The sequence below is a fragment of the Bradyrhizobium sp. AUGA SZCCT0176 genome (assembly GCF_018130145.1).
Classification (GTDB): domain Bacteria; phylum Pseudomonadota; class Alphaproteobacteria; order Rhizobiales; family Xanthobacteraceae; genus Bradyrhizobium.
Genome location: NZ_JAFCMB010000003.1, coordinates 1 through 55,496 on the forward strand (window position 1 = coordinate 1; position 55,496 = coordinate 55,496).

A 55,496-nucleotide genomic window follows, 5' to 3' on the forward strand; every position below is an offset into this window, starting at 1 on the left:
AACAGCCTGCCTAACCGTTGCCCTGCGTCATCGAGCGCCGCCGTGGTGCGCTCCAAATCCTCGCTGCCGAGCAACCGGATGAACCGGTCGCGCAGATCCTCGCGCTGAAAAAGGAAGAAGATGAGGAAGATCACCACGATTCCGGTGGTGGTGAAGGGAGCTGCGAGTGGTCGCAGCATGGCGATCAGTGCCTCCGACGCGCCCGGGTCTGGCTGATGGACTTCGACCGGGATAGGCGTTCTTGCCGGGCCGTCCGACAACGATGGCTTCGCCGTTTCGGCATCGCCACTTCCGGGCGACTTGAGCTCCCTGTCCAGGTTCTTCAACAGGCTGGAGGCGTTCTTGAGCACGCCAACGCTGCCAATCCGGTCCCGCAAATTATGGATTTTTTCGCCCAGCGTGGACTGATAGCGCGGCAGGTCGCTCGCGAGTTGGTTGACCTCGATCATCACCATCGCCGCAAGACTGAGGGCGATGGCCAGCGCCAGGCTGACGGCACTGAGCACCGCTATCGACCGCGGCACCTTCATGCGCTGGAATGCCCTCACGAGGGGCGACAAGACAAAACTCAAGAGGACGGCGACTGCGATCGGAACGAGGATTTCGCGCGTGAAATAGAGGGCGGCGACGACAAGTGCGCCGATCAAGAAGTTCGAAAATGCCAAGCCAGCTGGGACCAACACCTCTATTTACCAATGCGCGAGCCAACCCGGCACGGAAGTGCGCCGCGTGACCCTTAATGGAAATCCTGTTGGGAAGGTTCCAATTGCGAGCCGCATGAGATGTTGTCCCGTTCGAACGTATCTCTCCACAGACATCGGGTGCACTGCGATACTGATCGGGAAGAAGTGGCAAATTGCCGATGCCTCGCGCCGCGCTTCGCGGACAAGAGCGGAACCAAATCCAACCACTGCGGTTTGATCGGCTGATTACGCCCGTCTGCAACGCCACCAAGGATCAGCTCAAGGCGATGCCGGAATTCGAGTATTGAATTCGAATGGCCCGGCCTGGTCGTCGAGCCGTTTTCAGGAAGCTTCATACGTAGATTGAGTTTCTTCAGAGCACACGAAAGCGCGCTGCCCATGGAGGTGGCAAATCATGGTTGATCAACATCAGGTACAATCGATCATCGCGGACGCAATTTGCGAATGCTTCAAAGATCATCCCGAGCGAAGCATTGGCTTTGAGGAAGCCAAACAAATGGCAAAATGCGTCGTCGAGGCCCTGGCTAACGCCCGGCTGGAGATCTGCGTGAGTGAACAGGATTGAATGTTTGCGAGGTGCCTGGGCTTCGATATTTCCGTCGATGTCAGCGGATGAGCGGTAGGGTGTCGGCGCGAGTCATCGTCCTCCACCCGCCGCACTCTTCGAGCCCAGCGACCCAAGAGCGAGCTTCGCTCGTCTCGACCCTCAAGCGAGAGAAGTGCACTGAGTTCGTGGCTACCGATTCACTCAAGTGACATTGGGTTCGGCGCCCGCGTAATCCGCCCGATGGTCTTTCATCACTGAATCGTCTCATGCACGTCGAGAATGGGCACGTCCGGCGTTTTCATGATCTCGGCAATGACATTGTATGAAACGTCAACCGAGCCGGGCTTGTTCGGGTCAATCTTGACGTCTTTCACGTGAAGCGTCGCGCGAACCAGCCGGCCGTCGCTCAGGGTTATCTCGGTGACGCCGTGACGAACGCGGGAAACGACAGTTTCCGGGCGATGACCGATGTTGAAGGAAAATGGTTGTGCGTATCCGAACTTCATCGCCTCACCCTCGCATTTCACTTGCAGTCTCGTAACTTGGGCGCTTGCTTCCCGATCAGATTTTCGGCGCCCGGCCTGCCCGGTCGAATACCGGCACCTTCTCGACATCGTCGGGCGCAGCGGCAGACGGCGTATCTTCGGCAGCGTGTCGCAGCGCCTCGGTCTCGGCATCGAGGCCATCAACGGTTTCATTGGCCTGGCTGCCTGAATCGTGCGGTCGTGCCGGAACCTTGCCGTCCGTTCTGACTGGTTTCTGTTTTGCCATTGTCTGTCTCCTTGGAGGTCAAGACACCAATGAACCGCGGCGCGGTCGGTTCCGTTGCGTTTATGTGATCGCGAGTAGCAAACGCAGAAGGGCCCCAGCGTAAGGCTGGAGCCCTTCGTCGATGAGATCCGCTTGCCTGACTACGCGGCTTGCGCGGTCTCGGCGTGACGGTTGACCTCGGATTCCGCGAGCTGGCTCAGGGCGCTGTCCGTCGCCTTTTCTTCCCTGAGCGTGGCGTCGAGCAGTTTTACGGCGTCCTTGTAACCCAGTTCGCTCGCCCAGGTCTTCAGCGTGCCATAGCGGGAAATCTCGTAGTGCTCGACGGCCTGCGCGGCAGCCAGAAGGCCGGCGTCGAGGGCGGGCATGCCCTTGTACTCGTCCATGACTTCCTTGCCCTCGTCGAGAATTCCCATGATGGCATCGCAGGTCTTGCCCTTCGGGGTCTCTTCGATCGACGCAAACACCTGCTCCAGCCGCTCGACCTGGCCATCGGTCTCGGCCAGATGCTTTTCAAAGGCTGCCTTGAGCTTGGGCGACTGCGCCGCCTTGGCCATCTTCGGCAATGCCGAGAGGATCTTCTTTTCCGCGAAGTAGATGTCCTTCAACGTATCGAGGAACAGGTCCTGCAGTGCTTTCTCTTTCGCCATAACGGCCTCCGGCTGTTGGATTGTGTTGCGGTAGAACCAGCCGTACCGGGAGTTGTTCCTCAACTGCGTCCCGTGTGACGATTCATTTTTCTCGGCTCATTTTGTTTTTGGCGGCGCTGCAGCGGCTGTAGCTGAATCACAAAGACGCTCGTTGCACGCGTTGTCGCGATATCGCTTACGACCGGTTTGCCTGGATTGAAGGACGCGGCCACAACCCGCGTCAACGGTCAGAGCGTGATCGGCAAGACCGCTACCGATTGACCCATGGAAAGGGGTCCCTCACTGCTTTTGCTCGGGATGGAGCGTGGTCTTTTCGGCCATCATTTGCTTTATCAAACCGGCTATACCGTCCAGCGTGAGCTGGTCAGTCACATGGGATGATATACGCTTGTAGTGTTCAATCTTCTCATCGAGTTCGGTGCACTTTTTGCACATCGCTCACCTGCTTTCAGGCGGGAGCACAACACTCTCTGTCGCCGGTAGAGGCCAAAGGGCAGGACGGCGATAACACGGCAACTCCGATCTTTATGTCGCGTTCCCAGTGACCTCTGCTGGATCGAACAGGGTGGATCAAACGGCCACCGGCTGCGATGCTGCTACAGGATTAGCCATAACGAGGCGGCCGCGGCGGAGTAACCATCGTCTTCGGCTGCGAAGGCGCGACACGTGGCATTCCCGTTTCGATGACCGATTTGGCGCCCTCCGCCGCGCGATTCTGGCGGGAAGCCAGGATCTGTTCGGCGAGGTATTCCCACCGCTCGGCCTCACCGAGCAACCTCCAGCTATTGTCCGGATCGCACGCGGCCTGTTGACGGCAGAGCAAGGCCGTCGCGCGATACGCTTCAGCGCTCTTGAAACCGCCTTCCATAAAATCCTCCCCAGCTTTCGCGAGGTGCGACCGACCCCGCGTGAGGAGCAGAACGTTCCAGCCTGAGCCCTGTTCCTATGACGCCAGCGACAGGCCCTGTTCGGCTCGAAAACGCCGGTAGGAGGCGATGGCGGTGTTGGAGAGAAGCACCCGGCGACGCTCGCCGCGGCGAACCATCGTCTCGATCGTGTCGAGCAGGTGATTGGCCGCGGTGTCGGGATGGCCGAGTTCGCCCGTTGCCTCCAGATAGTCCCAGGCGATCTGGAAGGAATCTTCAATCGTTGTCATCAGCGTCTCGGTCATGCAGGCAAACGCCGCCGAGGGAGACCTGTTCCGTGACCATCGGCCGCTTGAAGTAAGTCGCGCGCGCCGGCGGCTCGGGCGACGTCGCGCATCAAGGAACGTGATCGTTCCTGCTGCCGCCGATGCGATGCGGCTTGTTCAGGAAGTATCCGCGATTGCCGAGTGCGGCTTCCGCGTATTGGTCGATCGAGACGATGATGGCCTGGACGTGCTGGTAGCACCAGCCTTCGCGGCAGGCCAACGTCCGGACTTCGGCGAGCGCCTTGATCCAGGGCGGATTATCCGCGTTGTGGTCGTACCATTTCAGCGGATCTGACGGCATCGGAATGGCCTCGCTTCATCAAATCTTCCAGCTCCGCCCGCTTACGCGAAAGCAGGAGGTCAGCCGTCGCGTTGTCGAGGCCGGCTTGATTGAGCCGGCGAACTGCCGAGCCCAGTTCGGCAAGCTGCCTGCGCAGCTTTTCGACTCTTGATTTCCAGGCCTCTTGATATCCAGGCCTCATCGCACACGACGGCCGCGCGCACCTTTCAAGGGCCCCTTGAAAGGCCCCCGGCCGGCGGCGCGGCAATCCGCTTTCAGCCGCTCATCGACATCGAGCAGGCGTTCTTCGCCGCCGAGCCTGTTCCGCTCGCTGATCAGCCCGAGCATCACGACGCGCATGGCCATCAGCTGCATCGAGGCCTCGGCGCAGTCCTCATCGCGGTTGATGTGTTGGCGGATGGTACTCTCGGCATCCAGCATTTGAGAGCGCAAGAACCTGATTTTCCTGCGGATTTCGTTCAATCTGTTATCCATGGCTCACCTCACCCGGGGTTGAGCCTATAGAGAACAAACAAAGAACAAATATCAAGTTAAGAATGCGGGCGGAGCCAAGAATCTTTGGGGGTCTTTGTGGGTCCGTGTGGGCCACGCCCGATCGGCTGGTGATCCCTTAACGGGCGCAGGCGCAGGCCTGCGCGTAACCGCGACTAGCAGTCGCGCGAGCAATCGCGGAATCAGATCCCGAATACCCAGACCGCGACGATAGTGACCAGGGTCGCGAGCCCGCTGATGGTCCATCCGGTTGCGTAGAGGATGTTGTCCTCGCCGGTGCCGCGCATCGCGTCGACATCCGCGGTTGCTGATCGCCAGTGCATGGCGCATCTCCACAGAGCCTGCCCGCTCTGATAACGCCGGTCCAGGTTCCCGGTTCCATCGTTCCGGGACATCGAGCGAGCGATCGCCGCTTTGAAGGTCAGGCCAAAACCGGCGCCCCCGCGCGGTTCACAAAAAAGGCCGCCCCCGGGCGGCCTTCTCTGAGTGCTTTGCGCCGTCGGCAAACACCATCACACCAGCAACAGACGGTCCGTCTTCGCGGGCGTCAGCTCATCCTCGTCTCTGACGATGATGGTGACATCCCAGCCTTCGCTGGCCCACACCCGCGCCTTGGCGAGTGCCATCAGCGAACTCATCCTGTCCATCCTGACGGTCTCGTTTTCCCGTTCCGCCACGATCCTGTACGACATGCAAGTTCCCCTTACGCACGAAATGACTGGCCGAGACATTTCAGTGCGGCTTTGACCGCAATTTGCTGACAATTTGTCCAATTGGCGGCCCGCCGGGCGGCGCCGGACCGCAAAACGCCTTATTTCGCCGAGTCACGCGGAACGTTTGCCTTTGTGACGAATTAGCGTCAGTGCAGGCGGGAGAAGTAGTATGTTGAATTTGTTCAGGCATTCCGAAGCAGCCGATCTCGAAAATATCCTGGCCCGGCACGCCATCAGGAACACCGCCGCTGCCGACGACGCGGAATCGCAAGAGAAGCAGTTCCGCGATCTGCTGCAGGCGCTGCCCGCCGCCATCTACACGACAGATACCGAAGGCCGGATCACGTTCTTCAACCAGGCCTGCATCGAGTTCGCCGGCCGCACTCCGAAGATCGGCGAGATGTGGTGCGTGACCTGGAAGCTGTTCTGGCCGGACGGCACGCCGCTGCGCCACGAAGACTGTCCGATGGCGATTGCGCTCAAGGAAAACCGCCCGGTGCGGGACGTCGAGGCGATCGCCGAACGGCCCGACGGCTCGCGCATCTGTTTCATGCCCTATCCGACGCCGCTGCGCGACGAGGCCGGCCGGCTGCTCGGCGCCGTCAACATGCTGGTCGACATCACCACCCGCAAGCAGGCCGAAGAGCGCATGATGCTGCTGACCGGCGAAGTCGATCATCGCTCGAACAATCTGCTCGCCGTGATCCAGGCCATGCTGCGGCTGACCAAGGCCGACACGGCGGAGGAGTTTCAAGCCGCGTTCCAGGGCCGGCTCCGTGCGCTCGCCAATGTGCAGCGGCTGTTCTCGGTGTCGCGCTGGACCGGCGCCAGCATCCAGACCATCATTCAGGAAGAACTTCGCCCCTATGGCTCGACGCGGGTCAGCATGACCGGGACCGACGTCCGGCTTCCCGCCTCACTCGCGCAGGCGATCGCGGTGGCCATACACGAACTCGCGACGAACGCCGCCAAATACGGCTCGCTCTCGGGCCCCGCGGGCAAGATCGACATCCACTGGCAGATCGATGAGGCTGACAGCCTTCAGCTGCGCTGGACGGAATCCGGCGGTCCCCAAACCGCCGAGCCGATGCGGAAAGGTTTTGGCGTCGACGCCATCGACGGCATGGTCCGCACCCTCAGCGGCCGGATCACGCGGCAGTGGAAACCCGAAGGACTGGACTGCGAATTGTCGTTCCCGGGCATCGGGGCGTAGCCCGCATTGCTCGTCATGCCCGGCCTCGTGCCGGGCATCCACGTCTTAGCCTCACCTAAGCAAGAAAGACGTGGATGGCCGGGGATAGGCGAGCGAAAGCGACGCCGTCCTTCAGACGGCTATGCCCGGCCATGACGGCTGTGATTAAGACCCCGTCCTACTTCCCCTGCCTCACCACCAGCGCCGGCTTGGTCACGCCGTCGAGGCCAGTCAGCATCAGAACCGTCAGCAGCGCGTTTTGCGGGCCGAAATACGCGTCCGTCGGCTTGTACCATTCGTTGCGCGAGTGCCAGTTGCCGCCCTCGCCGCCGCCGCCGATGGTGACGGCGGGAATGCCGAGCGACATCGCGATGTTGGAGTCGGTCGAGGAGCCCGCAAAGGTCACACGCGGCGCGCGGGTGACGGCGGCGACCGCGCGTTGCGTCGCCTGAACGATCGGGGAATCCATCGGCACGATTCCGGCGGGCCGGTCGCCGATCATTTTCGCCTCCACCGAAAGCTTGTCGGACTTCCAGCGTGCGTTTTCATCCGCCACCGCCTCCTTGACCAGATCGAGCAGGCGCGCCTCGAGCTTGAGCAGTTCGTCGGTCGAATTCGAGCGCATGTCGACCGCCATCCGCGCTTCGGCCGCGATGGCGTTGACCGAGGTGCCGCCGACAACGGTGCCGACCGTGAAGGTGGTCTTGGGATCGGACGGCGGCTGCAGCTCGGAGATCTTGGCGATCGCGCGGCCCATGGCGTGGATCGCGCTGGGCAGGCCGAATTCCTGGAACGAGTGACCGCCGGGGCCCCTGAAGGTGAACTCGTAGCGATGGCTGCCGGTCGCCTGGTTGACGACGCGGGTGATGCCGAGCCCGTCGATCGAGATGAAGCCGTCGATGTCCTTGTGATCGCGGAACAGCGCCTTGACGCCGCGCAAATTGCCGAGTTCCTCCTCGCCGACGGTGCCGACGAACATGATGTCGCCGACGGTCGCGATCTCGTTGGCGTTCATCGCCTTGATCAGCGACAGCAGCGCCGCCAGGCCGCGGGAATCGTCGCCGATGCCGGGCGCGACAAAGGCGCCGTCCTTTTCCTTTACCGTGACGTCGGTGCCTTCGGGGAACACCGTGTCGAGATGCGCCGACACCACGAGTTTCGGACGGCCGCCGCCCGACCCCTTGCGCAGCGCGATGACGTTGCCTTCACTGTCGATCGCGGCATCCTTGAAGCCGAGCTCCTGCATCCGCTTCTGATAATATTCGGCGCGGATCTTTTCCTTGTAGGGCGGCGCCGGAATTTCGGTGATGCGCTTTTGCTCGTCGAGAGTTCGCGCATCGTCGGCCTTGATGTCCTCAAGTGTCTTGGCGACCTTGGAATTGGCGAGGATGGGCTCTATCGCCGGCGCGGGCGCGGCCTGCCCCCAGGCCTGCGAAGCTGCCGCGACAAAGGCGATTGTCAGGATCGTGCGTTTGAAATTCATGAATGACTTCCCTCTCTCCTCGCAGGCCTCAGCCTGCACTTAAACCTGTGTCCTTCAGCCGCTCGGCGAACCAGCTCGACAAAGCCGGGTCTACCACGCCGCCGGTATAGACTTCCGACATCGCGACCTGCTTCTTGCCGAGCGTCACGAACACGCCGATCCAGTAGGCGAACCACAGATGCGGATCGGTCAGCGCCCGCAGCTTGTGCTGGTCGTGTTCCAGCGGCTGGTGATTGGCGGATTTCCGGACCTCGATCGTGAGCAGATTGTTGGGGATCTCGCGCTGATGCACGACGATATCGGGGTAGATCGATTTGCCGAGATGGTCGTCGGTCGAGATGATCGAACCGTGCGGCAGCCGCAGCGTCCGCTCGCCGAGTCTGTCGTAGTCGCAATCGACCTGCCAGCCGGCAAACTGATGTTCAAGATGCACCGCCAGCCGGTGCGTCAGCGGGCGCTCGCCGACGTCCTTTTCGAGCAGGAACGTCTCGTGCGCGTAAAACTCCGATAGCGCCGTGACGACCTTGTTCAGCTCGGTCTGCATGTCGCCTCCGACCTTCCGTCATTCCGGGGCGATGCGACGCATCGAACCCGGAATCTCGAGATCCCCCGGTGCGCAATTGCGCACCTGAGGTTCGCTTCGCGCCCCGGAATGACGGCTTTCAGCCGTCACATCTGCACTTCGATCAACCGCGGTCCCGGCTCGGCGACGGCTTCCGCCAGCGCCTTGACGAAATCGTCGACATTTTCGACGGCGCGGGCCGGCACGCCCATGCCCTTGGAGAGCGCGACGAAGTCGATGGTCGGGCGGTCGATCTTGAGCATGTCGAGCGCACGCTGTCCCGGCTCGCCGGCGCCGACGCCGTCGAACTCGCCACGCAATATCTGGTAGATGCGATTAGCGAACACAATCGTGACGACGTTGAGGCCTTCGCGCGCCTGCGTCCATAGCGATTGCAGCGTATACATCGCGCTGCCGTCGCCGACCATGCAGATCACCTTGCGGTCCGGGCAGGCGATCGCGGCTCCGGTCGCGACCGGCGTCGAATATCCGATCGAGCCGCCCAGATTCTGGATCCAGTCGTGCGGGGCGCCGGCCGCCATCACCGGAAAGAATGCTCGCCCTGTGGTGACGGATTCGTCGACGACGATAGCATTGTCCGGAATAGCCATGGCGATCGCCTGGGCAATTGACGCATGGTTCAGGGCGCCGGTCGGCTTGACGAGTTCGACCTTGGCCTGCGGCTTCACGTCCGCCGGCTTGGCGCCCACCGCCGAAGCCAGCGCCTCCAGCGCCGCGACCGAATTTTCGCCGCTCGAAGTCATGCGATGGACCTCGCATCCCTCAGGTTTCAGCAGGCTGGGCTTGTTCGGATAGGCGAAAAACGCCACGGGATCGTTGGCTTCGACCAGCACGATGTGCCGAAAACCCTTCAGCGCCGCTTGCGCCTGCTCGATCACGTAAGGCACCCGATCGATCGAAAACCGGCCGCGGCCGCGCGCCATTCTCGGACTGGCCAGCGGGCCCATCACCCTGCACCCGGTCTTGCCGGCGATTTGCGCCGCCAGCGTCAGTCCCTTCTCCGTCACCGCGCTGCCGGTCATCAACAGCAAGGTCTGTTCGCCTCCGCGAAGCACCTTTGCCGCCTTCTCGACCGCCTGCGGGGAGTAGCTCTGACGCTGCGATTCCACCGGCACCTCAGCCACGCCGTCGGCTTCGTTCCACGCGGTGTCGGCCGGCAGGATCAAAGTTGCGATCTGCGGCGGCGCACCACTCGCCGCGGCGATGGCGGCAGCGCCGTCACGGGCGACCGATTTCGCGTCCGGCGAAGTCCGAACCCAGGACGACATCGGCCGTGCCAGGCCCTCGATGTCGGAGGTCAGCGGCGCATTGTATTCGATGTGGTAGGTGGCATGCTGGCCGACGATGTTGACGACGCCGGAATTGGCCTTCTTGGCATTGTGCAGATTGGCAAGACCGTTGGCGAGCCCGGGGCCAAGATGCAGCAGCGTGGAGGCCGGGGTGCCCTTCATGCGGAAATAGCCGTCGGCGGCACCCGTCACCACGCCCTCGAACAGGCCCAGCACGCAACGCATGCCCTCGACCCGGTCCAGTGCGGCGACAAAATGCATCTCCGAGGTGCCGGGGTTGGTGAAGCAGACGTCGACGCCGCCTGCGACCAATGTCCGCACCAGACTTTCCGCACCGTTCATGGTCTCGCCCCCGTTCGCGATTGTTCTCAAGACGGCTCAAGATCAATCATTCTTCACCCGTTTCGTCAAAGGTTTAGCCGACAATGCAGCCATCGCCTCCGATGTGTTGCCTTTTTTAACCGCCGCGTCCGAAAATGGCGCGCTCACGGGCTCTTTGCTTGCGAAATCGCGGCAGTTATGGCCTGTCTCGCTGCATATTCTGATTTTTCACGAGGAAGAAAATGACCCGGGTTTTGGCTTTGTTATTTGCGACGTTGACGGTGCTGGCCGGTGTCGGTCACGCGCAAGCCCAGGACTTCGGGGGCTTCGTTGACTCGCGCGACATCTTGGGCGGCGGGCCGAATTTCCGCATGGGCGGATCGAGCTCGATCCGGCGGCAGACCGTGAACTTTGCCGGCAACTATGCCCCGGGCACCATCTACATCAACACCGCAGAGCGGCGGCTCTATCTGGTGCTCGCGGGCGGCCAGGCGCTGCAATACGGCATCGGCGTCGGCCGCGACGGCTTCCGCTGGAGCGGAACCCACCGTATCACGGCGAAGAAGGAATGGCCGAGCTGGACCCCGCCGTCGCAGATGCTGGCGCGGCGGCCCGATCTGCCGCGGCACATGAAAGGCGGCATCGACAATCCGCTCGGCGCCCGCGCGATGTATCTGGGATCGACGCTTTACCGCATCCACGGATCGAACGAGCCCGAGACCATCGGACAGGCGGTATCGTCCGGCTGCTTCCGCATGACCAACGACGATGTGACCGATCTCTATAGCCGCGTCTCGGTCGGCACCCCGGTGATCGTAAAGAACTAGCCGCATCCAGCGTCAGGGAACCGGCGGCGTCTGCCTTGACGCGCGAACAAGACTTGTTGACCTGAACCGGCCTCGCCAGGCGTGAACAAGTCTTGCGCGCACGCGCCGATTGCGGCAGCGTCGAGCCATAATGAGCGCAATTGGCCGGCCTCGATTCCCGCGAATGCTCGCAGCCGCCCTGGCTGCCGTAGCTCTCGGCGAAGTGTTGTTGCCCGCCGCGGCGTTGGCCGGGGATCCCTCCGTCGCCCAGCGTCAGCGCGCCCAGAAGAAGGTTTTCACCGACAGCGAGATCATCGAAGGCTTCTTCAAGATCGCCTTTGGCGCCGAGTATCATCTTGCCGGCCGCGTCGACCGCATCCGGAAATACGAAGCACCGGTTCGGGTGTTCGCCGACGGCACCCGCGCCGACCGCAAGGCCCAGCTCGCGAAGATCGTCGCCGACATCGCGGCACGGGTTCAGCACCTGGATATCGCGATGGCCGCGAACAATGATGATGCCAATGTGCTGGTCAAGCTGGTGCGCGACCGCGACCTCAACCGCACCATCATAACCTTCTACGGCAGCGAACGGGCGCGCGAGATTCGCTCCTCGCTCGATCCGCAATGCCTGAGCGGCTTTCGCAAGAACGAAAAGTTCGAGATCGAACATTCCGATGTGATCCTCACCGTCGACAATGGCGACTTCGTCTTCTTCGATTGCGCCTATGAGGAATTGCTGCAATCGCTCGGCCCGATCAACGACACCCCGACCGTGCCCTGGACCATGTTCAACGACAATGTGTCGATGGGCTATTTCGGCGTCTACGACCAGTACCTGCTCAACCTGCTCTACGATCCCCGGATCAAGGCCGGCATGACCGTGCAGGACGTCAGGGCGATCTTGCCCGACGTGCTCGCCGACGTCCGGGCATGGGTGCGCAAGGTGAATAACCTGACGGAGTGAGGCACGCTATCGCGATCGCTGCGTTGGCCTCCGTTAGCTTCCCTAGCTTCCCGACGCCGCCGTTGCGATGTCCGCTTCGAGGGAAGGAGCGGTGGTCGTGGCCAGACTGTCAAGATGGCGCGAATGACCCAAATGTGACATTCGTTAGCAGGCTGATATCGCCATGGCTAAGCCGGTTCTGCCTCTATCAAGTCATTTATTGGAACCTGTATAATGCGGACTCGTGAGCGACGAGCCAACGCAATCACTACGCGCTCGCACTGTGATAGGGGACACGATGCCTCGCTCTCTTCGGATGGTTTTCTTGCTTACAATGCTTTCGGCGAGCAACCTCATGACCGCGCGGGCCGATACTGCCACGCTTGTCACGATACCGACAACGAGAAGCGCTACTCAAGCATTCATCCTCATCAAGCCCGACCACCCTGTAGCGGCCGTCATTTTATTCGCTGGGGGACGGGGCGTGCTCGAATTGGAGACCGCGTCGTCCCGGGCTGCAAACTTCTTGGTGCGCAGTCGCGACAAATTCGCTGCCCACAACTTCATTGTGGCGGTCGTCGATGCTCCTTCCGATTATCAACAGCACGGCATGCCCATGATGTTCCGTGTGAGCCCTTCACATGCGGGCGACATCGCCGCGGTTGTGAGTTACCTGAAAAGAGAGGCTGCTGTGCCCGTATGGCTGATTGGAACCAGCGCAGGCACCTTTTCTGCGGCCATCGGGGCCATCGCCGGGGGAGTTGCAGATATGGCATTGTCGGAGATCACTGTTCCGACGCTTGTCATGTCGCACAGCGAAGACCTCTGCAGCGCGACGCCGGCGGCCGACGCGGCGATGTTGAGGATGCGGCTGACAAAGAGTAGCAAGGCGGAGATTGCGTTGGTCGACGGCGGCGACCGTCCCCAGTCTTCCCCCTGCGAAGCCAAATCGGCTCACGGTTACTTTGGTATAGAGGCCGAGGCCGTTGATACGATCGCCAATTTCATCAACAGCAACAGCAAATGACCGGATGATTGGTTGTCAGAGCCCACTTCGGCTTCTGGCACTTTTCGAACGTAACGAGCCTCACTGGCGATGTCGATCCATAGGGGTAATGCGGACATCACTTAGGACTGCGCCGACGTCCGAAAAATGACCCGGCACGGACTCGAGAACATCTTAGCTGGTTTGGCTTGTCGTTGGCACATACTAATCATAAAATGTGGATGATCCGCTTCAGAAGAGGAGCGAGCAATGAAACAACTCAAAGTTTCACTGATTCTAGCGGGCTTTGTTGCAACGCTATTGCTGGTATCAGGCGCGGTTGCGCAAACCAGCCCCGATCGCCTCGCCCTTAAGGGCTATGACCCGGTGGCCTACTTCACCGAGCAACGCCCGATGGTCGGCAATACGCAATACCAACACGAGTGGGACGGCGCCATCTACCGGTTTGTGTCGGCCAAGCACCTCGAAATGTTCAAGACTGACCCTGATCGCTATCTGCCGCAGTACAATAATTGGTGCGCAGCGTCGGTTGCGAAAGGCGAAAAGGTATACGGCAATCCCGAATGGTGGCTGGTGGTTGACGATCGCCTGTATTTGTTCGGAAGGCCGATCGGCCCCGATCTGATGAAGGCTGATCCAGTGGTTATGAAGGGCCAAGCTGACGAAAACTGGTTGAAAGTCTCTCGCCTGCCGACCCCGCCGGTACCGGGCTACATGCGTAGCGCGGGTGAAACAAAATGAGCGGGCTTACAGGCCGGCCGCCTTCAAGCCGTCCCGTAGATACGCGGCGTGGGTGGGATCCTTGAAGCGCGACCCGACGTTGTCCGTTTCGAAAAACGGCAGGCGGCGGCGGAGCGCCTCGACATAGCGCGCCGCCTGCTCCTTGCGTCCGAGTTGTGCGGCCGCCGCGGCGGCCGGCAAATTGAACATGGGAAAATCCGGGTAACGCGCGAGCCCGCGTTCGGCGATGCGCAGGGCATCTTCGTGCTGGCGCGCGAGGTAATAAGCGAGTGCCAGATCGAAAACGTGGCTGGGCTCAAGCGTGGGATCGAGTTTCAGTGCCAACTGGAGCGAGCCGATCGCTTCGGCTACTTGACCCGAGAATGATTGCACCCCACCCCACACCGCCAAGGCATTGACGTCGCTCGGATTGATTTCAATCGCGCGCTTGAGCGCGTGCTGCGCCTGATCGTATTCGGCGCGCGCAAGATGAATGCGACCAAGGGCGCGGTGTCCGTCGGGCTCGTCGGGCGCCAGCGCGATCGCTTTGCGGGCTTCATCAGCGCCGCGCGCAAGTTCGCGATCGGTGAATTCCGTCCAGCCCAGAAGCGCTTGCGAGTAAAGCGCTTCGGCCAGCAGAGCCCGCGCCATGGCATAGTTCGGATCCAGTTCGATCGCCTTAGCGATCAGCTCGCGAAAGCGCCGGTTTACCGTGCGCGTCGATGCATGGCCGAGGGCGCGGGCGCGCAGTACGAGATCGAACGCGTTGGGATTCGGCTTTGGCTGGTCGAGCGATCGCCGGCCTTCGACCAGGGCGATGTTAGCGGCCAGCGTGCCCGCGATCCGACGCGCGATGGCGTCCTGAAACTCAAAAATATCGGCGAGCTCGCCATCGAAGCGATCGCTCCACAGGACCGTGCCGGTTCGCGACTCGGTCAGTTGCGCGGTGATGCGCACCTGGCTGGCCGAGCGCCGCACGCTTCCTTCGACAAGGTAGGTTGCGCCCAGCTCGGACGCGATCTCTTGCTGTGTCGCAGGTCTTTTCTTATAGGGCAGCACAGCATTGCGGCCGATCACGCGCAACGTGTTAAATCGGCCGAGGGCATTGATAACCTCTTCGGTCGCACCGTCGACGAAATAATCTTGGCCGTCGTCGCCGGTTTGATTGGCGAAGGGCAGCACCGCGATGATCGGCATCGCGGTGACGGCAATCGGCTTTGACGGGGCGGAAGTCCGCGCCACATCGGGCCGGTCGCGGAACAGAGCAACCCATGCGACCATCGTCAGGATCGCGGCGACCGTCATCGCCGCGCCCGCTGCGGCCCGCATCGACCATCGTCGTTTCCGCTCAGTTGGCGGCATTAGCGCGCCGGCGATAGCCGCCACCGACGGCTCGATTCGATAGACCCTGATGGGATTCGCAATATTCTTCAGGCTCTGCTCGCCGGCGTCGGCGATGTCTATATCGAGCTTGCCCCGCACCTGCCGGTATGTGTCCTCGGACAGGCAAATGCCGCCCGGCGGCGCGATCTGCTCAAGCCGCGCCGCAATATTGACGCCGTCACCGAACACGTCGCCCTTGTCGACGATCACGTCCCCGATATGGACGCCGATCCGAAATTCGATACGGTTGCCGGCCGCGATGTCCCGATTGCGCTTTGCCATTCCGCTCTGCATCTCCACTGCGCAAGAGACTGCTTCGACGATCGACGGGAACCTGAGCAGGAGGCCGTCGCCTGTGGTCTTGACGATGTGTCCTTTGTGCGCGGCAATAAGCGGATCCACCAACTCCTTGCGATGGCCTTTCAACGCCAAGTGAGTGCCTTTTTCGTCCGTGCCCATTAGGCGCGAATAGCCCACCACGTCGGCCGCGACGATCGCAGTAAGGTGACGCTCTATAGGAGCCGTCGACACAATTGAGGTTCCAAAATTGCAGGACTGAGCATTGTAGCGCCATTCGCCACCGGAGTGCAGTACGTGTTTCTCGACAATATCGCTCCGGCTCTCACTAACTTACTGCAAGAAGTGAAAGCGCTCGCTGCCGCCATGGCGCCGATGAGGTGATCGAAATAGAGCTGCAAATTGCTGCGGTGCAGGAGTCCGTTGTTGGGGCACTTTTCGGACTTGAGCGGTGTCCGAATTGAGTCAGGAATAGGCACCAAAGCGGACATCAGCCGACCGCTCAGATTCATGGTTGGCGAAACGGCTATTCGCGGCAAACAATTCCGTCGATCTGTTCGGCGCAGGCCCGCGGCTGCAGCATCCCCCGGCGACCGTCGGATGGTCAGCGCGTGCCGGCACGATCCCCACAAGCAACGATATCCCGGGGAGATTTTCGACCCGCTCCCTCCGGCGGAGAGAACACCGCCAGGTATCCGCTGCCCCCTGCGAGCTTATATGTGGCGACCGCGCGATAGCCGACGGCGGTCAGTTCGCAACGCAAGAGCTCTATTGGCGTGCCATGTTTCGACGTCGGAAGCTCAAGGTCGACAATTCCGACCCGCGCACCCCGCTTCAGGGCGGACGAGAGATTGTAGAGGAAGGCATAGGGTTGGGCTATCTCGTGATACATGTGCACAAGGATTGCAGCATCCAGCGAGGAAGCGGGCAAGCGCGGGTCGTGTGGTTCGCCGAGCGCGAATTTGACGTTCGTCAACTTCAGTCGTTCTATTCGCCGGGCGAGCTCGACGAGGTAATCCCGCGTAACGTCTTGAGCAACGACAGAGCCTCCGGGCCCGACGAGGTGCGAGATCCTGACCGTGTGATAACCGCTGCCTGCACCAATGTCGCCGACCGTCATGCCTGGCTTTAGTTCAAGAAGACGGGCGATTTGACCGGTTTCATTCAGGGCGTCGCGGTGCTCTTCGGCAGAGCGGCGTGGGCTGACAATCTGCGCAACAGGGCGCTGAGGTAAGGGAAACTCGTTTGCAGCGGCTCCGGGGGGAGCCAGATGACCAATGTCAGCGGCGTATGCGCGAGTTGCGGCAAACGCCACTAGCGTCGCTGCACGGGCCAGTGTTATCACGCGCCTGCCGAGCAGGCGCAGCCGGTTTAGGCGCGGTCGTCCAGTTTTTGTGAGCTCAATAGGTGGACTCACACAGCCAACTCCATCTGTTCGCCTTGCGCTGGAGCACCCAACGAAGCCTAAGTGAGAATGCTGAGTACTCGAAGTCAACGGGTAAAGCCCGGCTGACGGTCGGCAACATCATCAGAATGCTGGCCCGCGTGCCGAAGTCCCGCGCAGGCTGTCACTTCGCTACGGCCATCGGACTGCGCGCCACAGCTCGAAGGCTATGTTCAAAATGTTTGACTCGCTCAACCAGACTTCATGTCTTCGTCCAGTATCACCAGCACCCAGGCTAGAAGCAGAAGCATCGTGGCAATAACGGAGTGCCTCCCCCAACATGAAGGCCACCCCAAAGCCTGCAACGATGAGGCCAACCAGTGTCTCCCGGCTGTATCCAACTAGCATTCGTTCCCATACTGCAACAGGATGCCTGACCATAGCTAATGTCGGTTGTTGGCACTAGACATGCCGACCGGCCGTGGACGATGTCCGCTCCCGGGAGAAGACGAGAAATCATGATGTCCGGACAAGCCGACGCGATTGACCCGAAGCGGACATGGGCGGGCTGGTTCGAGTTTCGCTCCGATCACTCTGGAAGACCAGCCTTTCGTAGGCCAGCGCTGAACAAAGCGAAATCCTCGCCCCGGCGGAATGACGCGAGATCTTTCAAGTTTGATATGCTCAAACCGGGCCTGTGTTTCAGTACCAACTCCACGCCGTGTTGTGCCGGTTCCAGACGTCCAGCCAGCCCATTGCTTGCCGCATACGCACAAATTGGCAGCAGAAAAGGCGGACTGTCACGCATGGACGTTTCGGCCCAGGCTGACGCGCTGTCGTAATCGCCTAACAGAAAATGCGCATATGCCGCTGCACCATGAACACCAGCGGGATCGCGAGGATTTAGGCGAACGGCATGTGCGACATGTTCGAGCGCCACATCCGGTTCACCTCTCCATACCCTCAGCCACGCACCGAGCGTCCAGGCGGACGCATGATTCGGATTAGCTTCCAGCCCCCGGTCCATGAAAGTCGCGGCCGCGTCGAACTCGTGCGCTATGAAAGCAAGTGCATAACCGCCCATACACAATGCCACGGAATCGTCGCTACCCAGATGCACTGCTTTCCAAGCCAAACTCGTGGCTTCGGCACTTTCCCGGACAGATTCGATCATCCATCCGCGCGCCTTTCGGTGCACGTAGCACCATGCTGCCATGCCGTAGGCGCAGGCTAGTTTGGGATCGACATCGATCGCTTTGCGGTAAAGCCGGAGCGCTTCTTGATTGGCGGCCATCGACTCAAAATCATGCTTGGCCATTCCGCGCAGGTAGTAATCATACGCCAGGAGATTCTCGGTTGGCTTTCGGTTGGCTCGCTTGATCTCCTCAATCTGTAATTTGGAGGCGATTGCGCCCACAACGCCCTCTGTCACGCGGTCCTGAAGGTCAAACATATCTTCGGGCGGGCCCTCGAAACGGCCGGCCCACAGGTGCGCTCTGGTTTCGGTGTCTATAAGTTGTCCTGCGATACGTATACGGTTTCCAGCTTTGCGCACACTACCGACAAGGACATAGCGTACGCCAAGCTCGCGACCAACTTGCCTTACGTCGACTGTCCGGCCTCTGTACGTGAAGCTTGAGTTTCGCGCGATCACAAACAGCCAACGAAAGAGCGACAACGCCATCGTGATGTCCTCCACGATGCCGTCAGCCAGGTACTCCTGCTCAGCGTCCGCACAAAGGTTCTGGAAAGGCAGCACCGCAATCGAGGACTTGTCCCGACGTGGAAGCGCGGGTTTTCGCGGCATCGCAACGTCGAGAACTCTAAAAGCGCGAACCGGACGATCGATGTTTTTGAGGCTTTGTTCACCCATATCGATGAACTCAGCCTGAATCTTGTCCTGGACATGATCGTAGGCGGACGATGAGATCCAGATCCCACCGGCCTCTGCGATGCTTTCGAGTCGAGCCGCGATATTGACGCCGTCTCCAAAAACGTCGTGAGGTTCGATGATTACGTCTCCGACATTGATGCCCACACGAAACATAATGCGACTATCTTCGGAGTCATCGACTGTAAGCTCCCTGATGCGGGCCTGGAACTGGACAGCAGCGCGAACCGCTTCGACCGCGCTCGGAAACTCTGCCAAGAACCCGTCGCCCGTGTTCTTCACGATCCGGCCCCCGCGTTCGGCAATTGCGGGGGTGACAGCGTCAATCAAAAGTGCCGCAACTTTGGCATGCGTAGCTTCTTCATCATTGTGCATGAGCCGCGAATAGCCAGCCACGTCGGCGGCCATTATGGCCGACAACCTGCGCTCGACCCGAATTGGCCGATCCTGCACCATGGTTCGCACCCTAACCGACAACATATTGTACGACGGATTGAGTGACCGGACTACTCGGCTAACGTCTGCTTCTGGCACCCTTCGTACCTGATGCGGTGTCCGAATTGGGTCAGGAATAGGCACCCAGGCGGACAGCAGCCGACCGCTCGGATTCATGATTGGCGAAACGGCTATTCGCGGCAAACGAGCCCGTCATGGGCGCCTACGAAATTCAGGATCTGTTCGGCGCAGGCCCGCGGCTGCAGCATTCCCAGCATCGCGTAAGGCGTATCGAGATGCGTCACGCGGACGGAGGCGATGTTGTCGCGCAGCGCGGCTTCCTGATCGGCGGACGAGATGTTGCTGCCGGTCGGATAGAGTGCGAGCGTGGGAGCCTTGATCTTCTGCAGGTAAGGCCTGGCGTCGACGGAGCCGGCGAACTCGACCATCGCAGCAACCACGTCGACGTCGGCCTTCCCTACTTCCCTGGCGTACCAATCCATGAAGGCCGGATCGAAACCGGCGGGAAACCGCGCCAGCGTGTTCGACTTGCGCACCCAGCCCTCGACGCCGAGCGCCCTGATGGCCTCGACCCAGCTCGGAAAGCCGACCGCATAGGCGTTGCGGATCCAGTCATTGGCCCACACCGCCGGCGCAAGCACCGACAGCGTACGCAGGCGCTGCGGCCGTTCGGCGGCGAAAATCAGCGTGATCGCGCCGCCGATCGCCTCCCCGACCAGGTGAAAATTCGGTGCGCCCGCGTGATCGGCCACCGCCTCGATGTCCCCGACATAGGCGGCCAGCGAGAGCGCGTGCGCCGGATCGTTCAGCGGCGACGATTGTCCGAGCCCGCGCAAGTCCGGACAGATCACCCGGTAGAACCGCGCCAGATACGGCACCATGTTGAACCAGAACTCGCCCGAGCGGGCGAAGCCGTGGATCAGGATGATGGTCTCGGCCTTGCGCCAGCGGTCGGTGTAGTCGTGAACCGCGTAGTGCAACGGTGTCCCGTCACCGGCTTCGACGGTCGGCATCGCGGCGCTCCCATCAGTTCGGTTTCAGACGGAGTTCTCTGGCGAGCTGCTCCATCTGGACAAATTCGCTTTGCGCGTATTTGGCGGCGTCTTCGGCGCTGATCACCCAGACCTCCTCGCCGCGTTTGGCCGCCATCGCCTTGAATTCGGGGCTTTGCGCCGCCCGGGTCAGAACGTCGCGCAGTTTTTCAGAGCGATCCTGAGGGATGTCGCGTGGCGCGATGACCGCGCGCCACAGCAATGTCTGGGATGGCGCCATCTTGACGTCATCAAGGCTTTCGACGTTGGGCAGCGTCGGAAAGCGCCGCGCCGTGGTCAGCAGCAGGCACTTTGCTTTTCCTTCGGCGACAAATTGCGCGATCGAGGCGATGGCGCCGCCATAAATGTCGATGGTGCGCGCAAGGAAGGCCGTTACCGTCTGGTCGGCGCCGGTAAAGGGGATGATCCGCTGGCGGATGCCCTCGGGTTGAAAAATCCGTGCGGTCGAAAACTGCACGAAGGCGCCGACGCCGTCCGAACCATAGGTGTATTTGTCGGGGTTGTTCTTTAGCTCGGCGAGGAACTCGCCTGCGTTCTTCGCCGGAAAATCCGGGTGGACGCAGAGCACGCCGGCGGCCTGCGTGATCATCGCGACAATGCGGTAGTCGGCCTGCTGGAAGCTTTGCGCCGCAACATGCGGGGCCATGGTGATGGCGCCGCTCGGCACCCCGCCGATGGTGTAGCCGTCCGGCTCGGACTTCGTCACAAAGCCGACGCCGATGGTGCCGCTGGCGCCGGGCTTGTTCAGGATCACGATCGGCTGGCCGAGCATCGGCGCTGCGACCTGGGCCAGCGACCGCATGATGGTGTCGGTGCTGCTTCCGGGCCCGGCGGGCACCACCAGCTGAACCGGCCGCTCGGGATAGTTGTCGGCCGACGCCGGCGAAACTACGCCGGCCATGAGGGCAGCTATTACGGCTACCGCGCCGATTCGGGCCAGCCCGGCAAAACGGCGCGACCAGGGCCACCACATCATGTCAGCGAATTTCTCCGTCGCGTCCTCCCCAATTGCCGGCAAGCGCCGTGATCTGAGTTCCGGCCAGCGACAACGCTGGGTTTTGCCTACGAAAACTTGTGACTTGCGGGAGCAAATCTTGTCTAATGAGTTAAAGGAAATCGTGTATAAGCTTTTCAAATGAATGACCTCCCCCGTACCCAGGCCCTGCGCTGCTTCATTACCGTGGCGCGCGAGGGCGTTGTGTCGCGCGCGGCCAGTTTGCTGAACCTGACCCAGCCGGCCGTCAGTTTGCAGCTAAAAGGGCTGGAGGAAAGTACCGGCCTGTTGCTTTTCAACCGAACACCGGGCGGCTTTACCCTGACCGAAGCCGGCGCCGCCCTGCTGCCGCTGGCGCACAAGGCGATATCGGCCTCGTCGGATTTCAAGACGATGGCGGATTCCCTGCGCGAGTCGGTACGGGGATCGCTTCGGGTCGGCACGATCCTGGATCCCGAGTTCATCCGGCTTGGACCTTTCGTGCGGAGCCTCGCCACTTCCTTGAAACAGACCGAAGTCTTCCTGCGCTACGGCATGAGCGACGACGTGCTGGCGCAGATCGGCAGGGGCGACCTCGACGTCGGATATTATGTCGACGCCACGCCTCCGGAATCCCTGTCGTTCCCGAGCTTCTCCGAGCGCCACATCGACGACGGAAAGTACCAGCTCGCGCCGCTGATGAGCTACCCGTACCGGGTGATTGCTCCAGCGGAATGGAGCGACCGGGTGATCGGCAAGGACTGGCCCGACCTGATCGGCCTGCCGTGGCTCGCGACGCCGCCGCACTCGGCGCATCGGCGCCTGCTCGACAATATCTTCCGCCCCATGGGCTCGCTGCCGAAGCGGGTGGCCTATGCCGACCAGGAAGAGGCCATGATCGACTTCGTCGAATCCGGCATCTGCCTCAGCCTCGCGCGCGACTGCACCCTCGATCGCATCACCCGCAAGCGGAACTTCGTGATCGCCGACAAGGTGACGGTGACCTGCGACCTCAGCTTTGCCTGCCTGACATCGCGGCGGCACGAACCGGTGATTTCGCACGCCTTCTCGGCCATGCAGGCGGTGTGGGATTTGAAGCCGACCAATGCCCTGCCCGCGCCGGTGGCCGCGCCAAGGTCGCGGAAAAGTGCACGAAGATAACCAGCCCCGCCGAATTAGCCGTCAGATCTTGCCATCGGAATCGCAGATCGATTTCAGCGCTTGCCATTCCTCCGGCGTCAGCAGCGGCGGCTTGCTGGCCGGCCGGTCTTCCCGGGTCATCCGCGCCAGCCGATCCTCGCTCATCGGATGGCTGGAGATGATGGAGAGGCCCTTGCCTCCCTTGCCGGTGACACGGACGAGCAACTCGCCCATCGGCTTGGTCGGCCGGCCCAGCCGGTGCATGACGTCGATCGAGAAGCCGTCGGCATCCTGCTCGGCCTCGCGCGAATGCGACGAGGTGACGAGCGTCTTTGATGCAAAGATCAGGGCGCTGGAGCCCGTGATGTCGCCGAACAGCAACCCGACCAGAAACGCTGTGCCGCCGTCGCGGATCAATCCCCGCATGTTGTCGCGATGCTTGTGGTGGCCGAGTTCGTGCGCCAGCACGCCTGCGATCTCGTCGGCGTTCTCGGCCTTCGCCAGCAATCCGTTGAACATGTAAACCCTGCCGCCCGGCAGCGCGAAGGCATTGGGCACCGACGACGACAGCACGCTGGACTGTACCGAAGTATCCATCCCGGCCGATTCACGTATCGCAGTCATCAGCTTGACGAAGGCTTTTTGCCCGGCCGCATTGTCGCAGACCTTGGCGTCGAAGATCGTCTTGACCTGACTTTCGGCCGCTTCGCCGAGCCGCCGTTCAAAGGCCTCCGGCACCAGCGGCGCCAAACGATCGGCGGCGAGCGGGACACCGAACAATACCACCGCGATGATCGAAACCGTGGCGGCGAGCGACCAGCCGACGATCGCGGCGACGCCGCGGCGGCCCGGCGTGTTCTCATCCAGAGTTGCACAACGCGAGACCAGGTCGGCCGCGACCGCGGCATCGCGAATCTCCAGGCGCGCCAGCGCCGGTGCCGTCAGAGCACTGAGGCGCAGCATGCCGGAGGGACCGTCGGCGCGGCGGATATCGGCATAGGCCCATGCCGCAAGGCTCGTTTCACCGTCGCGGATTTCCAGCCGGTCGGCAAAATGCAGCGTGACCGCGCGCCGCTGGTTCGACTTGCCGTCGAAATAGATCGCCGAACCGCCCGATGGCGATTTCGGGGTACCGGGAGCGTCGCTATCCGTGATGGTACCGGTCATCAGCTAGAAGCCCGCGACATCAAGGCCATCAGCAAAACCTTCACCAAGCGCATTGGCCAGTTCACCCCTTGCCGAAACATTGGCAGCCGCTTCGATGCCGTGGATGTTGATCGATTCCAACACCCGCACCCAGAGATCGCGCATCAGATAGACGCGGATCACGACGTTGAGCGCCAGTGCGAACACCAGGTAGCCGATGCCAGCGAGCACCAGCAACAGGATGCTCTGAGAAGATTCCTGCGACTTGAAGAACTCGCCGAATCCCTCGCCGTTCATGCTGGCGACCAGCGCCGCGGCAGCTGCGAGGTAAACCGTGAAAACGAACCCGAGCAGGACGATCCAGCCGACCACCTTCCAGTACAGGCCGATCAGCCGGCTGCGCGGCAATTCCGATTCCAGGCGCACGCCGCCGATCCGGATGCCGGACAGCCACCAGCGCCATTCGACCGCCTTGAACGCGCCGTAGATGAAGGGTGCGAACAGCGGCATCAGGAACGCCATCGGTGCGAGCAACCACAGCCACCAGCCGCGCTTGAAGAATTCCCAGCCGCTTCCCTCGAACTTCCCCTGCAGATCGCCATAGTATGAATGGCGCATCTTGTAGCGCTCGAGCGCCGCCGTGCGCCATGGCAGCGCCAGGCCGAAAGTCACCATCGACAGCAGGCCCCACAGCGACGCCTGCAAGGCATAGATCCAGCCCGAGCCACTCATCCAGAATCGCACGCCGCGCCACACCGTGCGCGTCAGGCGATAGCGACGGGCGCGAAAGATCGCAAACTGCCCGAACAGATAGAAGAAAGCGACCAGGGGAATGCTGGCGAACGCCTTGTAATGCTCGGCTTCGAGGCCGGCGAGAAAGTAGGCCAGATAGATCGGCACCAGGATCGCGAGTGCAACCAGGAACCCGATCAACAATTCCCGGCCCCGGCCGGTATATTCGGCGCCATCGCCGTCGATCTGGGTATTGCTCCAGAGATGGCGTCGGATGTCGGTGGTGAGCCAGAAGCGGTAGAAGCCCAGCGTCACCAATTCCAGCCCGGCGCCGCGCTTCACCAGGTGAAAGAATTCATCACGCTTGCCGGAAAACCCCACTGGCATCGGCGGCGGTTTCGGCAGCGGCGGTAGCGATGGCGGCCCGAGCGGGGTCCAACTCATCTGGTTCACGGGTCAACTCCAAGGCAGCGGGCAACAAGTCGGGTTTACACCAATTTGTCGGCTGGAGTGTGATCCGGTTCACTTACGCTGACTTGTCGAACAGCTCCCGCCCGATCAGCATGCGCCGGATTTCGCTGGTTCCGGCGCCGATTTCGTAGAGTTTGGCGTCGCGCAACAGCCTGCCGGTCGGATAGTCGTTGATGTAGCCATTGCCGCCGAGCAGCTGGATGGCGTCGAGCGCGCATTGCGTCGCCTTCTCGGCGGCATAGAGGATGGCGCCGGCCGCGTCCTCGCGCGTGGTCTCGCCGCGGTCGCAGGCTTTTGCCACCGCATACACATAAGCGCGCGAGGCGTTCATCGTGGTGTACATGTCGGCGATCTTGCCCTGCACCAGCTGGAAGGTGCCGATCGGCTGGCCGAACTGCTTGCGCTCATGCACGTAAGGCAGCACTACGTCCATGCAGGCCTGCATGATGCCGATGGGACCCGCGGCCAGCACCGCGCGTTCATAATCGAGGCCCGACATCAGGACGTTGACGCCGCGGCCGACTTCGCTGAGCACGTTCTCTTCCGGCACTTCGCAATTGTCGAACACCAGTTCGCAGGTATCGGAGCCGCGCATGCCGAGCTTGTCGAGCTTTTGCGCGGTCGAGAATCCCTTCATGCCCTTTTCGATGATGAAAGCGGTGATGCCGCGCGGGCCGGCATTGGCGTCGGTCCTGGCATAGACCACCAGCGTGTCGGCGACCGGGCCGTTGGTGATCCACATCTTGCTGCCGGTCAGGACGAAGCGGTCGCCCTTCTTGTCCGCCCGCGTCTTCATCGACACCACGTCGGAGCCGGAATCCGGCTCCGACATCGCCAATGATCCGACATGTTCGCCCGAGATCAGTTTCGGCAGATATTTGCGCTTCTGCGCGTCGTTGCCGTTGCGGCGGATCTGGTTGACGCAGAGGTTGGAATGCGCGCCGTACGAAAGACCGACCGCCGCTGATGCCCGCGACATTTCCTCGACCGCGATGCAGTGCTCGAGATAGCCGAGCCCGGTGCCGCCATATTCCTCCTCGACGGTAATGCCGTGCAGGCCGAGCGCGCCGATTTTGGGCCAGAGATCCCTTGGAAACTGGTTGCTCTTGTCGATTTCGGCCGCGCGCGGCGCGATCTCCTTGCTCGAAAAGGCAAACACGGTCTCGCGAATGGCATCCGCGGTTTCACCGAGGTCGAAATTGAACATCCGGTACGCATTGGGAATCATGGTCGGGCGACCTCCGGCGAAATATCGTTATTGGGATAAGCCTTAACCCCTGCAGGCGCGCTTGTCACGGGGAATGATACGGCTCCGTATCGGCCCCGACCGGGTGTAAAGTTCAATGCGGCCGGAGCATCAAAACTGTCCCTTGCTCCGGCACGTACGAACGGCTGTAATCGGTCCAAAATACCGCCACCGGGCGAATCCCGGCGCGCGGAGAACAATCAGGGAGCCGCTCCATGCAGGGAACCATCGAACTCACCCAGGATTCCATTGAACTGGACTCCCGGCAAAAGGCCGCACGCGAGCGCGCTTATTCGCTGCCGCTGGCCGAGTTCGACCCCGGCGATCCCGAACTGTTCAAGACCGATACGTTCTGGCCGTATTTCGACCGGCTGCGCCGCGAAGCGCCGGTGCATTACTGCAAGGACAGCATGTTCGGGCCGTATTGGTCGATCACCAAATACAACGACATCATGGACATCGAGACCAACCACGCGGTGTTCTCGTCGGCGGCCTATCTCGGCGGCATCACCATCCGCGACGTCGCAACCGATCTGCGCCGCGAAAGCTTCATCGCCATGGACCAGCCGCGCCACTCGGCGCAGCGCAAGACCGTGGCACCGATGTTCACGCCAACCCATCTCGACCAGCTTGCGATCAACATCCGCAAGCGGTCGGCCGAATGCCTCGACAATCTGCCGCGAGGCGAAGTGTTCGACTGGGTCGACCGGGTCTCGATCGAGCTCACCACGCAGATGCTCGCGGTGCTGTTCGACTTCCCCTGGGAGGACCGCCGCAAGCTGACGCGCTGGTCCGACATTGCGACGACGATACCCGGGCCCGGCGGCCTCGTCGCCACCGAAGAGGCGCGGCAGGCCGAACTTCTGGAATGCGCGACCTACTTCGCCACGCTCTGGAAGGACCGGATCAACCAGCCGCCGAAGAGCGACCTGCTATCGATGATGGCGCACAGCGAAGCCACGCGCGACATGGACCCGAAGAATTTCCTCGGCAATCTGATCCTCTTGATCGTCGGCGGTAATGACACCACCCGCAACACGCTGTCGGGCAGCATCTATGCGCTGAGTAAGAACCCCGACCAGTACAGGAAGTTGCGCGACAATCCCGCGCTGATCGACAGCTTCGTTCCCGAGGTGATCCGCTGGCAGACGCCGCTGGCGCATATGCGGCGCACAGCGCTCGAGGATATCGAGTTCCGCGGCAAGCAGATCAAGAAGGGTGACAAGGTCGTGATGTGGTACGTCTCGGGCAACCGCGACGAAGAGGTGATCGATCGCCCCTACGAGTTCATCATCGACCGCGCCCGACCCCGTACCCACATCTCCTTCGGCTTCGGTATCCACCGCTGCGTAGGCCTACGGCTGGCGGAACTGCAATTGAAGATTATCTGGGAAGAGATTCTCAAGCGCTTCGACAAGATCGAGGTGATGGATGAGCCGAAGCGGGTTTATTCAAGCTTTGTCAAGGGTTACGAGACCCTGCCCGCCCGTATCGTCGGCTAGCCAGCAGTTCCGCCCAAATCGGCACGGGCTTTGCGCATCGAGCGTCTGCAAGTTATAGTCTAATACATTTCCTATTGCGTTTCCTTGCACCCAGGGGATGACTGACGATGAACGTCCTGACCGCGATCCGAGGCGACAGACAAGAGCTCCTGCGCGCCGCGCGCGAGGAGGCCTATTCGACGCCGCTCAGCGAATTTCACCCAGGTGCGCCAAAGCTGTTCCAGAACGATACGTTGTGGCCGTGGTTCGAGCGGCTGCGCAAGGAAGAGCCGGTGCATTACTGCACTAACGCGCCGATCGAGCCGTACTGGTCGGTGACCAAATACAACGACATCATGCATGTCGACACCAACCACGGCATCTTCTCCTCCGACTCGACGCTCGGCGGTATCTCGATCCGCGACGTGCCGCCCGGCTACGACTATCCGAGTTTTATTGCGATGGACCAGCCGCGGCATTCGTCGCAGCGCAAGACCGTATCGCCGATGTTTACGCCGACGCATCTCGATGAGCTGGCAAAGCTGATCCGCGAGCGCGCCTGCAAGGTGCTTGATGGCCTGCCGCGCAACGAGACCTTCAACTTCGTCGACCGCGTCTCGATCGAACTGACCACGCAGATGCTGGCGACGCTGTTCGACTTCCCCTGGGAAGAACGCCGCAAGCTGACGCGCTGGTCCGACGTCTCGACCGCGCTGCCCAAGAGCGGCGTTGTGGAATCGCCGGAACAGCGACGGCAGGAAATGGACGAATGCTACGCCTATTTCTCAAAGCTCTGGAATGAGCGCGTCAACAGCGAGCCGCGCAACGATCTGCTGTCCATGATGGCCCATAGCGAGGCGACGCGCCACATGGACCCCGATAATCTGATGGGCAACATCATCCTCTTGATCGTCGGCGGCAACGACACCACCCGCAACACCATGAGCGGCTCGGTGCTGGCGCTGAACGAGCATCCCGAGCAGTACCAGAAGCTGCGCGACAATCCGGCATTGATCGACAGCATGGTGCCGGAAGTAATCCGCTGGCAGACGCCGCTGGCGCATATGCGGCGCACCGCGCTGGTCGATACCGAAATCGGCGGCAAGAAGATCGCAAAGGGTGACCGCGTCGTGATGTGGTACGTCTCCGGCAACCGCGACGAAGAGGCTATCGAGAAGCCCGACGAATTCATCATCGACCGCGCCCGGCCGCGTACCCACCTGTCATTCGGCTTCGGCATCCACCGCTGCGTCGGCATGCGGCTGGCCGAGCTGCAGCTGAAAATCGTGTGGCAGGAAATGCTGAAGCGTTTTGACCGTATCGAGGTGGTCGGCGAGCCGAAGCGGGTCTATTCCAGTTTTGTGCGCGGCATCGAATCGCTGCCGGTCAGAATTTCTTGAGCGAGCTCAATTCGCCTCAGGCTATCAACGCCAAAGGCTTTACTGGCGCCCCTATAACATCGCGGCATGGCAGCTTGAACCAGATGAGAAGGCCGCGCTGCGGTATTTTCGGCTAGACCTTGGGCGTGGTCACGCAGGAGACGTGACCCCGAACCGAGGCTGCCATGAACGATGCTGCTGTCAGGGATGACGCCAAAGACGATACCCAGGCCGGCCAAAGCTGGCCGCTCCAGATCTACAAGACGCTGAAAGCGCATGGCGTCTCGCAAATCTCCTATGTTCCCGATGCCGGCCACTCCCGGCTGATCGAGCTGTCGCACGCCGATCCCGCGATCCAGACCACCGTCTTGACCACCGAAGAGGAAGGCGTCGCGCTATCCGCCGGCGCCTGGCTCGGCGGTGACCGCTCGGTGCTGTTGATGCAGTCGAGCGGCGTCGGCAATTGCGTCAACATGTTCTCGCTCGCCGCAAGCTGCCGCCTGCCGTTCCTGACGCTGGTGACGATGCGCGGCGAATGGGCGGAGTTCAATCCGTGGCAAATCCCGATGGGCAAAGCGACGCAGCAGGCGTTTGAGATCATGGGCGTCACCGTGTTCCGGCTCGATCGTCCCGAGGACGCGGAAGAGATGATTTCGGCGGCCTGTTCGCTGGCGTTCGAGGGCGACCAGCAGATCGCGGTGCTGATCTCGCAGCGCATGCTCGGCCGCAAAAAGTGGACGGAGACGAAGTGATGGTCCAGAATTTCACGCTTGGTCGCCGCGAGGCCGTCAAGGCGCTGCTCGCCGACCGTAAGGATCTGCTTGTGGTGACCGGGCTCGGCTCGGCCTCCTATGACGTGTTCGATGCCGGCGAGCATCCCGGTAATTTCTATCTGTGGGGCGCGATGGGCGGCGCCGGCATGGTCGGCCTTGGCCTTGCGCTGGCGCAGCCGAAGCGGCCGGTCGCCGTGATCACCGGCGACGGCGAGCAGTTGATGGGCATCGGCAGCCTGCTGACCATCGCGACCAAGATTCCGGGCAATCTGACCATCGTCATTCTTGACAACGGCCACTTTGGCGAGACCGGCATGCAAGTCAGCCATTCCGGTCTCGGCGCCCAGCTCGACGTGATCGCGACCGGCGCGGGCTTTCGCTCGGTGACCGAGATAACCGACATCAAGGGCGTCAATGATTATCGGCCGACGCTGCAGCGCATCGACGCCGGGCCGCGGCTGGCGCGGATTCGTATCGCCACCGGCCATGTCGATCGCGCGCTGCCGCCGCGCGACGGCGTGTTCCTGAAAAACCGCTTCCGGGAAAATCTGGGGTTTGCGGTTACGTAGGGCGTGACGGGGGATTGCGTCGTGTGGATAGACCCCCACCCCAGCCCTCCCCCGCAAGCGGGAGAGGGAGCGCACTGCCTTCTCGGTTACTAGTGGACTTTAGCGCTTCAAGCGACCTGGATATCCCAGAGGCCTTCCTTGCGGCAGGCGTCGACCTCCTTGCGGAGCAGATCAGTGACGAGCGTGATGGCGGTCGAACCGGGATGCTCGATAGGGGACGCGATGGTGAGTTCGCGCATCGGCGCCGGTTTGGAAATCGTGGCGACCTCCAGCCGTCCGTCGGCGACTTCCGCGCGCAGCGAGGACGGCGGCAGCAGGGCGTATCCGAGGCCCTCCTCGACCAGGCTGGTCAGGACGCGAAAAGAATCCGCCTCGACCTGGACATCGAGCTTCAGTTTCTTCTTTGCCGCCGCATGCTCAATCAGCGTCCGGAGCCCGTGCGAATGACTGGGCAACACCAGCCGCTGCCGCAGCAGCCAATCGATATCGACCTGCTTCTTCTTCGTCAGCCCGCAACCGCGCGGGCCGACGGCGACGATCTTGTCGCGGCCGAGGTGTTGCACGGTGAGGTGCAGATCGGCCGACGGCCCGTAGATCACGGCCAAGTCCATCTGGCCGCGGTGCAACCACTCGATCAGATGTCCGCTGTAGCTCTCGACGATGCAGAGCGAGATGCCCGGATAGCTTTCGACGGTGCGTCGCGCCAGCCGCGCCGAGATCACGCAACTCACCGTTGGAACCAGACCCAGCACCACCCGTCCCGACGGTGGTCCGCCGGAGGACTGGATATCGTCGCGAATTTGATCGATTTGCCGAACGATGCCGGCGGTCCGCGCCAGCAGCAGACGGCCGGCCTCGGTCAGCACCATGCCGCGGCCGTTCCGGGTAAACAGCTCGGCGCGCAGCTCGTGTTCGAGCAGCTTGATCTGGCGGCTGAGCGCCGGCTGCGCGACCCGCAACGTGTCGGAGGCCTTGCTGAGGCTTCCGAGTTCAGCCACGCAACTGAACGTCCTCAGCTGTCGGAAATCCATGCTTGCCAATCTTGGAATGCAAGTTAATACGCTATAACAGTTGAGCATAGGGACTTCACGGTGGTTTCACAACTGCAAGCCCATCCCCAATCACAACGACGGCACTTCAAATGACCGCACACGAACAACCCGACGAGTACGCCGATATCCGCAATGCGGTCGCGAAACTCTGCGCCCAGTTCCCCGGCGAATACTGGCGCAAGCTCGACCGCGAGATGAAATATCCGAGCGAGTTCGTCGATGCGTTGACGCAGGCGGGCTACCTCTCGGTGCTGATCCCCGAGGAATACAACGGCGCCGGGCTGAAGCTGTCGGCCGCGGCCGCGATCCTCGAAGAGATCCAGCGCGCCGGCTGCAATGGTGGCGGCTGCCACGCCCAGATGTACACCATGGGCACGCTGCTGCGGCACGGCAGCGACGAGCAGAAGGCAAAATGGCTGCCCAAGATCGCGAGCGGTGAATTGCGCCTGCAGGCGTTCGGCGTCACCGAACCCACCAGCGGCACCGATACCTCCTCGCTGAAGACCTTTGCCAAACGCGACGGCAACAACGGCTACATCGTCAACGGCCAGAAGATCTGGACCAGCCGCGCCGAATATTCCGACCTGATGATCCTCTTGGCGCGCACCACGCCGAAGGAGGACGCCAAGAAGCGCACCGATGGTCTGTCGGTGTTCATCGTCGACATGCGCGAAGCGAAAGGCAACGGCCTCGAGATCCGCCCGATCCGCACCATGATGAACCACGCCACCACGGAAGTGTTCTTCACGGACATGCGGGTGCCCGCCGAAAACCTGATCGGCGAGGAAGGCAAGGGCTTCCGCTACATCCTGTCCGGCATGAACGCCGAACGCATCCTGATTGCCGCGGAATGCATCGGCGACGCCAAATGGTTCATCGCCAAAGCCACCGCCTATGCCAAGGAGCGCGTGGTGTTCGGCCGTCCGATCGGCCAGAACCAGGGCGTTCAGTTCCCGATTGCCAAGGCTTACGCGCAGATGCGCGCGGCTGAGCTGATGGTGAAGGAAGCCACCCGCAAATATGAAGCCGGGCTCGATTGCGGCGCCGAGGCCAACATGGCCAAGATGCTGGCGGCCGACGCTTCCTGGGAAGCCGCCAATGCCTGCGTGCAGACCCATGGCGGCTTTGCATTCGCCGAAGAATACGACGTCGAGCGCAAATTCCGCGAGACGCGGCTCTATCAGGTCGCGCCGATCTCGACCAATCTCATCCTGTCCTTCGTATCCGAGCACGTGCTCGGCATGCCCCGCTCCTACTGAGAACACATAATGCTGCCGTTAGAGGGATTGATCGTCGTCGCCGTCGAACAGGCGGTCGCCGCGCCGTTTTGCAGCTCGCGGCTGGCGGATGCCGGCGCCCATGTCATCAAGGTGGAACGCCCCGAGGGTGATTTTGCCCGCGGCTATGACGCCGCGGCGAAGGGACAGAGCAGCTATTTCGTCTGGCTCAACCGCGGCAAGAATTCCGTGGTCGTCGATCTCGCGACCAAGGACGGGCGTGCGGCGATGGAGGAGCTGATCGCGAGCGCCGACGTGCTGTTGCAAAATCTAAAACCCGGCTCGATGGACAAGCTCGGCTTCTCGCTGGAGCGATTGCGCAAGGATTATCCGGCGCTGATCTGCTGCACTATATCAGGCTATGGCGATGACGGCCCCTATGCCGACCGCAAGGCCTATGACCTCCTGATCCAGGCAGAGAGCGGTCTCGCCTCGATTACCGGCGGGCCGGAAGGCCCGTCCCGCGTCGGCATTTCCGTCGTCGATATCGCGACCGGCGCCACCGCGCATGCTACGATCCTTGAGGCACTGATCGCACGCGGCCGTACCGGAAAGGGCGCCGATATCCGGATCTCGATGTTCGACGTGATGGCCGACTGGATGGCGGTGCCGCTGATCAATTCGGAAGCCGGCAATCCGCCGAAGCGGATGGCGCTGGCGCATCCTTCCATTGCGCCCTACGGCGTATTCCAGTCCAAGGACGGCAAGGGCATCCTGATCTCGATCCAGAGCGAGCGCGAGTGGAAGAAACTCTGCGCCGAGGTGCTGGACCAACCCGATCTGCCCAATGATCCTCGCCTGGCCAACATGGTCGAACGCGTCAGGAACCGCGCCGTCACCGACCAGATCGTGGCCGACAGCTTTGCCACGATGGATCGCGTCGATCTCCTGAAGCGGCTGGCGGACGCCGACATCGCCTTTGCCGAGGTCAACACCATGGCCGACCTTGCCGTGCATCCCCATCTGCGCCGCATCGAGGTCGATACGCCGAAGGGCAAGGTGAGCTACGCCGCGCCGGCTGCGATCTTCGTCGGCGAGAACAGGCGTTACGGCGCGGTGCCCGCGATCGGCGAGCACGTCGAACTCCCCAAAGCTGCTGCACGGGCCAAATCGCCATGACGGAAAAACTCGACCTCGATCATTTGCGCGGCTGGATCGGAAAAACCACCGAAGCCTCCGACATCGTCACCGGGCAACTCGTCAAGGGTTTGCGCGCGACGCTGTTTCAGGAGATCGGTGAACCCAGGACCGGCGACGCCGCGCCCTGGACCACGCATTGGTGCCTGGCGCAGCCGGTGTTTCCGATGTCGCAGCTGGGCCCGGACGGCCATCCGACCCGCGGCGGCTTCCTGCCGCCGGTGCCGCTGCCGCGCCGGATGTGGGCCGGCGGCGAGCTCGAATTTCTCGATGCGTTGCGCGTGGGCGATGAAGCCAAGCGTACCTCGCGCATCGCTGACGTGACGATGAAGACCGGCAGCACCGGCGCGTTATGTTTTGTCTCTGTCGAGCACACGATCACGACCCCGCGCGGGGTCGCGATCCGCGAGCGCCAGGACATCGTCTATCGCGACATGTCGAGCACGCCGCCGGCGGCTTCCGGCAAGCCGGCCCCGCCGCCACCCGTTGCAAAGCACCGCGAAAGCCACATGGCCGACCCCGTGCTGCTGTTCCGCTATTCGGCGCTGACCTTCAACGGCCACCGCATCCATTACGACCGCGACTACGTCACCAAGGTCGAGGGCTATCCGGGGCTGGTGTTCCACGGTCCGCTGCAGGCGGCCCTGATCGTGGAGTTCGCCGCCAAACTGCACGGCGGCGCGGCGCCGAAGAAACTTGGCTATCGCGGCGTGCAGCCGCTGTTCGAAGGCAGCGAGTTCTCGGTCAATGCCAACGACACCGGCGCCGGCCTGGAACTGTGGACCGCCAATTCGGACGGCCAGCCGACCATGAAGGGTACGGCGACGTGGTGAAGGGTTGACGTCATTCCGGGGCGATGCAAAGCATCGAACCGCAGGTGCGCGATTGCGCACCGGGGAATCTCGAGATTCCGGGTCTGGTCCTGCGGACCATCCCGGAATGACGGTTTCCCTTTCTGAGGGCCCGACGTTGTCTCAAAATTCTTCCAAGACCAAATCGACCACCGTCAAGGACGCCACCTTCAACCTGCTGCGGGCGTTCGGCGTGAAAAAAGTGTTCGGCAATCCCGGCTCGACGGAATTGCCGTTCCTGAGCGACTGGCCTGACGACATCGATTACGTGCTGGGGCTGCACGAAGCCTCCGTGGTCGGCATGGCCGACGGCTATGCGCAGGCGACCCGCAACGCCGGCTTCGTCAACCTGCATTCCGCCGCCGGCGTCGGCAATGCGCTCGGCAACATCTTCAACGCCTACCGCAACCAGACGCCGATCGTCATTACCGCCGGCCAGCAGGCGCGCTCGATCATGCCGCTGCTGCCGTTCCTGTTTGCCGAACGGGCGACGGAATTTCCGCAGCCTTATGTAAAGTACAGCATCGAGCCGGCGCGGCCCGAGGACGTGCCGGCCGCGATCGCGCGCGCCTATTACGTCGCGATGCAGCCGCCGTGCGGACCGACCTTCGTCTCGGTGCCGGTCGACGACTGGACGCGGCCGACGCAGCCGGTGGAAGCGCGCCAGGTCAGCCGCGAGCTCGGGCCTGATCCGGCTGCGATGAAGGCGCTGGTATCAGCGCTCAACGACAGCAAACGCCCTGCCCTCGTCGTTGGCCCCAGCGTCGATCGCGCGGAGGCCGTCGACCTGATGGTGCGCGTGGCAGAGAAAGCCCGCGCCGCGGTGTGGGTCAGCCCGTTCTCGGCGCGCTGTTCGTTTCCGGAGCGTCATCCGCAATTCGCGGGCTTTTTGCATGCCTCGCCGGGACAGGTTTCCGACGCGCTGCGCGACCACGACCTCGTGGTCGTGATCGGCGCGCCAATTTTCACCTTCCATGTCGAAGGCCACGCCGCGATCTTCGATGGCGCCACCACGATCTTCCAGATCACCGACGATCCGACCGCGGCGGCGGTGACGCCGTCAGGCACCAGTATCGTCGCGACGATGAAGCCGGCGCTGACGATGCTGCTGGAACTGTTGCCCGAAACGCAGCGCGTGATCCCTGCGGGCCGCGCGCTGCTTCCCGCGCCTTTGGCCGCGGATCCGATCCCCACCGAATTCCTGCTGGATGCGCTGTTCCACGCCATGCCCAAGGATGCCGCGCTGGTCGAGGAAGCGCCGTCGCACCGCCCGGCGATGCAAAAATTCATGCCGATGCGCGGCCAGGACAGTTTTTACACCATGGCGAGCGGCGGCCTCGGCTACAGCCTGCCCGCCGCGGTCGGAATATCACTGGGACGTCCCGAGGTGCGTACCGTCTGCCTGATCGGTGATGGGTCGGCGATGTATTCGATCCAGGCGCTGTGGACCGCGGCCCAGCGCAAGCTGCCGCTGACGGTGGTGGTGATCAACAATTCCGGCTACGGCGCGATGCGCTCGTTCAGTCAGGTGATGCAGGTCCGCAACGTGCCCGGCCTCGAACTGCCCGACCTCGATTTCGTCAAGATTGCGGAGGGCATGGGCTGCGACGCGGTGCGCGTCAGCAAGGCATCGGAGCTTGGCGCTGCGCTGAAGCGCGGGCTGGCGCATGAGGGTGCCAGCCTGATCGAGGTGATGGTGGATTCGGCGGTGCCGCTGCTTTACACGAAGAAGGATTGACGCGGCCCCCGCTCTCTCCGCGTCATTGCGAGGAGCACTTGCGACGAAGCAATCCATCTTTCTTTTCTTGGCTGTGGATTGCTTCGCTGCGCTCGCAATGACGGAGGAGGACCTCCGTCACTTCCCGTAAGCTTCCCGCATCTTGGCCTGGATCTTCGCCATGCCTGATATCCAGCGATCGTAATTCTCGGTCTTCTTGCGCATGTAACCGAGCACCTGTGGATGCGGCAGAATCGCAAAGGTTTCCTGCTCCAGGCCCGCGAGTACATCCTGCGCCACCTGTTCGGCCGACAGATCGCCGTCGCCGGATTGCGGGCCTTTTGGAATCGACCTCAGCATCGCGGTATCGACGCCCTGCGGACACAGGATCGAAACCTTGATGCCGTCGGCCTTGTGCGAGATCGCGAGATTTTCCGCAAAGCCCACGGCCGCATGTTTGGTGGTCGAATAGGCCGGGCTGCCGACCTGCGACAGCAGTCCCGCCGCTGAAATCGTGTTGAGGAAATAGCCACCGCCGCGCGCCTTCATGCGCGGGATCAGGTGCCGCGCGGCATAGACATGCGCCATGACGTGAACCGCCCAGCTTCGTGACCAGGGCTCGTCCGAAGTTCCGCCCGCGTTGGTGGATAGCGGATCGAAGCCGCCGCCGATTCCGGCATTGGAACAGAACAACGCGATCGGGCCGAATTGCTTCTCGGTCTCCTCGATGACGTGCAGGACATCCTTTTCCTTGCCGACATCGCATTTGAAGGCCGCACCATTGATCGGGGTGGCGACGGTTCGCGCGCCGTCCGGATTGATGTCGGCGACCACGACCTTGGCCGCGCCCGCACGGTGGAAGGCTTCGCACAGCGCCCGGCCGATGCCGCTGGCGCCGCCGGTGACAACCACGACTTTTCCGGTCACCTGCATGGCCGTTCTCCCCTTGATTACTGTTTTCAACTGAACCCGGATCGGAAACGTAAGCCTCGCCCGGAAAATTGTCACGGAGCGATAAAACGTGCCCCCAGGATCGTCAATGCGCTGTCCGATCCCTCGGCCGCCATCGCAACTGAAGCTTGATTTTGGCCCGCCAATCGCCACTTTTGCGGGTGATCGCCCGCCCAATGTCTCATTGCCCTCTCATCGAGCCCTCCACGACGCATGGCCCCCAGTTTTCAGGATATCGTCGAGGAAGCGCGGTTGTCGGCGCGGGCGCTGTTGGATTACGGCGACAGCTTCTTCCATCCGACGGTGCGGCTCGGCGTCACCGGCCTGTCCCGCGCCGGCAAGACCGTGTTCATCACGGCGCTGATCCACGGCCTCACCCGCGGCGGCCGTTTTCCGGTGTTCGAAGCGTATGCGACCGGGCGCATCGCCCGCGCCCGGCTCGAGCCGCAGCCCGATGACGCGGTGCCGCGCTTCGATTACGAGAACCACGTCCGCACCCTGATCGAGGAGCGGCGCTGGCCGGCATCCACCGTCGACATCAGCGAGTTACGACTGGTGATGGACTATCAGCGCCAGAACGGCGCCGATCGCACGCTGACGCTTGATATCGTCGACTATCCCGGCGAATGGCTGCTCGACCTGCCGCTGCTCAACAAGAGTTTCGAGCAATGGTCGGCCGAGAGCCTTGCGCTCTCACGCGAAGGCCCGCGCGAAAAGCTCGCCACGCCCTGGCACGAGCATCTGGCGACGCTGACCGCCGAGGCCCGCGAGGACGAACCCGCGGCGCGCATGGCGGCGAAGCTGTTCACCGATTATTTGCGCGCCTGCCGCGACGAGCGCTTCGCGATGAGCCTGCTGCCGCCCGGACGCTTCCTGATGCCGGGCAATCTTGCAGGCTCGCCGGCGCTGACCTTCGCGCCGCTCGACGTGCCAACCGACGGCACCGCGCCCGACGGTTCGCTGTGGGCAATGATGCGGCGGCGTTACGAGGCCTACAAGGATGTCGTGGTGCGGCCGTTCTTCCGCGATCATTTCGCGCGGCTCGATCGCCAGATCGTGCTGGTCGACGCGCTCGCGGCGTTCAACGCCGGACCGGAAGCGCTGCACGATCTCGAAGCCGCGCTCGCCGGCATCCTCGATTGCTTCCGGATCGGCCGCAGCACGATTCTGAGCAATCTGTTCCGGCCGCGGATCGATCGCATCCTGTTTGCCGCGACCAAGGCCGATCATTTGCATCATTCCAGCCATGACCGGCTGGAGGCCATATTGCGCCGTGCCGTCGCCAAGGCGGCCGACCGCGCCGAATATGCCGGAGCGTCCATCGACGTCGTGGCATTGGCCGCGGTGCGCGCCACCCGCGAGGCGATGGTGGCGCGCGGCCGGGAAAAACTGCCCTCGCTACTGGGTACGCCGGCATCAGGTGAAGTCGCCAATGGTGATACGTTCGACGGCGAAACGGAGGTCGCGACCTTTCCGGGTGACCTGCCCATCGATCCCGAGGAACTTTTCAAAGGCACGTTCCGCGGCCTCTCCAGCACGCCTTCCGAAAAGGCCGATTATCGCTTCCTGCGCTTCCGGCCGCCGCTGTTGCAGCGCGAAGGCGGCGAAGAGCCGGCTCTGCCTCACATCCGCCTTGACCGCGCCCTCCAGTTCCTGATCGGAGACAAACTGCAATGAGCGAGAAGACGCCCCATCGGCGGCCGGCGACGTTCAAGCTCGACGATCCCGGCGTGATCGTGATGGATCCGGATGATGCCAGCCGCCCCGCGCGCGGCACGGTGCACATCACGCCGGAGCCCGACCCTGCGCAGTTGCCGGTGCCGATCGACAGGCCGCTGGTCCCGGCCAGGCGCGGCTTCCGCTGGGGCACGCTGTTCTGGACCGCCACCGGCGGGCTGGTGTTGCTCGGCCTCGGGCTCGGCGTTGTCAACCTGATCGAGGATCTGTTCGCGCGCAGCCAGACAATGGGTTACGTCGCGCTGGCGTTTGCCGTCGCCGCGGCGCTGGCGCTGACGGTTGTGATCGCGCGCGAAGCGTTCGGGCTGGCGAGGCTTGCCGCCATCGAGAAGCTGCACCAGCGCGCCGCCGAAGTGTTGCTCAGCGACGATCGCGCCGCCAGCCGCGCCATCGTCAATGACCTCTTGAAGCTCGCGCATCAGAACCCGCAACTGGCGCGCGCCCGCGCCACGCTGGTGGGTCACGCTGACGACATCATCGACGGCGCCGACATGATCAAGCTGGCCGAGCGCGAATTGATGGCGCCGCTCGACGAGGAGGCGCGGCGGCTGGTCTCCACGGCGGCGCAACGCGTCTCGGTCGTGACAGCGGTCAGCCCGCGCGCGCTGATCGACGTGCTGTTCGTGTTCGTCGCCGCCATGCGGCTGATCCGGCAATTGGCGCGGCTCTATGGCGGCCGGCCGGGAACGCTCGGCATGCTCAGCCTGCTGCGCCATGTGATCGGCCACCTCGCCGTCACCGGCGGCATGGCGATTGGCGACAGCCTGGTGCAGCAGATGCTCGGCCATGGCATCGCGGCCAAACTTTCGCAGCGGCTCGGCGAAGGCGTGCTCAACGGGCTGCTCACCGCCCGGCTCGGCCTCGCCGCCATCGACGTGACACGGCCGCTACCCTTCACCGCGCTGCCGCGGCCCGCACTCGGCGATCTCGCCAAAGACCTTTTGCGCAAGCGCGACGGCGAGGAGTGACATCTCCGGCTGTGCGTTGCCGGCCAGTACGCGCCAGCGGAACAGCGGCGTGTCCGGCGGCGGCGAGAGTTCGGGCGTCCAGCCGGTCAGCTTCTCCAGCGCATAGGTATCCATCACCACGCCGCGCCAGCTGCGCTCGACCCGTTCGAGCGGCTGCCGCTTGGCTGACGTGAGATCCCAGATCGGCAGGCGGTTGTCCGGCTCGCGCGCGACGTAGAGGCCGGCGTGATCCCGGATCAGATTCATGCCGGGATCGCTAAAGCCCTGAAACCTGCCGCGCTCGTTGATTTGAATAACCGGCACGCGGCCGTTGAAATACCAGCGCAGCATCGCGTAGGTGCGATAGTCCGTCGTGGCGATCCAGGTCGCGCCGGTCCTCTGCAACTGATCCTGGGCGCGCGCCACCACCTGCTGATAGCCGGCCTCGCCGCCGACCGGATCGGCGCGGCCGATCAGGTTCCAGGGGACCGCGACATAATAGAAGAACACGCCGACGACGAAGGCGATGCCGGATATCACCGCGACCCTCGCCCATTTGACGGTGGATGTGATCATCCATTCCGGCCAGCCCTCGCGCGGCAGCATCGCGATGTTGATGGCAGTGGCGGCAAATCCGGCCGGCCACAGAAACATCGGCCAGGTATCGCCGACGCGCAATGTCAGCGACTTCCAGAAGAAGTAGCCGAACGGCACGATGACAGCAGTCGAGAGCAGGATCGCGACCGGCTCGCGATGGCGATAGCCGCGCCACGCCGTCAGCGCCACGCCCGACAGCACCACCGGCAACAGCACGAAGCCGACGAGGCCGAACTGCAGGCCGAGATAATCGCCGACGGTGCGGAGTGACCATTGATGGGTCGCGACCGCGCGCACGAACTGGAAGCGGAACGAGGCCCAGTCGTGCTGGTAGTTCCAGATCAGCACCGGCGCGAACATGATCAATGCAATCAGCGCCGCTGCCCACGGATAGGGACTGAGCAGCCAGCGCCGCCGCCAGTCCGGCACCAGCGCAAACGCCAGCACTGCGGGCAGCAGCATGATCACGGTGAATTTCGACAGCATCGCCAGGCCGGCGAACAGCCCGGCGACGAGCCACCAGCGCGCATTGCCGCTTTCATGGAGCCGGACCAGCGACCACAGCATCGCGACCGCGAGCGGGATCATCGCCGTATCGGGCGCCACCTTCGCCATCAGCAGCCCGTAGTAAAGCGCGGCCTCCGGCATCAGCAGGGCGAACACGATGGCGCGAAAATCACGGGTGACGCGACGGACGATATCGGCAAGCAGCAGCTGCGTGATCAGCATCGCGACGATGCCGCCGAACCGCACGCCGAGATTGGTGTCGCCGAAAATCGCAGTGCCTGATCGAATCAGCCAGGCAATCCCGGGCGGATGGTCGAGAAAGGCCAGCGCGCTCTCCTTCGACCAGGTCCAGTAATAGGCCTCGTCGGTGCGCAGCTCGATTACCCCGGCATAGATCAGCCGCATCGCCGTCATCGCGGCGATCAACGCCACCACGGCAAGCCATGGCCGGCCGGCGCTATCCGGTTTGTTGCTGTTGTCGGGGGCGTTCGTCACGGCGCTTTTTCTTCGACTCCCGAGGGGGTGTCAACGTTTCGCGGCGGAAAAGGTGATTGCCGGGACCACGTTGCAGGGTGTTCACCAAGCGAATAAGGCAATATTGTCGCCGACAGCTTCACTGATGGACCGCATGGCCTCCCTGTCCCGTAAACAAATCACAGCCGCCCTGCGCGGCACCAGCCTGCGGCAAATCCGTCTGGCCAGCGGCGTGGTGCTGTTTGCCTATCTGGTCAGCCATTTCGTCAACCACGCGCTCGGCAATATCTCGATGGAGGCCCTGGCCAGCGGCGTCTACTGGCACACGCTGTTCTGGCATTCTCTGCCGGTCACGCTGGTGTTCTATGCGGCCTGCCTCATTCACACCGGGCTCGGCATCTGGGCGCTGTACGAGCGCCGGCAATTCCGCTGGAAAGCAATCGAGCCGCTGCAGCTTGTGCTGGGCCTCAGCATTCCCGCGATGATCATCACCCACGTGATCGGCGTGCGGCTCGGCTATTCGCTGTACGGTCTCGAAATACTCTACCCGCAGGTGTTCTTTGCGTACTGGATCTCATGGCCGCCGCTCAAAATGTGGCTGCTGTTTGCGGTTCTGGTGATCTCCTGGACGCACGGCTGCATCGGTCTGTATCTGTGGCTGCGCATGAAGGCGTTCTACAAGACCGCCGCGCCCTATCTGCTGGCGTCAGCGGTGCTGATTCCGACGCTTGCCATGCTCGGCCTCTACCAGGGCGGACGCATCGTCGTCGACAGCGACAGCGTCGAATGGCGGGCGGAGAATCTCAAACCATCCCAGACGGGGACATCGGCTGAAAAGGCCGTGTTGAACGATATCACAAACTATCTTCTGATCGGCTATTGGGGACTGCTCATTGTTGCCCTGCTGGCAAAAGGCGCGCGTGCCATCCACGAGCGCCGTGGCGGCATGATCAACCTGTCCTATGGCAACGGCCGAACGATCCGGGTGCCGAAGGGTCTCAGCGTGCTCGAGGCCAGCCTGCGCCACAACGTGCCCCATGCCAGCGTGTGCGGCGGCCGCGCGCGCTGCTCCACCTGCCGTATCCGCATCATCGGCGACCACCACGACCTGCCCGAACCCTCGCAGCGCGAGGCCTTCGTGCTCGGCCGCGTCGGCACGTCGGATCCGTCGATCCGCCTCGCCTGTCAGTTGCGGCCGGCAAACGACCTCTCCTTCTTCCAGCTCTTCCTGCCGCACACCATGTCGGCCGACGCACCGTCGTCCAGTCCGACGCGGATCGGCCAGGAGCGTTATCTCGTCAGCATGTTCGTGGACATGCGCGGCTCGACCAAGCTTGCGGAAAAACGCCTGCCCTTCGACACCGTCTTCATCGTCAATCGATTCCTCGGCGCGGTATCGCAGGCGGTGATCGAAAGCGGCGGCCGGCCGAACCAGTTCGTCGGCGACGGCATGCTGGCGCTGTTCGGGCTTGCCACCAGCCGACAGGAGGCCTGCCGGCAGGCGCTGCGGGCCGCCGCCATGATCGCCGCCAATGTCGACGAGGTGAACAGGTTTCTGGAACATGATCTGCGCGAACCGATCCGTTTCGGCATCGGCATCAATGGCGGCGAGGTGATCGTCGGCGACATCGGCTACCGCGACCATATGGTGTTCACCGCGCTCGGCGATCCCGTCAATGTCGCCGCGCGCCTGCAGGACATGACCAAGAGCCTTTCCTGCGAGGTGGTGATCTCGGACGAGGTCCGCGCCGCCGCAGGCCTGTCCGCCGACGCGCTGCCGCAACATGAAGTCGAGATCCGCGGCCGCAACGAGCCGATGATCGTGCGCCGCGTGTCGGATGCGAGGGAGTTGACGGCGCTGGTCGACGAGAACGCCGCCGCGGCGTGACGGCGGCGTCAGCCGAAGTCGCAGGGTGGGCAGCGCACTTGCCCCGTGCCCACCATTCTCTTGCACGAATGCCACAAGGATGGTGGGCACGCGGAGCCTGTCATCGGGCGCGCATTCGCGCGACCCGCCGGCTTTGCCCACCCTACCATTCCATTCGCGCAACCTCTCCCTGAACAGGCATTCAGAAAATTCTGCCCGATCGAGACGCAGTTTTCTCGAACCCGCTTTTTGGCGCGTACGACTGATAGGCGATGGGTCAGACTGAAACTGAAACCCAGACTGAAACTGAAACGATCAACCCGCGCCAGGACAAGATGTCGAACGCGCATCATTGAAGGAGAAAGACCATGCGTAAAGTTGCTCTCGCTCTCGCCGCCGCCACTTCCCTCGGTGTTATGGCGCTGGCTCCCACCACCGCTTCGGCGGGAGGGTTTTGGCCGCATCACCACCATCACCACCACCACGGTCACTGGGGCCACGGTCACGGCTTCCGCGTCGGCTTCATCGGTGGCGGTTATGACGGCTGCTACGTGACCCGCCGGGTGTTCACCCCGTACGGCGTTGTCCTCCGCACCGTCAACGTCTGCTACTAATCGAACCACTCGTTCGGTTCAGAAACCCCGGTCGCCCAGCGCGGCCGGGGTTTTCTGTTGTGGGTGCTGTTCAGACGTCATTGCGAGCCAACGGGTCGCGCGAATGCGCGCCCGATGACAGGCTTCGCGAAGCAATCCATCTTGCTGCGCAATAAAAGAATGGATTGCTTCGTCGCTTCGCTCCTCGCAATGACGAAAATGCCTTTTCGCCGTTCCACACATCGCTCCCGTTAACGACGTGAAATCCGGCGCAAACCGAGCCGCCTAGCCCATCGCGGCTTTCCGTTTTGTGATCCATTTCACATCTGAACAGCCATTCAGGTAGTTGTCCGCAATGTAATGCGGCTTTCTCGAACCGGTTTTCTCGCACGCACGACTGATGGGCGATGGGTAAGACTGAAACCTGAACGATCAACCCGCGCCAAGACAAGATGTCGACCGCGCTTCACTCAAGGAGAAAGACCATGCTTCGTAAAGTTACTCTCGCTATCGCTGCCGCCGCCACCCTCGGCACCATCGCGCTGGCTCCGACCGCCGCTTCGGCGAAGCCGGTGCACTGGCCGAACTTCCATCACCACCATGGCCATCACCACCACGGCCACCACCACCATGGCTTCGGCTTCAACGTCGGATACGTCGGCGGCGGTTACGACGGCTGCTACGTGAGCCGCCGCGTGTACACCCCGTATGGCGTTGTGTTCCGCACCGTCAACGTCTGCTACTAATCGAACCACAAGTTCGGTTCAGAAACCCCGGTCGCCCAGCGCGACCGGGGTTTTCTGTTGTTGCAATGTAAATGTGAGAAGGAGGTGCAACCGATGACGCAGATCCGGAATCCGGCTGGCTATTCGCGCAACGTCGTTGAGACCGCCGCGTTCAAGCCCGGCGTCGAACGCGAATTTGTGCAGAACAATTGCACCGCTGTCATTCCGCCGACTACATCAAGACGCCGCCGCACGGCGAGAAATTCAAGAAGGATATTTGGGCGGCCGAAGTGACCAGGATGATCAAGGTCTATGGCGCACCGATTGACGATGCGGATGTCTCATCGCGAACTACAAAAACGAGCGGCGGATGAAGGCGCGGATGCCCCCGCTCGGCGCGTCTATTTTGTGAACAACCCCTCCCCCGCACGCCAGGCGAGGGAGGATATCTGGTCAATCCTCCCATCGACGACGCTGGCGCCGGCCACGATTTCGCCGCGTCAAATGAGCGCGAAACGGGCAAAACGGCGGAAATACGGTGCGATATGGCGGATTTTTGCGGAATCCGTGGTGCCGTTTTGCGCTACCCAGTCCGCCACAACCCGCGTATCCTGAAGTCTCGGGCATGCCCGGTATGTGCGGGGACCGGCGGCTCGGATATTTTTTTGATTCCGCGGAGACGACGTGAATGGCTAAAGGTACGGTGAAGTGGTTCAACCCGACCAAGGGTTATGGATTTATCCAGCCCAGCAACGGCGGCAAGGACGTTTTCGTTCACATTTCGGCAGTTGAGAAAGCTGGGCTTTCGACGCTTAACGAAGGGCAGACGGTTGAATACGAAGAGATTGCCAATCGCGGCAAGACTTCGGCCGAAAACCTCAAGGTTTAGCGCTACCGCGCGATCGGCAACGGCGCGCTCTCGGAAGTAATCCGGGAGCCGGGCTTGAAAAAACTCTCAAAAAACTGTGAGCGTTCGGCGGAGCGAGCACCGTAGTTGCTCGTACTCTCTTTGGGCCGACCGGCCGCTCAATCTTCCTTCACCCATTTCTCGACCGGCATGACGTCCGGAGGCTGCAGATAGCCTCGCGGCCAGAGGTCGACGACCCATTCGGCCTTGGTTGCGCGATCGACCAGCACGGCGGTGTTGTGCGGTGTCTGCAGCACCAGCGTATTGCCGCGATAGCGGGGATCACCGATCGCATGATGCTTCAGCAGCCCCCAATCCCGCAGCACCAGTAACAGGCTGGTGGTATTGCGGGTGGTGTCCCAGCAATCGTAATTGTGCTTGTCGTCGAAGTAGCGGAAATCCGCTTTCGCCACGCGCTTATTGGTGCCGAGGATCGGTCCCATACGGCGGTCGAACCACACCACGGCCTTCTGCACCGCCGCGCGTTCGGCCACGGCCGACGCACGGCCCGCAGCCATGATCTGCGTCAGCGCGGTGCGGTCCCCCGGCGTGAACTCCAGTATCTGGCGGCGCCGGCAGACGAAGCCGTAACAGACCGTCATCGAATTCGCCGACGGCGGATAGATCGACACCGACGTATAGAGGTCGGCGACCGCCGAACTCATTTCGGCGGCTTCGGAAGGCGCGCCTGACAACGCCGCCCCGACAACGCCGAGCACGCCCGCAAGCCGGGCAAACGTTTGGCGTAACGCTCGATCGGCGTCTCTCATGATCCCTGCTATCCAAACCACGGCGGTGCCCGAGAATTAGCGCGTGCCTTTCACGCTGCCAAGTTGCAAGACCGCCACCTGTGGAACAGGCCACGGCTATTTTTGGCGTGGTGCGTTTTGGTCACGGTCGTTTTGTTTGCGCTACCCGACCGGCAACGGCGCGTCGCGCTTGACCTCTTCCATGACGGCGTAGGTCCGCGTTTCGCGCACCCCCGGCAGCGCCAGCAGGGTCTCGCCGAGAAAGCGCCGATAGGCCGTCATGTCAGCGAGACGGGCCTTCACCAGGTAATCGAAGCCGCCCGCCACCATATGGCATTCCAGCACTTCGGGGGCCGATTGCACCGCTTCAGCGAAGCGCTCGAAGACATCGGGCGTGGTCTTGTCGAGCATCACTTCGACGAACACCAGCAAGCCCAATCCCAGGAGATGCGGATTGAGCCGGGCGCCGTAACCCTCGACAAAGCCATCGCGCTGCAGCCGCTTCAGGCGCTCGCCGATCGAGGTCGGTGACAGCCCGATCCGCTCGGCCAGTTCGACATTCGCAATACGGCCATCTCCTTGAAGAATAGAGAGGATTTTGCGGTCAATCTTGTCTATATCCATCGTTTATCCGGCTATTTTGGCTATTCTCCATATTTCCTAAGGCATAATGACGAATTTGTCTATCGAACTACGGTTGGAGCAGCGGTAAATTGGATGAGACCCCGAGGGAATCACCATGCCGGACCATCCACCGCCTCTCCCGCCCTTCAACGCGGCCTACGCACCCGATGATTGGAAAATCGCCGCCCGCCTGCTCGCCACCGCCAAGCTGGGCGCCGAGCAGGAGACGCGGATCGACCTCACGGCGACGCGCCTGATCGAAGCCGTCAGAGCCAATGACGATCCGCTCGGCGGCGTTGAGGACATGCTGCGCGAGTTCGCATTGTCGACCAAGGAAGGCCTCGCGCTGATGGTGCTCGCGGAAGCGCTGTTGCGGGTGCCGGATGCGCGCACCGCCGACCAGTTCATCGAGGACAAGCTCGGCCAGGGCGACTTCGTGCATCACGAGACCAAATCCAGCGCCTTCCTGGTCAACGCCTCGGCGTGGGCGCTCGGCATGTCGGCGCGGGTGATCCAGCCCGGCGAGACGCCGCAGGGCACCATCGGCCGGCTGACCAAGCGGCTCGGCGCACCCGCCGTACGCGCCGCGACACGCCAGGCGATGCGGCTGATGGGCAGCCATTTCGTGCTCGGCGAGACTATCGAGGCCGCGCTGGCGCGGGCCGAAGCGCATGCATCGCGCCACCGGCGCTATTCCTTCGACATGCTCGGCGAAGGCGCGCGCACCGCCGCCGACGCCGCGCGCTATTTTGATTCCTATGCACGCGCGATCGATGCGATCGGCCGCGCCGCCAACAATCGTCCCTTGCCCGATCGGCCCGGTATTTCCGTCAAGCTCTCGGCGTTGCATCCGCGCTTCGAAGCGGTCAGCCATTCACGCGTGATGAGCGAACTGGTGCCGCGCCTGATCGATCTGGCGCGGCAGGCCAAGACCTTTGATCTGAATTTCACCGTCGATGCCGAGGAAGCCGACCGGCTGGAATTGTCGCTCGACGTGATCGCGGCGGCATTCGCCGATCCATCATTGGCCGGCTGGGGCGGCTTTGGGCTGGCGATCCAGGCCTATCAAAAGCGCGCCCGTGAGGTGATCGACCATGTCGATGGTCTCGCGAAAAGCCTGAACCGCCGCATGATGGTGCGGCTGGTGAAAGGCGCCTATTGGGACACCGAGATCAAGCGCGCGCAGGAGCGCGGTCTCGACGGTTATCCCGTGTTCACCCGCAAGGCGATGACGGACCTGAACTACGTCGCCTGCGCGCAGCAATTGCTGGGCTTGCGGCCACGGATCTTTCCACAGTTCGCGACGCACAACGCGCTGACGGTCGCGACGCTTCTCGAACTGGCAAAGGACAAAAGCGGCTTCGAATTCCAGCGCCTGCACGGCATGGGCGAGGCGCTGTATGCGCAGCTCAGTGAAGACCATCCCGACATCGCCTGCCGGACCTATGCGCCGGTCGGCAGCCACCGTGATCTCCTCGCCTATCTGGTACGGCGGTTGCTCGAGAATGGCGCCAATTCGTCGTTTGTCGCGCTCGCCGCCGATGAAACGGTGCCGATGGCCACATTGCTGTGGCGTCCGATGGAAATCATTGGCGTCGCCGCCAAAGCCGCGCATCCGGACATCCGCCTGCCGGCCGATCTATTTTCGCCACAACGGACAAACTCGCGCGGGCTGGAATTCGGCGAACGGGCGGCGCTGAACAAACTCGTCGCGGCTGTCGCTGCGGAAGTTTTGCCTGCAACTGGCAGCGTCGCTGATGCGACGCTCTCCGAAGTCAACGCGGCAATCTTGGCCGCGCGCGACGGCTTCAAAGGCTGGAGCCGAACGCCGGCCTGGACGCGCGCAAGCATTTTGGAAAAGGCCGCCGACCTGCTGGAACAACGCGCGGCGCATTTCATCGCGCTGCTGCAGCGCGAGGGTGGCAAGACGCTGGATGACGCGCTGTCGGAAGTCCGCGAGGCCGTCGATTTCTGCCGTTACTATGCCGCGCAAGGCCGCGAACAGTTCGGCGACGGCAAGGCGATGCCGGGTCCGACCGGCGAGAGCAATGTGCTCGCCTTGCGCGGCCGCGGCGTCTTCGTCGCGATCTCGCCGTGGAATTTTCCGCTCGCGATCTTCATCGGCCAGGTCACGGCGGCGCTGATGGCGGGCAACGCCGTCGTCGCAAAACCTGCCGAGCAGACACCGCTGATCGCGGCGGAGGCGGTGCGGCTATTGCATGAAGCCGGCGTCTCACCGTCCGCATTGCATCTGGTGCAAGGCGACGGGCGGATCGGTGCGGCGCTGGTGGGACATCCCGACATATCAGGCGTCGTTTTTACCGGCTCGACCGGGGTGGCACGATCAATCAACCGGACGCTGGCGGCCAAGGACGGCCCGATCGTGCCGCTGATCGCCGAGACCGGTGGCATCAACGCCATGATCGTCGATGCCACCGCATTGCCCGAACAGGTTGCCGATGACGTCGTCACCTCGGCGTTCCGCTCGGCCGGTCAGCGCTGCTCGGCGCTGCGGCTGTTGTTCGTCCAGGACGACGTTGCCGACCGCATGATCGAGATGATCGCAGGCGCCGCGCGTGAACTGAGGATTGGCGATCCCAGCGATCCCGCCACCCATATCGGCCCGGTGATCGATGCCGAGGCCAAAGCGCGCCTGGACGCTCATATCGCGCGCATGAAGCAGGAAGCGCGGGTGCACTTTGCGGGCACCGCGCCCGAGGGTAATTTCGTCGCGCCGCACATCTTTGAATTGTCCGATGCCGGACAACTCAAGGAAGAAGTGTTCGGTCCGGTGCTGCACGTGGTGCGTTACCGGGCCGACCGGCTCACTGCCGTGCTGCAATCGATCGAGCGTTCCGGCTACGGACTTACGCTCGGCATCCACTCCCGGATCGACGATACGGTCGATGACATCATCGACGCCGTTCAGGTCGGCAATATCTACGTCAACCGCAACATGATCGGCGCGGTCGTCGGCGTGCAGCCGTTCGGCGGGCATGGCCTTTCCGGCACCGGCCCCAAGGCCGGCGGACCGCATTATCTGGCGCGGTTTGCCACCGAACAGACGGTGACCGTCAATACCGCCGCCGCCGGCGGTAATGCAGCCCTGCTCTCGGGCGGGGAGTAGTTGCATCCCGCGCCCAAATGGCGTTGAAGTTTCAGCACGCACGGCATGCAATATTCCAGCGGAAGAAAAATCAACAGGGTTTCGGGAGCGGCATCGACATGGAAAAAGGCATTTTTGACGGCCTCAAGGTTCTGGACTGCGCGAGTTTCATCGCAGCCCCCGCGGCCGCCACCGTGCTGTCCGATTTCGGCGCCGACGTGATCAAGATCGAACCGCCGGTTACCGGCGATCCATATCGAAATTTGCCGAATTTGCCGGGCTACCCGCACAGCGAACACAATTTCGCGTGGATGCTGGAAGCCCGCAACAAGAAGAGCCTGGCGCTCGACCTGACGAAGCCGGAAGCGCAGGCGGTGCTCTACAAACTGGTCGCCGAGGCCGACGTCTTCATCACCAACATGCCGCCACAGGTCCGCACCAAGCTCGGCATCACCTGGGATCACCTAGCGCATCTCAACGACCGGCTGATCTATGCGTCGTTCACCGGCTATGGCGAAAAAGGCGAGGAAGCCAACAAGCCCGGCTTCGACTCTAACGCCTATTGGGCGCGCTCCGGCCTGATGGACCTTGTCCGCGCCGACGAGCACACCACGCCGGCGCGATCGATCGCCGGCATGGGCGACCACCCCTGCGCGATGGCGTTTTACGGCGCGATCGTGACCGCGCTGTTCAAGCGTGAAAAGACCGGCAAGGGCTCGCACGTCAGCTCGAACCTGATGGCCAACGGCGTCTGGGCGGCCTCGGTGCTGGCACAGGCCAAACTGGTCGGCGCCAAGTTCGGCGAACGGCGGCCGCGCGAGCGCGCGCTGAACGCGGTGACCAATCACTACCAGTGCAAGGACGGCCGCTGGCTGATCCTGTCGCTGCTGAACGAAGACCGGCAATGGCCGACGCTGGCGCGCTGCCTCGAGCGCGAGGATCTGGTGACCGACCCGCGCTTTGAAACCAGGAAGGAGCGCCACGCGCGCTCGCTGGAACTGATCAAGATCTTCGACGAAATCTTTGCCGGCAAAGACCTCGCCGAATGGCGCAAGATCCTCGACGGCAACGGGCTGGTGTTCGGCGTCGTCGGCATTCTCGACGACATTCCGGGCGACCAGCAGATGATCGAGAACGAAGTGCTGGTGCCGTTCGAGAACGACACCATGATGACCATCAGCAGCCCGATCTGGGTCGACGGCAGCAAGAAGGTCCAGCCGCGCAAGCCGCCCGGCCTCGGTGAACACAGCGACGAGATTTTGCGCAACGCCGGCTATGACGAGGCCGCGATCAAGAAGCTGCGCGCGTCCGGCGCGGTGGCGTGAGCCTGCGGAACAGCGGCATGCCCACCTACCGACTGCATTACTTTCCAGAATCGGGAAACAGCTACAAGCTTGCGCTGATGCTGACCCTGTGCGGCCAGACCTTCGAGCCGATCTGGACCGATTTCGGCGGCGGCATCACGCGGTCAGCGGAATGGCGGCGCACGGTCAACGAGATGGGCGAAATCCCGGTGCTGGAAGAGGATGGCGTCCGCCTCACCCAGACCGCGCCGATCCTGCTGAAACTCGCGCGGCAGTTCGGCCAATTCGGCGGCGAGACTGAAGCGGAGCATTTCGAAGTCTTGCGCTGGCTGTTCTGGGACAACCACAAGCTCACCGGCTACATGGCCTCATACCGATTCATGCGGACGTTCATCCCGTCAGGCGATCCCGCGGTGCTGACCTATTTTCGCAAGCGGCTCGACGATTTCCTCGGCATCCTGGAAACACATCTGCAGCAGAATGCGTTCGCGATCGGCGCGCGGCCGAGCATCGCCGATATCTCCATGATGGCCTATCTGCATTATCCGAGCGACGAGACCGGATATGATTTCGCGGTGAGCCACCCGGCCATCAGTGCGTGGCTCGGCCGCATGGCTGATCTGCCCGGCTGGAAGTCGGCCTACGATCTGCTGCCCGGCAAGCGGCTGACGCATTACGCGAAGTGAACGCTTTCGGTTTGACGTTTCAGCGGCTCAACCAGGCCCAGACGATGCCGAAGACGATCACACCGGCAATGACGGCGACCGCGATCGCCCAGGTGCTGACGCGGACGTTGCTGACGACCTCGCGTTTGGCTTCGTTTTCGGCGATCTCGCGATTCCGTTGCCTGTTCTCCTGGTCGGAAGAGCTCATCGCTGGTCCCCGCTCGGTTGGTCGTTACCCGTCACTCTAGCATCAAACGATGACGGTGCATCGGCGCCCTTGCCGCTGCCAAGGCCGAAACGTGCCTACCGGCTTTTCACAAAACACATGCCCATGCGCCCAGTCTTGCCGCTGACCTGACAGGCCAGCCCCTCGGCGCAGGTCCAGCTGCGAAAACTCGCGTCGTTGCTCGCCGCGGTATTGCCGGGAGCGTAGCAATGCGCGCCCCAGCCATCGCTATATTCGGTCCCCACCAGCTCCGTGCTGCCGCGCAATTGCGGGCGGCTGGCAAAGCCCCGGGAATAATCCGGCGCCTTGCCATCCCGCACTGCGGTGAGGATGTCACGGCGGCGAACCTGATCGCCGAAGAAGTGCGGCGACGCCGGCACGACCGTTGAATTGGAGGGATTGACCGCCATCCAGTCGACGCCGGGAAAATGAAATCCGCCGATGCCACGCGTCTGGTGGCATCCGGAACAGGTGACGTCGTTCAGCCGCCGCTCAAAGCCGCCAGCCGAGCGGATGTTTTGCAGCTTCATACCGCCAGCCGCGGCCTTCTTCAGCGCCGTGACGACGTCAGCTTCGCTGAACACCGCCTTGGCCCCCTCGCCCTGCATCAGGCCGAATTCAGGCTGCAGGTCGGAAGCGTCAAATCCGGCCGGCGTTGCGGCAATCGCGCCATTGGCAAGGAATTTTTCCGGGATCAGGACCGCGCCAGAATCGAACTCTGCCAAATGTTTCGGCTCCAGCAGCCATGACTTGAATTCGCGCCCGAGCTTGTCGTCGGCCAGAATGCGGTCGCGGTCGATCTGGTTCTCCATCGGCGCTTCCCGAAATTCCCGCGCCGCGGCGTCATAGCGAAACACCTTCAACAGGTAATCGGTACGGAAATCGCGCACGGGCGATTTCGGCGCATGCGCGATCTGAAGGTTGGTCTCGATGCGATCGATGTTTTCATAACCGAGCAGATCGAGCGGACCGTTTTCATCCAGCAGCTTTTCCGCGAGCGGCGCGCCGGTCAGCGAAAATTCGCCTGCGGCGAGCCATCGCTTTGCGATTTCGGAACAGGTGACGGGTTTGCCGTTACGGTCGATCCCATGACCGGCCTTGGCTTTCAGCACGAGATTCAGCGTCATCGGCAGACGGGGCAAAATTGCCCTGTCGTCGATCCCCGGCGTTTTCATTCGCGTCAGCCGATAGATCAGCCGGATGTCGCCGCAGCTGGCCTCGTCGACATAAGCGCGGTCCATGCGATTGACGATGCCCGCCAGCGCGAAACGGGTGTCGCCGGAATCAAGCTGGGTGCGGTCGAACAGTTGAAAGGCAAAGCCATCACCGACGCCGATGGCTTCGCTCGGCAGGCTCCTTTTGTGTCGCGCAATATAACGGTCGAACTCGGCGTCGATCGCCTGGCGGACCGGGAGCATCGACGGCAGGGTGAATAGCTGGCCGCTCGTGAGCGGAATATCGGCCGACCGCTCCGGCCACAACAAACGGCCGATGCCGAACCTGCCGCCGTCGAGTTCGCGCAGCGCCAGGGGATCCGTTATCGCGGTCCCACGCTCCAGTGGCGCGGCGGACGCCGGCAATGCGCCGCACACCAGGGCGAGCATGATGAAAAGAAATCGCAGCGCGCGGCTCATGCCCCCACTAACACCGCGCGAAGTGGCCTATTCAAGTAAAAAGGCGCTTCACATCCCGGTGAAGCGCCTTCGTCTTTCAGATTTCGCGTAATCAGCGGGCGACAATCAGACCCTTGCTGGTCACGACCACCCATTTGCCGTCCTGCTTGCGGATGGCATCGATGCGGCCGAGACCCGGGACAGGATCGCCGGCGTAGACTTCAAAGATGCCCTGGCGGCCTTCGATCAGCGCGCTGCCATTGGCGGCGTCACGCAACACCCAGCCGTCCACGGTCGGCAGCCGTGCAATCTCGGGCTTGGGCGCGGGCAGCGGCACCGCCGCGGCCGTTGCGGGCGGCGACACCGTTCCCGTGACGTCCCTTGCGGCAGCCGGCGTTGCGGCGGCGACGGGTGCGGGTGCAGCAGCCTGCGCACGGAGTTTTTCGACGGCATCGCTGAGCTTGGCGAGCTTGGCGGTCGGTTCGGCCTGCGCCTTCTCGACCTTGTCGAGGCGGTCGCTGGTCTTGTTGAACTGGCTCACCCCGGTTTTGGAGGTGTGCTCGACGCTGGCCTTCAGCGCCAGGATATCGGCGTCGATCCGCGCCACCGAGGCTTCGAGTGCACTGTTGTTGTTCGCCACGGCGGAATTTCCGGCCATCATCTGTCCAAGACCCGCGGTTGCCAGCGCGCCACCGAGCGCACCGGCGACCGTCGCCAGCGCCACCACAGCCGCCATCGCCGACATCCGGCGCTTGCCGGACACGCCGTCAGCTGCAACGGCCTCAGGCTTCACATCGGCTTCGTCGCCGTTCCACGCGCGCTCGCCGGGCGACATGATCAACAGCTTGCCAGGAATCCGCGGCGTTTCAACTTTCGGAGCTTCAGATGTGGCCGCTTCGACCTTCGCCGGTTCAACTTTGGTTGCTTCAAGCTTGGAAGCCTCGACCCTGGGCGCTTCCACTTTGGGCGCATCCGGCTTTGGGGACGTTTCTTGCTGGTCGGGTGCCAGCATCGGGGACTCGATCGCCGCCGTCACCGGCACTTTGGCTGCGGTCATATCGGGAGCGGCCGGCCCGGCGCCGACGGAACCGGTTTCACCGCTGGTGGCCTCGGACTGCTGTTCGCTCACGTTCAATTCTCCAGAATGGGTTGACCTTTTGGTAACTTTTATTGCTTGCGAAATCGTTACCGGGTTCCGCCTTACCGAAATTTTAGAAGGTCATCCGGGCCTGTTTGCGGCCGCAAAGCGACGGCTGCAGGGCCGGCGACTCCGCCCGCTCGCCCATGCTGCCCTGCGGCAATCCCCGACAGCTCCGTTTGCGCCCGTTCATTTACCGACTAACATGGCCTGACCATCCAGCCAGAAGGCAGGAGGCCGCCATGACCATCGAAAAATGCATCAACGAGTTTGATGTAGATGACGTCATTTTTGAGGAAGGCTCGACCGGGCGCGAACTGTTCGTCGTGCTCGACGGCAAGGTCGAGATCGCCAAGGTTAACGGCGCCAGCAAGACCGTGATCGCCACGCTCGGCAAGGGAGAATTCTTCGGCGAGATGGCCGTGATCGACGGCTCGTCCCGCTCGGCGACCGCGATTGCCGCAGCGGCGCACACCCGCGTGATGCGGATCAATCACGCCCGCTTCGTCTATCTGGTCAGCCAGCAGCCGGCGTTTGCGCTGATGATCATGGATGCGCTCAGCAAGCGGCTGCGTGCCGCGAACGCGATCACGTTCAAAGCCGCGGCCAATCCATGAGCGAGCGCAGGCCGAGCCCGTTCAAGACCCTG

55 protein-coding genes and 1 pseudogene (1 of these 56 running past the window's edge) are annotated in these 55,496 nt (G+C 62.6%); 27 read left to right on the top strand and 29 right to left on the bottom strand.

Annotation, left to right across the window (positions count from 1 at the left end):
* Positions 1-647, bottom strand: a 647-nt coding sequence (locus JQ600_RS08290; RefSeq protein ID WP_212489773.1) for an AI-2E family transporter, incomplete at its 3' end; no start/stop codon positions are given.
* A 451-nt stretch (positions 648-1,098) separates the two neighbouring features.
* Between JQ600_RS08290 and JQ600_RS08295 the strand changes: the two genes are divergently transcribed.
* On the top strand, positions 1,099-1,269 hold the full coding sequence (locus JQ600_RS08295; protein WP_212391355.1) for a hypothetical protein: 171 nt from the start codon (positions 1,099-1,101) through the stop codon (positions 1,267-1,269).
* A 233-nt stretch (positions 1,270-1,502) separates the two neighbouring features.
* Here the strand turns inward: JQ600_RS08295 and JQ600_RS08300 are convergent, their stop codons facing one another.
* From JQ600_RS08300 to JQ600_RS08340, 9 genes are all read right to left on the bottom strand, one after another.
* The gene (locus JQ600_RS08300; RefSeq protein ID WP_212391356.1) at positions 1,503-1,757 is read right to left on the bottom strand and encodes a hypothetical protein; all 255 of its coding nucleotides are present in this window, start codon (positions 1,755-1,757) and stop codon (positions 1,503-1,505) included.
* A gap of 55 nt (positions 1,758-1,812) precedes the next feature.
* Complete coding sequence (locus JQ600_RS08305) at positions 1,813-2,022, bottom strand: hypothetical protein (RefSeq protein WP_212391357.1); 210 nt, start codon at positions 2,020-2,022, stop codon at positions 1,813-1,815.
* 140 nt (positions 2,023-2,162) lie between these two features.
* Positions 2,163-2,669 carry a ferritin-like domain-containing protein gene (locus tag JQ600_RS08310; protein WP_212391358.1) on the bottom strand — a complete coding sequence of 169 codons (507 nt, stop codon included), beginning with the start codon at positions 2,667-2,669 and terminating at the stop codon, positions 2,163-2,165.
* Positions 2,670-3,273: 604 nt separating this feature from the next.
* Positions 3,274-3,537, bottom strand: coding sequence for a hypothetical protein (locus JQ600_RS08315; protein ID WP_212263529.1), 264 nt, complete (start codon positions 3,535-3,537; stop codon positions 3,274-3,276).
* 75 nt (positions 3,538-3,612) lie between these two features.
* A complete protein-coding gene (locus JQ600_RS08320; RefSeq protein WP_249133142.1) occupies positions 3,613-3,825 on the bottom strand; it encodes a hypothetical protein in 213 nt (70 codons plus the stop codon).
* Positions 3,826-3,931: 106 nt separating this feature from the next.
* Positions 3,932-4,162: a hypothetical protein gene (locus tag JQ600_RS08325; protein WP_212001304.1), complete on the bottom strand. Its 231-nt coding sequence runs from the start codon at positions 4,160-4,162 to the stop codon at positions 3,932-3,934.
* A 177-nt stretch (positions 4,163-4,339) separates the two neighbouring features.
* Entirely contained in the window at positions 4,340-4,624 is a 285-nt protein-coding gene (locus tag JQ600_RS08330; protein ID WP_212391359.1) for a hypothetical protein, read from the bottom strand.
* Positions 4,625-4,836: 212 nt separating this feature from the next.
* On the bottom strand, positions 4,837-4,977 hold the full coding sequence (locus tag JQ600_RS08335; RefSeq protein WP_212263486.1) for a hypothetical protein: 141 nt from the start codon (positions 4,975-4,977) through the stop codon (positions 4,837-4,839).
* 189 nt (positions 4,978-5,166) lie between these two features.
* Positions 5,167-5,346: a hypothetical protein gene (locus JQ600_RS08340; protein WP_212263485.1), complete on the bottom strand. Its 180-nt coding sequence runs from the start codon at positions 5,344-5,346 to the stop codon at positions 5,167-5,169.
* A 190-nt stretch (positions 5,347-5,536) separates the two neighbouring features.
* Between JQ600_RS08340 and JQ600_RS08345 the strand changes: the two genes are divergently transcribed.
* Positions 5,537-6,580, top strand: coding sequence for an HWE histidine kinase domain-containing protein (locus tag JQ600_RS08345; protein ID WP_212391360.1), 1,044 nt, complete (start codon positions 5,537-5,539; stop codon positions 6,578-6,580).
* Between the two features lie 157 nt (positions 6,581-6,737).
* On the opposite strand, the gene JQ600_RS08350 is transcribed toward JQ600_RS08345, so the two are convergent.
* The 3 genes from JQ600_RS08350 to JQ600_RS08360 all read right to left on the bottom strand — a co-directional run bounded on the left by JQ600_RS08350 (position 6,738) and on the right by JQ600_RS08360 (position 10,256).
* Positions 6,738-8,042: a M20/M25/M40 family metallo-hydrolase gene (locus tag JQ600_RS08350; protein ID WP_212391361.1), complete on the bottom strand. Its 1,305-nt coding sequence runs from the start codon at positions 8,040-8,042 to the stop codon at positions 6,738-6,740.
* A 28-nt stretch (positions 8,043-8,070) separates the two neighbouring features.
* Positions 8,071-8,586: a hypothetical protein gene (locus tag JQ600_RS08355; RefSeq protein ID WP_212391362.1), complete on the bottom strand. Its 516-nt coding sequence runs from the start codon at positions 8,584-8,586 to the stop codon at positions 8,071-8,073.
* A 125-nt stretch (positions 8,587-8,711) separates the two neighbouring features.
* Positions 8,712-10,256 carry an acetolactate synthase large subunit gene (locus JQ600_RS08360; RefSeq protein ID WP_212391364.1) on the bottom strand — a complete coding sequence of 515 codons (1,545 nt, stop codon included), beginning with the start codon at positions 10,254-10,256 and terminating at the stop codon, positions 8,712-8,714.
* A gap of 221 nt (positions 10,257-10,477) precedes the next feature.
* On the opposite strand from JQ600_RS08360, the gene JQ600_RS08365 reads away from it, so the two are divergent.
* The 4 genes from JQ600_RS08365 to JQ600_RS08380 all read left to right on the top strand — a co-directional run bounded on the left by JQ600_RS08365 (position 10,478) and on the right by JQ600_RS08380 (position 13,731).
* Positions 10,478-11,062 carry a L,D-transpeptidase gene (locus JQ600_RS08365; RefSeq protein ID WP_212263480.1) on the top strand — a complete coding sequence of 195 codons (585 nt, stop codon included), beginning with the start codon at positions 10,478-10,480 and terminating at the stop codon, positions 11,060-11,062.
* Between the two features lie 163 nt (positions 11,063-11,225).
* A complete protein-coding gene (locus JQ600_RS08370) occupies positions 11,226-12,005 on the top strand; it encodes a DUF2927 domain-containing protein (protein ID WP_249135764.1) in 780 nt (259 codons plus the stop codon).
* A gap of 334 nt (positions 12,006-12,339) precedes the next feature.
* Positions 12,340-13,011 carry a hypothetical protein gene (locus tag JQ600_RS08375; RefSeq protein WP_212391366.1) on the top strand — a complete coding sequence of 224 codons (672 nt, stop codon included), beginning with the start codon at positions 12,340-12,342 and terminating at the stop codon, positions 13,009-13,011.
* A 228-nt stretch (positions 13,012-13,239) separates the two neighbouring features.
* Entirely contained in the window at positions 13,240-13,731 is a 492-nt protein-coding gene (locus tag JQ600_RS08380; protein WP_212391368.1) for a YHS domain-containing (seleno)protein, read from the top strand.
* A 6-nt stretch (positions 13,732-13,737) separates the two neighbouring features.
* Here the strand turns inward: JQ600_RS08380 and JQ600_RS08385 are convergent, their stop codons facing one another.
* From JQ600_RS08385 to JQ600_RS08405, 5 genes are all read right to left on the bottom strand, one after another.
* Positions 13,738-15,624 carry an adenylate/guanylate cyclase domain-containing protein gene (locus tag JQ600_RS08385; protein ID WP_212391370.1) on the bottom strand — a complete coding sequence of 629 codons (1,887 nt, stop codon included), beginning with the start codon at positions 15,622-15,624 and terminating at the stop codon, positions 13,738-13,740.
* 370 nt (positions 15,625-15,994) lie between these two features.
* Positions 15,995-16,726 (bottom strand): class I SAM-dependent methyltransferase, encoded by a 732-nt coding sequence (locus tag JQ600_RS37210; RefSeq protein WP_409363345.1) that lies wholly within the window; start codon positions 16,724-16,726, stop codon positions 15,995-15,997.
* A gap of 637 nt (positions 16,727-17,363) precedes the next feature.
* On the bottom strand, positions 17,364-19,121 hold the full coding sequence (locus JQ600_RS08395) for an adenylate/guanylate cyclase domain-containing protein (RefSeq protein ID WP_249135766.1): 1,758 nt from the start codon (positions 19,119-19,121) through the stop codon (positions 17,364-17,366).
* Positions 19,122-19,291: 170 nt separating this feature from the next.
* Positions 19,292-20,134 (bottom strand): alpha/beta fold hydrolase, encoded by an 843-nt coding sequence (locus JQ600_RS08400; protein WP_212391372.1) that lies wholly within the window; start codon positions 20,132-20,134, stop codon positions 19,292-19,294.
* Positions 20,135-20,147: 13 nt separating this feature from the next.
* Complete coding sequence (locus JQ600_RS08405; protein WP_212391374.1) at positions 20,148-21,149, bottom strand: tripartite tricarboxylate transporter substrate binding protein; 1,002 nt, start codon at positions 21,147-21,149, stop codon at positions 20,148-20,150.
* 159 nt (positions 21,150-21,308) lie between these two features.
* Here JQ600_RS08405 and JQ600_RS08410 point away from each other — a divergent pair, with 159 nt between their 5' ends.
* On the top strand, positions 21,309-22,307 hold the full coding sequence (locus JQ600_RS08410; protein ID WP_212391375.1) for a LysR family transcriptional regulator: 999 nt from the start codon (positions 21,309-21,311) through the stop codon (positions 22,305-22,307).
* A 21-nt stretch (positions 22,308-22,328) separates the two neighbouring features.
* Here JQ600_RS08410 and JQ600_RS08415 read toward each other — a convergent pair whose 3' ends face one another.
* The 3 genes from JQ600_RS08415 to JQ600_RS08425 all read right to left on the bottom strand — a co-directional run bounded on the left by JQ600_RS08415 (position 22,329) and on the right by JQ600_RS08425 (position 25,863).
* Positions 22,329-23,453: a M48 family metallopeptidase gene (locus JQ600_RS08415; protein WP_212391376.1), complete on the bottom strand. Its 1,125-nt coding sequence runs from the start codon at positions 23,451-23,453 to the stop codon at positions 22,329-22,331.
* Between the two features lie 3 nt (positions 23,454-23,456).
* Positions 23,457-24,617: a DUF898 family protein gene (locus tag JQ600_RS08420; protein WP_312017244.1), complete on the bottom strand. Its 1,161-nt coding sequence runs from the start codon at positions 24,615-24,617 to the stop codon at positions 23,457-23,459.
* A 73-nt stretch (positions 24,618-24,690) separates the two neighbouring features.
* Positions 24,691-25,863, bottom strand: a complete 1,173-nt coding sequence (locus JQ600_RS08425) for an isovaleryl-CoA dehydrogenase (protein ID WP_192736591.1) — start codon at positions 25,861-25,863, stop codon at positions 24,691-24,693.
* 233 nt (positions 25,864-26,096) lie between these two features.
* Between JQ600_RS08425 and JQ600_RS08430 the strand changes: the two genes are divergently transcribed.
* From JQ600_RS08430 to JQ600_RS08445, 4 genes are all read left to right on the top strand, one after another.
* A complete protein-coding gene (locus tag JQ600_RS08430) occupies positions 26,097-27,383 on the top strand; it encodes a cytochrome P450 (protein ID WP_212263473.1) in 1,287 nt (428 codons plus the stop codon).
* Between the two features lie 107 nt (positions 27,384-27,490).
* Positions 27,491-28,762, top strand: coding sequence for a cytochrome P450 (locus JQ600_RS08435; RefSeq protein ID WP_212391377.1), 1,272 nt, complete (start codon positions 27,491-27,493; stop codon positions 28,760-28,762).
* Between the two features lie 164 nt (positions 28,763-28,926).
* The gene (locus JQ600_RS08440) at positions 28,927-29,493 is read left to right on the top strand and encodes a thiamine pyrophosphate-binding protein (protein ID WP_212263471.1); all 567 of its coding nucleotides are present in this window, start codon (positions 28,927-28,929) and stop codon (positions 29,491-29,493) included.
* Positions 29,493-30,083, top strand: a complete 591-nt coding sequence (locus JQ600_RS08445) for a thiamine pyrophosphate-dependent enzyme (protein ID WP_212391378.1) — start codon at positions 29,493-29,495, stop codon at positions 30,081-30,083. Before JQ600_RS08440 ends, JQ600_RS08445 begins: the two co-directional genes overlap by 1 nt.
* Positions 30,084-30,190: 107 nt before the next feature.
* Here JQ600_RS08445 and JQ600_RS08450 read toward each other — a convergent pair whose 3' ends face one another.
* On the bottom strand, positions 30,191-31,114 hold the full coding sequence (locus JQ600_RS08450) for a LysR substrate-binding domain-containing protein (RefSeq protein ID WP_212391379.1): 924 nt from the start codon (positions 31,112-31,114) through the stop codon (positions 30,191-30,193).
* A 110-nt stretch (positions 31,115-31,224) separates the two neighbouring features.
* Between JQ600_RS08450 and JQ600_RS08455 the strand changes: the two genes are divergently transcribed.
* The 4 genes from JQ600_RS08455 to mdlC all read left to right on the top strand — a co-directional run bounded on the left by JQ600_RS08455 (position 31,225) and on the right by mdlC (position 36,138).
* Positions 31,225-32,394: an acyl-CoA dehydrogenase family protein gene (locus tag JQ600_RS08455; RefSeq protein ID WP_212001354.1), complete on the top strand. Its 1,170-nt coding sequence runs from the start codon at positions 31,225-31,227 to the stop codon at positions 32,392-32,394.
* Positions 32,395-32,403: 9 nt separating this feature from the next.
* Entirely contained in the window at positions 32,404-33,531 is a 1,128-nt protein-coding gene (locus tag JQ600_RS08460; protein WP_212391380.1) for a CaiB/BaiF CoA-transferase family protein, read from the top strand.
* Positions 33,528-34,382, top strand: a complete 855-nt coding sequence (locus tag JQ600_RS08465) for a MaoC family dehydratase N-terminal domain-containing protein (RefSeq protein ID WP_212263467.1) — start codon at positions 33,528-33,530, stop codon at positions 34,380-34,382. The genes JQ600_RS08460 and JQ600_RS08465 overlap by 4 nt, the downstream gene beginning before the upstream one ends.
* 136 nt (positions 34,383-34,518) lie before the next feature.
* Entirely contained in the window at positions 34,519-36,138 is a 1,620-nt protein-coding gene (mdlC, locus tag JQ600_RS08470; protein WP_212489774.1) for a benzoylformate decarboxylase, read from the top strand.
* 117 nt (positions 36,139-36,255) lie between these two features.
* Here mdlC and JQ600_RS08475 read toward each other — a convergent pair whose 3' ends face one another.
* Positions 36,256-37,050 carry an SDR family oxidoreductase gene (locus JQ600_RS08475; protein ID WP_192736602.1) on the bottom strand — a complete coding sequence of 265 codons (795 nt, stop codon included), beginning with the start codon at positions 37,048-37,050 and terminating at the stop codon, positions 36,256-36,258.
* Between the two features lie 231 nt (positions 37,051-37,281).
* Here JQ600_RS08475 and JQ600_RS08480 point away from each other — a divergent pair, with 231 nt between their 5' ends.
* Together JQ600_RS08480 and JQ600_RS08485 are read left to right on the top strand one after the other, a co-directional pair.
* Positions 37,282-38,745, top strand: coding sequence for a YcjX family protein (locus JQ600_RS08480; RefSeq protein WP_212391381.1), 1,464 nt, complete (start codon positions 37,282-37,284; stop codon positions 38,743-38,745).
* Positions 38,742-39,773 (top strand): YcjF family protein, encoded by a 1,032-nt coding sequence (locus JQ600_RS08485; protein WP_212489775.1) that lies wholly within the window; start codon positions 38,742-38,744, stop codon positions 39,771-39,773. Before JQ600_RS08480 ends, JQ600_RS08485 begins: the two co-directional genes overlap by 4 nt.
* Here JQ600_RS08485 and JQ600_RS08490 read toward each other — a convergent pair.
* Positions 39,693-41,270, bottom strand: a complete 1,578-nt coding sequence (locus JQ600_RS08490; protein WP_212391432.1) for a glycosyltransferase family 39 protein — start codon at positions 41,268-41,270, stop codon at positions 39,693-39,695. The genes JQ600_RS08485 and JQ600_RS08490 overlap by 81 nt on opposite strands.
* A gap of 214 nt (positions 41,271-41,484) precedes the next feature.
* On the opposite strand from JQ600_RS08490, the gene JQ600_RS08495 reads away from it, so the two are divergent.
* The 5 genes and pseudogenes from JQ600_RS08495 (at position 41,485) to JQ600_RS08510 (ending at position 45,404) form a co-directional block, all read left to right on the top strand.
* Positions 41,485-43,218, top strand: a complete 1,734-nt coding sequence (locus tag JQ600_RS08495; protein WP_212489776.1) for an adenylate/guanylate cyclase domain-containing protein — start codon at positions 41,485-41,487, stop codon at positions 43,216-43,218.
* A gap of 347 nt (positions 43,219-43,565) precedes the next feature.
* Positions 43,566-43,811 (top strand): hypothetical protein, encoded by a 246-nt coding sequence (locus tag JQ600_RS08500; RefSeq protein WP_212263462.1) that lies wholly within the window; start codon positions 43,566-43,568, stop codon positions 43,809-43,811.
* Between the two features lie 464 nt (positions 43,812-44,275).
* Positions 44,276-44,536, top strand: a complete 261-nt coding sequence (locus tag JQ600_RS08505) for a hypothetical protein (protein ID WP_212263461.1) — start codon at positions 44,276-44,278, stop codon at positions 44,534-44,536.
* 138 nt (positions 44,537-44,674) lie between these two features.
* A pseudogene (locus tag JQ600_RS36765) lies at positions 44,675-44,889 on the top strand (hypothetical protein); the annotation flags it as partial.
* A gap of 314 nt (positions 44,890-45,203) precedes the next feature.
* Complete coding sequence (locus tag JQ600_RS08510; protein ID WP_027539571.1) at positions 45,204-45,404, top strand: cold-shock protein; 201 nt, start codon at positions 45,204-45,206, stop codon at positions 45,402-45,404.
* A gap of 137 nt (positions 45,405-45,541) precedes the next feature.
* Here the strand turns inward: JQ600_RS08510 and JQ600_RS08515 are convergent, their stop codons facing one another.
* Positions 45,542-46,192: a hypothetical protein gene (locus JQ600_RS08515; RefSeq protein WP_409410650.1), complete on the bottom strand. Its 651-nt coding sequence runs from the start codon at positions 46,190-46,192 to the stop codon at positions 45,542-45,544.
* A 141-nt stretch (positions 46,193-46,333) separates the two neighbouring features.
* Entirely contained in the window at positions 46,334-46,795 is a 462-nt protein-coding gene (locus tag JQ600_RS08520) for an Lrp/AsnC ligand binding domain-containing protein (protein WP_212391387.1), read from the bottom strand.
* A gap of 115 nt (positions 46,796-46,910) precedes the next feature.
* On the opposite strand from JQ600_RS08520, the gene putA reads away from it, so the two are divergent.
* The 3 genes from putA (at position 46,911) to JQ600_RS08535 (ending at position 51,891) form a co-directional block, all read left to right on the top strand.
* Positions 46,911-49,922 carry a bifunctional proline dehydrogenase/L-glutamate gamma-semialdehyde dehydrogenase PutA gene (gene putA, locus JQ600_RS08525; protein ID WP_212391389.1) on the top strand — a complete coding sequence of 1,004 codons (3,012 nt, stop codon included), beginning with the start codon at positions 46,911-46,913 and terminating at the stop codon, positions 49,920-49,922.
* 98 nt (positions 49,923-50,020) lie between these two features.
* Positions 50,021-51,226: a CaiB/BaiF CoA-transferase family protein gene (locus tag JQ600_RS08530; protein WP_212391391.1), complete on the top strand. Its 1,206-nt coding sequence runs from the start codon at positions 50,021-50,023 to the stop codon at positions 51,224-51,226.
* 17 nt (positions 51,227-51,243) lie between these two features.
* A complete protein-coding gene (locus JQ600_RS08535) occupies positions 51,244-51,891 on the top strand; it encodes a glutathione S-transferase family protein (RefSeq protein WP_212391393.1) in 648 nt (215 codons plus the stop codon).
* Positions 51,892-51,910: 19 nt separating this feature from the next.
* On the opposite strand, the gene JQ600_RS08540 is transcribed toward JQ600_RS08535, so the two are convergent.
* The 3 genes from JQ600_RS08540 to JQ600_RS08550 form a co-directional block, all read right to left on the bottom strand.
* The gene (locus JQ600_RS08540) at positions 51,911-52,078 is read right to left on the bottom strand and encodes a hypothetical protein (RefSeq protein ID WP_212391395.1); all 168 of its coding nucleotides are present in this window, start codon (positions 52,076-52,078) and stop codon (positions 51,911-51,913) included.
* 95 nt (positions 52,079-52,173) lie between these two features.
* Complete coding sequence (locus JQ600_RS08545; protein ID WP_212489777.1) at positions 52,174-53,730, bottom strand: hypothetical protein; 1,557 nt, start codon at positions 53,728-53,730, stop codon at positions 52,174-52,176.
* Between the two features lie 91 nt (positions 53,731-53,821).
* Positions 53,822-54,838, bottom strand: a complete 1,017-nt coding sequence (locus JQ600_RS08550; protein ID WP_409363344.1) for a hypothetical protein — start codon at positions 54,836-54,838, stop codon at positions 53,822-53,824.
* A gap of 251 nt (positions 54,839-55,089) precedes the next feature.
* Here JQ600_RS08550 and JQ600_RS08555 point away from each other — a divergent pair, with 251 nt between their 5' ends.
* Together JQ600_RS08555 and JQ600_RS08560 are read left to right on the top strand one after the other, a co-directional pair.
* The gene (locus JQ600_RS08555; RefSeq protein WP_212263453.1) at positions 55,090-55,464 is read left to right on the top strand and encodes a Crp/Fnr family transcriptional regulator; all 375 of its coding nucleotides are present in this window, start codon (positions 55,090-55,092) and stop codon (positions 55,462-55,464) included.
* Positions 55,461-55,496, top strand: partial view of an MBL fold metallo-hydrolase gene (locus JQ600_RS08560; protein WP_212391402.1) — the beginning only. It continues 777 nt past the right edge of the window; only the first 36 of its 813 coding nucleotides appear in the window; it begins with the start codon at positions 55,461-55,463; the stop codon falls past the right edge of the window. Before JQ600_RS08555 ends, JQ600_RS08560 begins: the two co-directional genes overlap by 4 nt.

Excerpts from the sequence above, each read along its gene's own strand:
- JQ600_RS08400 (WP_212391372.1), bottom strand. The coding sequence starts at position 20,134 with ATGCCGACCGTCGAAGCCGGTGACGGGACACCGTTGCACTACGCGGTT.
- JQ600_RS08315 (WP_212263529.1), bottom strand. The coding sequence starts at position 3,537 with ATGGAAGGCGGTTTCAAGAGCGCTGAAGCGTATCGCGCGACGGCCTTG.
- JQ600_RS08485 (WP_212489775.1), top strand. The coding sequence starts at position 38,742 with ATGAGCGAGAAGACGCCCCATCGGCGGCCGGCGACGTTCAAGCTCGAC.
- JQ600_RS08530 (WP_212391391.1), top strand. The coding sequence starts at position 50,021 with ATGGAAAAAGGCATTTTTGACGGCCTCAAGGTTCTGGACTGCGCGAGT.
- putA (WP_212391389.1), top strand. The coding sequence starts at position 46,911 with ATGCCGGACCATCCACCGCCTCTCCCGCCCTTCAACGCGGCCTACGCA.
- JQ600_RS08340 (WP_212263485.1), bottom strand. The coding sequence starts at position 5,346 with ATGTCGTACAGGATCGTGGCGGAACGGGAAAACGAGACCGTCAGGATG.
- JQ600_RS08505 (WP_212263461.1), top strand. The coding sequence starts at position 44,276 with ATGCTTCGTAAAGTTACTCTCGCTATCGCTGCCGCCGCCACCCTCGGC.
- JQ600_RS08465 (WP_212263467.1), top strand. The coding sequence starts at position 33,528 with ATGACGGAAAAACTCGACCTCGATCATTTGCGCGGCTGGATCGGAAAA.
- JQ600_RS08300 (WP_212391356.1), bottom strand. The coding sequence starts at position 1,757 with ATGAAGTTCGGATACGCACAACCATTTTCCTTCAACATCGGTCATCGC.
- JQ600_RS08555 (WP_212263453.1), top strand. The coding sequence starts at position 55,090 with ATGACCATCGAAAAATGCATCAACGAGTTTGATGTAGATGACGTCATT.
- JQ600_RS08445 (WP_212391378.1), top strand. The coding sequence starts at position 29,493 with ATGGTCCAGAATTTCACGCTTGGTCGCCGCGAGGCCGTCAAGGCGCTG.
- JQ600_RS08500 (WP_212263462.1), top strand. The coding sequence starts at position 43,566 with ATGCGTAAAGTTGCTCTCGCTCTCGCCGCCGCCACTTCCCTCGGTGTT.
- JQ600_RS08345 (WP_212391360.1), top strand. The coding sequence starts at position 5,537 with ATGTTGAATTTGTTCAGGCATTCCGAAGCAGCCGATCTCGAAAATATC.
- JQ600_RS08365 (WP_212263480.1), top strand. The coding sequence starts at position 10,478 with ATGACCCGGGTTTTGGCTTTGTTATTTGCGACGTTGACGGTGCTGGCC.
- JQ600_RS08510 (WP_027539571.1), top strand. The coding sequence starts at position 45,204 with ATGGCTAAAGGTACGGTGAAGTGGTTCAACCCGACCAAGGGTTATGGA.
- JQ600_RS08380 (WP_212391368.1), top strand. The coding sequence starts at position 13,240 with ATGAAACAACTCAAAGTTTCACTGATTCTAGCGGGCTTTGTTGCAACG.
- JQ600_RS08370 (WP_249135764.1), top strand. The coding sequence starts at position 11,226 with ATGCTCGCAGCCGCCCTGGCTGCCGTAGCTCTCGGCGAAGTGTTGTTG.
- JQ600_RS08540 (WP_212391395.1), bottom strand. The coding sequence starts at position 52,078 with ATGAGCTCTTCCGACCAGGAGAACAGGCAACGGAATCGCGAGATCGCC.
- JQ600_RS08455 (WP_212001354.1), top strand. The coding sequence starts at position 31,225 with ATGACCGCACACGAACAACCCGACGAGTACGCCGATATCCGCAATGCG.
- JQ600_RS08295 (WP_212391355.1), top strand. The coding sequence starts at position 1,099 with ATGGTTGATCAACATCAGGTACAATCGATCATCGCGGACGCAATTTGC.
- JQ600_RS08440 (WP_212263471.1), top strand. The coding sequence starts at position 28,927 with ATGAACGATGCTGCTGTCAGGGATGACGCCAAAGACGATACCCAGGCC.
- JQ600_RS08425 (WP_192736591.1), bottom strand. The coding sequence starts at position 25,863 with ATGATTCCCAATGCGTACCGGATGTTCAATTTCGACCTCGGTGAAACC.
- JQ600_RS08335 (WP_212263486.1), bottom strand. The coding sequence starts at position 4,977 with ATGCACTGGCGATCAGCAACCGCGGATGTCGACGCGATGCGCGGCACC.
- JQ600_RS08325 (WP_212001304.1), bottom strand. The coding sequence starts at position 4,162 with ATGCCGTCAGATCCGCTGAAATGGTACGACCACAACGCGGATAATCCG.
- JQ600_RS08305 (WP_212391357.1), bottom strand. The coding sequence starts at position 2,022 with ATGGCAAAACAGAAACCAGTCAGAACGGACGGCAAGGTTCCGGCACGA.
- JQ600_RS08430 (WP_212263473.1), top strand. The coding sequence starts at position 26,097 with ATGCAGGGAACCATCGAACTCACCCAGGATTCCATTGAACTGGACTCC.
- JQ600_RS08515 (WP_409410650.1), bottom strand. The coding sequence starts at position 46,192 with ATGAGAGACGCCGATCGAGCGTTACGCCAAACGTTTGCCCGGCTTGCG.
- JQ600_RS08490 (WP_212391432.1), bottom strand. The coding sequence starts at position 41,270 with ATGACGGCGATGCGGCTGATCTATGCCGGGGTAATCGAGCTGCGCACC.
- JQ600_RS08375 (WP_212391366.1), top strand. The coding sequence starts at position 12,340 with ATGACCGCGCGGGCCGATACTGCCACGCTTGTCACGATACCGACAACG.
- JQ600_RS08410 (WP_212391375.1), top strand. The coding sequence starts at position 21,309 with ATGAATGACCTCCCCCGTACCCAGGCCCTGCGCTGCTTCATTACCGTG.
- JQ600_RS08460 (WP_212391380.1), top strand. The coding sequence starts at position 32,404 with ATGCTGCCGTTAGAGGGATTGATCGTCGTCGCCGTCGAACAGGCGGTC.
- JQ600_RS08415 (WP_212391376.1), bottom strand. The coding sequence starts at position 23,453 with ATGACCGGTACCATCACGGATAGCGACGCTCCCGGTACCCCGAAATCG.
- JQ600_RS08360 (WP_212391364.1), bottom strand. The coding sequence starts at position 10,256 with ATGAACGGTGCGGAAAGTCTGGTGCGGACATTGGTCGCAGGCGGCGTC.
- JQ600_RS08495 (WP_212489776.1), top strand. The coding sequence starts at position 41,485 with ATGGCCTCCCTGTCCCGTAAACAAATCACAGCCGCCCTGCGCGGCACC.
- JQ600_RS08350 (WP_212391361.1), bottom strand. The coding sequence starts at position 8,042 with ATGAATTTCAAACGCACGATCCTGACAATCGCCTTTGTCGCGGCAGCT.
- JQ600_RS08520 (WP_212391387.1), bottom strand. The coding sequence starts at position 46,795 with ATGGATATAGACAAGATTGACCGCAAAATCCTCTCTATTCTTCAAGGA.
- JQ600_RS08320 (WP_249133142.1), bottom strand. The coding sequence starts at position 3,825 with ATGACAACGATTGAAGATTCCTTCCAGATCGCCTGGGACTATCTGGAG.
- JQ600_RS08355 (WP_212391362.1), bottom strand. The coding sequence starts at position 8,586 with ATGCAGACCGAGCTGAACAAGGTCGTCACGGCGCTATCGGAGTTTTAC.
- JQ600_RS08310 (WP_212391358.1), bottom strand. The coding sequence starts at position 2,669 with ATGGCGAAAGAGAAAGCACTGCAGGACCTGTTCCTCGATACGTTGAAG.
- JQ600_RS08435 (WP_212391377.1), top strand. The coding sequence starts at position 27,491 with ATGAACGTCCTGACCGCGATCCGAGGCGACAGACAAGAGCTCCTGCGC.
- JQ600_RS08450 (WP_212391379.1), bottom strand. The coding sequence starts at position 31,114 with ATGGATTTCCGACAGCTGAGGACGTTCAGTTGCGTGGCTGAACTCGGA.
- JQ600_RS08395 (WP_249135766.1), bottom strand. The coding sequence starts at position 19,121 with ATGGTGCAGGATCGGCCAATTCGGGTCGAGCGCAGGTTGTCGGCCATA.
- JQ600_RS08535 (WP_212391393.1), top strand. The coding sequence starts at position 51,244 with ATGCCCACCTACCGACTGCATTACTTTCCAGAATCGGGAAACAGCTAC.
- JQ600_RS08475 (WP_192736602.1), bottom strand. The coding sequence starts at position 37,050 with ATGCAGGTGACCGGAAAAGTCGTGGTTGTCACCGGCGGCGCCAGCGGC.
- JQ600_RS08545 (WP_212489777.1), bottom strand. The coding sequence starts at position 53,730 with ATGAGCCGCGCGCTGCGATTTCTTTTCATCATGCTCGCCCTGGTGTGC.
- JQ600_RS08405 (WP_212391374.1), bottom strand. The coding sequence starts at position 21,149 with ATGATGTGGTGGCCCTGGTCGCGCCGTTTTGCCGGGCTGGCCCGAATC.
- JQ600_RS08480 (WP_212391381.1), top strand. The coding sequence starts at position 37,282 with ATGGCCCCCAGTTTTCAGGATATCGTCGAGGAAGCGCGGTTGTCGGCG.